51 protein-coding genes (1 of these 51 running past the window's edge) are annotated in these 57671 nt (G+C 64.7%); 26 read left to right on the top strand and 25 right to left on the bottom strand.

What is annotated here, in order from left to right:
* From CV102_RS03955 to CV102_RS03930, 6 genes are all read left to right on the top strand, one after another.
* Positions 1–693, top strand: partial view of a tryptophan--tRNA ligase gene (locus tag CV102_RS03955; RefSeq protein ID WP_148856599.1) — the 3' portion only. It extends 555 nt beyond the left edge of the window; only the last 693 of its 1248 coding nucleotides appear in the window; its start codon lies off the left edge, out of view; it ends in the stop codon at positions 691–693.
* 325 nt (positions 694–1018) lie between these two features.
* Positions 1019–1522 (top strand): YfcE family phosphodiesterase, encoded by a 504-nt coding sequence (locus CV102_RS03950; RefSeq protein ID WP_148856598.1) that lies wholly within the window; start codon positions 1019–1021, stop codon positions 1520–1522.
* Between the two features lie 50 nt (positions 1523–1572).
* Complete coding sequence (locus CV102_RS03945; protein WP_148856597.1) at positions 1573–2100, top strand: hypothetical protein; 528 nt, start codon at positions 1573–1575, stop codon at positions 2098–2100.
* Positions 2101–2284: 184 nt separating this feature from the next.
* Positions 2285–2851 (top strand): KH domain-containing protein, encoded by a 567-nt coding sequence (locus tag CV102_RS03940; RefSeq protein WP_148856596.1) that lies wholly within the window; start codon positions 2285–2287, stop codon positions 2849–2851.
* A gap of 551 nt (positions 2852–3402) precedes the next feature.
* Positions 3403–5061, top strand: coding sequence for a thermosome subunit alpha (gene thsA, locus CV102_RS03935; protein ID WP_148857095.1), 1659 nt, complete (start codon positions 3403–3405; stop codon positions 5059–5061).
* Positions 5062–5563: 502 nt separating this feature from the next.
* Positions 5564–6556, top strand: a complete 993-nt coding sequence (locus CV102_RS03930; protein ID WP_148856595.1) for an ornithine cyclodeaminase family protein — start codon at positions 5564–5566, stop codon at positions 6554–6556.
* 63 nt (positions 6557–6619) lie between these two features.
* On the opposite strand, the gene CV102_RS03925 is transcribed toward CV102_RS03930, so the two are convergent.
* The 8 genes from CV102_RS03925 to CV102_RS03890 form a co-directional block, all read right to left on the bottom strand.
* Complete coding sequence (locus tag CV102_RS03925) at positions 6620–8056, bottom strand: sugar porter family MFS transporter (RefSeq protein WP_148856594.1); 1437 nt, start codon at positions 8054–8056, stop codon at positions 6620–6622.
* Between the two features lie 213 nt (positions 8057–8269).
* Positions 8270–9031 (bottom strand): YqjF family protein, encoded by a 762-nt coding sequence (locus CV102_RS03920; RefSeq protein ID WP_148856593.1) that lies wholly within the window; start codon positions 9029–9031, stop codon positions 8270–8272.
* 102 nt (positions 9032–9133) lie between these two features.
* Positions 9134–11791, bottom strand: coding sequence for a leucine--tRNA ligase (gene leuS, locus CV102_RS03915; RefSeq protein ID WP_148856592.1), 2658 nt, complete (start codon positions 11789–11791; stop codon positions 9134–9136).
* Positions 11792–11969: 178 nt separating this feature from the next.
* Positions 11970–12401, bottom strand: coding sequence for an Hsp20/alpha crystallin family protein (locus CV102_RS03910; protein ID WP_148856591.1), 432 nt, complete (start codon positions 12399–12401; stop codon positions 11970–11972).
* 332 nt (positions 12402–12733) lie between these two features.
* Positions 12734–13189, bottom strand: a complete 456-nt coding sequence (locus tag CV102_RS03905; protein WP_148856590.1) for a peroxiredoxin — start codon at positions 13187–13189, stop codon at positions 12734–12736.
* A gap of 146 nt (positions 13190–13335) precedes the next feature.
* Positions 13336–14205, bottom strand: a complete 870-nt coding sequence (locus CV102_RS03900; RefSeq protein ID WP_148856589.1) for an ABC transporter permease — start codon at positions 14203–14205, stop codon at positions 13336–13338.
* A complete protein-coding gene (locus tag CV102_RS03895; protein WP_148856588.1) occupies positions 14202–15137 on the bottom strand; it encodes an ABC transporter ATP-binding protein in 936 nt (311 codons plus the stop codon). The genes CV102_RS03900 and CV102_RS03895 overlap by 4 nt, the downstream gene beginning before the upstream one ends.
* Positions 15138–15184: 47 nt before the next feature.
* A complete protein-coding gene (locus CV102_RS03890; RefSeq protein WP_148856587.1) occupies positions 15185–16066 on the bottom strand; it encodes a CPBP family intramembrane glutamic endopeptidase in 882 nt (293 codons plus the stop codon).
* Between the two features lie 408 nt (positions 16067–16474).
* Here CV102_RS03890 and CV102_RS03885 point away from each other — a divergent pair, with 408 nt between their 5' ends.
* On the top strand, positions 16475–17500 hold the full coding sequence (locus CV102_RS03885; RefSeq protein WP_148856586.1) for an ABC transporter ATP-binding protein: 1026 nt from the start codon (positions 16475–16477) through the stop codon (positions 17498–17500).
* A 74-nt stretch (positions 17501–17574) separates the two neighbouring features.
* Complete coding sequence (locus CV102_RS03880) at positions 17575–18300, top strand: ABC transporter (RefSeq protein ID WP_233710627.1); 726 nt, start codon at positions 17575–17577, stop codon at positions 18298–18300.
* Between the two features lie 90 nt (positions 18301–18390).
* Here CV102_RS03880 and pheA read toward each other — a convergent pair whose 3' ends face one another.
* The gene (gene pheA, locus CV102_RS03875) at positions 18391–19209 is read right to left on the bottom strand and encodes a prephenate dehydratase (RefSeq protein ID WP_148856584.1); all 819 of its coding nucleotides are present in this window, start codon (positions 19207–19209) and stop codon (positions 18391–18393) included.
* Positions 19210–19414: 205 nt separating this feature from the next.
* Entirely contained in the window at positions 19415–19723 is a 309-nt protein-coding gene (locus CV102_RS03870) for a non-histone chromosomal MC1 family protein (RefSeq protein WP_148857094.1), read from the bottom strand.
* 239 nt (positions 19724–19962) lie between these two features.
* Between CV102_RS03870 and CV102_RS03865 the strand changes: the two genes are divergently transcribed.
* Both CV102_RS03865 and CV102_RS03860 read left to right on the top strand, forming a co-directional pair.
* Positions 19963–20160: a hypothetical protein gene (locus tag CV102_RS03865; RefSeq protein WP_006674053.1), complete on the top strand. Its 198-nt coding sequence runs from the start codon at positions 19963–19965 to the stop codon at positions 20158–20160.
* Between the two features lie 233 nt (positions 20161–20393).
* The gene (locus CV102_RS03860) at positions 20394–23258 is read left to right on the top strand and encodes a M14 family zinc carboxypeptidase (protein WP_148856583.1); all 2865 of its coding nucleotides are present in this window, start codon (positions 20394–20396) and stop codon (positions 23256–23258) included.
* A gap of 21 nt (positions 23259–23279) precedes the next feature.
* Here CV102_RS03860 and CV102_RS03855 read toward each other — a convergent pair whose 3' ends face one another.
* The gene (locus CV102_RS03855) at positions 23280–25157 is read right to left on the bottom strand and encodes a phenylalanine--tRNA ligase beta subunit-related protein (RefSeq protein WP_148856582.1); all 1878 of its coding nucleotides are present in this window, start codon (positions 25155–25157) and stop codon (positions 23280–23282) included.
* Positions 25157–26668 (bottom strand): phenylalanine--tRNA ligase subunit alpha, encoded by a 1512-nt coding sequence (gene pheS, locus CV102_RS03850; protein WP_148856581.1) that lies wholly within the window; start codon positions 26666–26668, stop codon positions 25157–25159. Before pheS ends, CV102_RS03855 begins: the two co-directional genes overlap by 1 nt.
* A gap of 550 nt (positions 26669–27218) precedes the next feature.
* Here pheS and CV102_RS03845 point away from each other — a divergent pair.
* Positions 27219–27797: a hypothetical protein gene (locus CV102_RS03845; RefSeq protein WP_148856580.1), complete on the top strand. Its 579-nt coding sequence runs from the start codon at positions 27219–27221 to the stop codon at positions 27795–27797.
* A 46-nt stretch (positions 27798–27843) separates the two neighbouring features.
* Here CV102_RS03845 and CV102_RS03840 read toward each other — a convergent pair whose 3' ends face one another.
* Positions 27844–29484: a tryptophan--tRNA ligase gene (locus CV102_RS03840; protein ID WP_148856579.1), complete on the bottom strand. Its 1641-nt coding sequence runs from the start codon at positions 29482–29484 to the stop codon at positions 27844–27846.
* Between the two features lie 116 nt (positions 29485–29600).
* On the opposite strand from CV102_RS03840, the gene CV102_RS03835 reads away from it, so the two are divergent.
* On the top strand, positions 29601–29996 hold the full coding sequence (locus CV102_RS03835) for a methylated-DNA--[protein]-cysteine S-methyltransferase (RefSeq protein WP_148856578.1): 396 nt from the start codon (positions 29601–29603) through the stop codon (positions 29994–29996).
* 362 nt (positions 29997–30358) lie between these two features.
* On the opposite strand, the gene endA is transcribed toward CV102_RS03835, so the two are convergent.
* Entirely contained in the window at positions 30359–31399 is a 1041-nt protein-coding gene (gene endA, locus CV102_RS03830) for a tRNA-intron lyase (protein WP_148856577.1), read from the bottom strand.
* A 288-nt stretch (positions 31400–31687) separates the two neighbouring features.
* Complete coding sequence (locus tag CV102_RS03825) at positions 31688–32452, bottom strand: endonuclease NucS domain-containing protein (protein ID WP_148856576.1); 765 nt, start codon at positions 32450–32452, stop codon at positions 31688–31690.
* A 133-nt stretch (positions 32453–32585) separates the two neighbouring features.
* On the opposite strand from CV102_RS03825, the gene CV102_RS03820 reads away from it, so the two are divergent.
* The gene (locus CV102_RS03820; protein WP_148856575.1) at positions 32586–33293 is read left to right on the top strand and encodes a hypothetical protein; all 708 of its coding nucleotides are present in this window, start codon (positions 32586–32588) and stop codon (positions 33291–33293) included.
* 29 nt (positions 33294–33322) lie between these two features.
* Here the strand turns inward: CV102_RS03820 and phnE are convergent, their stop codons facing one another.
* From phnE to CV102_RS03805, 3 genes are read right to left on the bottom strand one after another with little or no spacing between them, the layout of a single operon-like run.
* Complete coding sequence (gene phnE, locus CV102_RS03815) at positions 33323–34210, bottom strand: phosphonate ABC transporter, permease protein PhnE (RefSeq protein ID WP_148856574.1); 888 nt, start codon at positions 34208–34210, stop codon at positions 33323–33325.
* On the bottom strand, positions 34210–34974 hold the full coding sequence (gene phnC, locus CV102_RS03810; protein WP_148856573.1) for a phosphonate ABC transporter ATP-binding protein: 765 nt from the start codon (positions 34972–34974) through the stop codon (positions 34210–34212). Before phnC ends, phnE begins: the two co-directional genes overlap by 1 nt.
* Before the next feature lie 40 nt (positions 34975–35014).
* Positions 35015–36034 (bottom strand): substrate-binding domain-containing protein, encoded by a 1020-nt coding sequence (locus CV102_RS03805; protein WP_148856572.1) that lies wholly within the window; start codon positions 36032–36034, stop codon positions 35015–35017.
* A gap of 167 nt (positions 36035–36201) precedes the next feature.
* Between CV102_RS03805 and CV102_RS03800 the strand changes: the two genes are divergently transcribed.
* Complete coding sequence (locus CV102_RS03800; RefSeq protein ID WP_148856571.1) at positions 36202–36723, top strand: AAA family ATPase; 522 nt, start codon at positions 36202–36204, stop codon at positions 36721–36723.
* A gap of 86 nt (positions 36724–36809) precedes the next feature.
* A complete protein-coding gene (locus tag CV102_RS03795) occupies positions 36810–37985 on the top strand; it encodes an HD domain-containing protein (RefSeq protein WP_148856570.1) in 1176 nt (391 codons plus the stop codon).
* Positions 37986–38003: 18 nt separating this feature from the next.
* Here the strand turns inward: CV102_RS03795 and CV102_RS03790 are convergent, their stop codons facing one another.
* Entirely contained in the window at positions 38004–38312 is a 309-nt protein-coding gene (locus tag CV102_RS03790; RefSeq protein WP_148856569.1) for a MazG nucleotide pyrophosphohydrolase domain-containing protein, read from the bottom strand.
* Positions 38313–39056: 744 nt separating this feature from the next.
* Here CV102_RS03790 and CV102_RS03785 point away from each other — a divergent pair.
* Both CV102_RS03785 and CV102_RS03780 read left to right on the top strand, forming a co-directional pair.
* Positions 39057–39845, top strand: coding sequence for an inositol monophosphatase family protein (locus CV102_RS03785; protein WP_148856568.1), 789 nt, complete (start codon positions 39057–39059; stop codon positions 39843–39845).
* 77 nt (positions 39846–39922) lie between these two features.
* On the top strand, positions 39923–40978 hold the full coding sequence (locus CV102_RS03780) for a lysylphosphatidylglycerol synthase transmembrane domain-containing protein (protein WP_148856567.1): 1056 nt from the start codon (positions 39923–39925) through the stop codon (positions 40976–40978).
* 37 nt (positions 40979–41015) lie between these two features.
* Here the strand turns inward: CV102_RS03780 and CV102_RS03775 are convergent, their stop codons facing one another.
* The gene (locus CV102_RS03775) at positions 41016–41516 is read right to left on the bottom strand and encodes a hypothetical protein (RefSeq protein WP_148856566.1); all 501 of its coding nucleotides are present in this window, start codon (positions 41514–41516) and stop codon (positions 41016–41018) included.
* A 146-nt stretch (positions 41517–41662) separates the two neighbouring features.
* Between CV102_RS03775 and CV102_RS03770 the strand changes: the two genes are divergently transcribed.
* The 3 genes from CV102_RS03770 to CV102_RS03760 all read left to right on the top strand — a co-directional run bounded on the left by CV102_RS03770 (position 41663) and on the right by CV102_RS03760 (position 43570).
* Positions 41663–42259, top strand: a complete 597-nt coding sequence (locus tag CV102_RS03770; protein ID WP_148856565.1) for a DJ-1/PfpI family protein — start codon at positions 41663–41665, stop codon at positions 42257–42259.
* Between the two features lie 50 nt (positions 42260–42309).
* Positions 42310–42966, top strand: a complete 657-nt coding sequence (locus CV102_RS03765; protein WP_148856564.1) for an HAD family hydrolase — start codon at positions 42310–42312, stop codon at positions 42964–42966.
* Positions 42967–43165: 199 nt separating this feature from the next.
* On the top strand, positions 43166–43570 hold the full coding sequence (locus CV102_RS03760) for a hypothetical protein (RefSeq protein WP_148856563.1): 405 nt from the start codon (positions 43166–43168) through the stop codon (positions 43568–43570).
* Positions 43571–43596: 26 nt separating this feature from the next.
* On the opposite strand, the gene CV102_RS03755 is transcribed toward CV102_RS03760, so the two are convergent.
* From CV102_RS03755 to CV102_RS03745, 3 genes are all read right to left on the bottom strand, one after another.
* Positions 43597–45957: a DEAD/DEAH box helicase gene (locus tag CV102_RS03755; protein ID WP_148856562.1), complete on the bottom strand. Its 2361-nt coding sequence runs from the start codon at positions 45955–45957 to the stop codon at positions 43597–43599.
* A gap of 70 nt (positions 45958–46027) precedes the next feature.
* Entirely contained in the window at positions 46028–46546 is a 519-nt protein-coding gene (locus CV102_RS03750; protein WP_148856561.1) for a PH domain-containing protein, read from the bottom strand.
* 62 nt (positions 46547–46608) lie between these two features.
* Positions 46609–48009, bottom strand: coding sequence for an MATE family efflux transporter (locus CV102_RS03745; protein WP_148856560.1), 1401 nt, complete (start codon positions 48007–48009; stop codon positions 46609–46611).
* Positions 48010–48126: 117 nt separating this feature from the next.
* Between CV102_RS03745 and lipA the strand changes: the two genes are divergently transcribed.
* The 6 genes from lipA (at position 48127) to CV102_RS03715 (ending at position 55993) form a co-directional block, all read left to right on the top strand.
* Positions 48127–49095 carry a lipoyl synthase gene (gene lipA / locus CV102_RS03740; RefSeq protein WP_148856559.1) on the top strand — a complete coding sequence of 323 codons (969 nt, stop codon included), beginning with the start codon at positions 48127–48129 and terminating at the stop codon, positions 49093–49095.
* A 353-nt stretch (positions 49096–49448) separates the two neighbouring features.
* Complete coding sequence (gene pdhA, locus CV102_RS03735) at positions 49449–50558, top strand: pyruvate dehydrogenase (acetyl-transferring) E1 component subunit alpha (RefSeq protein WP_148856558.1); 1110 nt, start codon at positions 49449–49451, stop codon at positions 50556–50558.
* Between the two features lie 3 nt (positions 50559–50561).
* Entirely contained in the window at positions 50562–51548 is a 987-nt protein-coding gene (locus CV102_RS03730) for an alpha-ketoacid dehydrogenase subunit beta (RefSeq protein WP_148856557.1), read from the top strand.
* Position 51549: 1 nt separating this feature from the next.
* Positions 51550–53184 carry a dihydrolipoamide acetyltransferase family protein gene (locus CV102_RS03725; protein WP_148856556.1) on the top strand — a complete coding sequence of 545 codons (1635 nt, stop codon included), beginning with the start codon at positions 51550–51552 and terminating at the stop codon, positions 53182–53184.
* 37 nt (positions 53185–53221) lie between these two features.
* A complete protein-coding gene (gene lpdA, locus CV102_RS03720) occupies positions 53222–54685 on the top strand; it encodes a dihydrolipoyl dehydrogenase (protein ID WP_148856555.1) in 1464 nt (487 codons plus the stop codon).
* 141 nt (positions 54686–54826) lie between these two features.
* Positions 54827–55993, top strand: a complete 1167-nt coding sequence (locus tag CV102_RS03715; RefSeq protein WP_187432854.1) for a multicopper oxidase domain-containing protein — start codon at positions 54827–54829, stop codon at positions 55991–55993.
* A gap of 18 nt (positions 55994–56011) precedes the next feature.
* Here CV102_RS03715 and CV102_RS03710 read toward each other — a convergent pair whose 3' ends face one another.
* Together CV102_RS03710 and CV102_RS03705 are read right to left on the bottom strand one after the other, a co-directional pair.
* Positions 56012–56305, bottom strand: coding sequence for a DUF7521 family protein (locus tag CV102_RS03710; RefSeq protein WP_148856554.1), 294 nt, complete (start codon positions 56303–56305; stop codon positions 56012–56014).
* Positions 56302–56679 (bottom strand): winged helix-turn-helix domain-containing protein, encoded by a 378-nt coding sequence (locus CV102_RS03705; RefSeq protein WP_148856553.1) that lies wholly within the window; start codon positions 56677–56679, stop codon positions 56302–56304. The genes CV102_RS03710 and CV102_RS03705 overlap by 4 nt, the downstream gene beginning before the upstream one ends.
* Positions 56680–57671: the final 992 nt, after the last annotated feature.

The raw sequence follows: 57671 nt of genomic DNA, 5'->3' as shown, positions 1-57671 counted from the left end.
GTCGCCGTCCGCCTCGCGAAGCACCTCACGCCCGCGACTGTCGAGGCCGTCTACGGCGAAGGGGACACCGTCGGACTACAGTTCTATCCCGCCGTCCAGGCGACGCACCTCCTCTTGCCCCAGCTGGTCGCGGGCCGGCAGCCGACGCTGGTTCCCATCGCCGTCGACCAGGACCCCCACGTCCGCGTCTGTCGCGACGTCGCGTCGAAGGAGGCCCTGCCCGTCGAGAAGCCGGGTGCCTTGCTCGGCCGGTTCCTGCCGAGCCTCGAGGGGCCCGGCAAGATGAGTTCCTCCGGCGAGGCGGCGTCGATCGAACTCACCGACGATCCCGAGACCGTCGCCGAGACGGTCCGGACGCACGCCTACACCGGCGGTCGGGCGACGCTCGAGGCCCACCGCGAGCGAGGGGGCGATCCGTCCGTCGACGTCCCGTTCCAGTACCTCCGGTTCTTCTTCGAGGAAGACGACGACGAACTCGAGCGCATCGCCCGCGAGTACCGGTCCGGCGACCTGCTCAGCGGCGAGCTAAAGGAGGCGGCAATCGAGCGTATTACCGCCTTCCTCGCTGCTCACCAGCGGCGTCGGGAATCGCTCGGATCGCTCGCGAACGAACTCGAGCCCTACCGGCTGACCGCCGACGAGCGACGGACGGCGCTCGAGTCCGCCGGCGTCCCGACGTCGCTCCGGACGTAACTGTCGCAGTTCGGCTTTCGCCCGGCCGTGTTCAGATACTACTGTGGGTACTCGGCGTCCGATGAGACCACCACGAAAGCCCCTGGACCGCTCGGGTCGGGGGGCTCGCTGCGCGCTCGCTTTGCTCGCGTGCTTGCGTCGCCCGCCATCCCCGAGCGGTCCAGCCCCTTTCAGTCCCGCCCGTGATGGCTGGCCAGGTAGTCGACTCAGGTGGGACTGAAGGGGCTCTCGTAGCGTTCGATTCTCTCAGCGAATCGATGTAATCTGAACGCTGTCTTTTCGCCCCTCCCGAACGCCTTAGTGGCTCGCCCGTGCGCGAGTACGTATGAACATCGGCATCATCTCCGACACCCACGACAACGTTCCAGCGGTCGAACGAGCGACCGACCTCTTCGAGGAGGAGGGCGTCGAGGTCGCCGTCCACTGCGGCGACTTCGTCGCGCCACCGGTGCTCCCCTACTTCGACGGGTTCGAACTGCACGGGGTCCTGGGAAATAACGATGGTGAGATCTCCGGCCTCGAGGCGGGGTTCGACGCCCTCGGCGGCGAGAGCACGCTCCACGGCCGGTTCGCCACGCTCGAGTTCGACGGGCTCTCCTTCGCGGTGCTCCACGGGGAGTCGAAAGCGGAAGTCGAGGCGCTCGCCGCGGCGGAGGAGTACGATTTCGTCTGCTACGGCCACCATCACCAGCGCGAGCATACGGAAGAAGGACGAACGACCCTGCTCAACCCCGGTGCCCACTTCCCGACCGTACCGGACGAGCATCGGACGGTTGCGATCGTCGACACGCTCTCGGAGTCGGTTCGATTCCGGTCCGTCCTGGAGTAGGGCCGCGCCGAGTCGTCGGGCTATTTATTGAGGGCAGTGGTACCATTCGTATGGCCCGTAATCGTCGTGACCGTCCTCCCGGCCGGCAGACGCGTCCCGCCAACACCCGGACGCGGCGCTCCTGGTACGGCTACGGGAAGATGGCGAACATGGAGAAGAACGCGTTCGGTTGTTTTCTCCACGACGTCACGTACATCTTCGGAGAGATCTCTATCTTGGGACTGCCAGCGCTCATGATCGTCACGATGACCGGTGCCACTGGCGGCTACGGCGCGACCGCCGCTGCGCTGGTCGCGTGGGCGACGATGGTCCTCGTCGGGACGCTCATTCGCGGCGGGTGGATCCGTCCCCTGGGAACGGAGACGCTCGGCTGGGTGACGTTCTCGCCGGCGCTGATCGCCCTGCGACTGGTGTACTACAACGCCGTTTTCATCGCGGCGGTTTACGGTGGCGTGCTGGTCGCCGCCGCGGTCGGGACGCCGCCGCTCTCGCTCGCGGTAGCGGCCGTCGTCGCGATCCTGGCGACGCTTTCGTTCCCGACACTCGGCGAGCGTCTCGCTCGGGCCCGACGGCCGTAACTCTCCCTCGACTGTGAGGTCCGCGAGTTCGAGGTCCGAGAGGCCGATTGCGAGCGTTCCTTCGCGCGGGTGACCTCGCACCGCGGCTCACTCGTCAGAGGTCGCGTACGCCGACGGGACGATAGTCGTTCCACTGCTGATCACGGACAAAGGTCTTAACCTCGCCGAGCGAGTACCAGGGAGTATGAAGCACGTGAAGATTCCGCAGGACCGCATCGGCGTCCTCATCGGCGAGGGCGGCGAAACGATGCGCGAGATCGAGGCGGAAGCCGAGGTCCGATTGGACATCGACTCGGAGAACGGATCCGTCGCCGTCGAGACTGTCGGCGACCCCGTTCGTGGCCTCAAGGGCCCGGAGATCGTCCGTGCGATCGGTCGCGGCTTCCCACCCGAGGAAGCACTGCAGTTGCTCCAGGACGATATGATCCTGTTCGACCTCGTCGATATCGACGCTGCGGCACGCAACACGAACGATATGAAGCGAAAGAAGGGCCGACTCATCGGGGAAGGCGGTCGCACCCGCGAACTCATGGAAGAGCTCTCGGGCGCCAACGTCGTCATCTATGGCTCGACGCTCGGAATCATCGGCACGCCACCCCAGGTCGACGCCGTCCGCAGCGCCGCCGAGATGCTCCTGGACGGAGCGCCACACGGCGCCGTCTACTCGTTCCTCGAGGAGCGACACAACGAGATGAAACATCAGGGAATGCAGTACCACCGGTATCCCGGATCGGGCGAAGAGCAGGTCTGAACCGCACGCCCGAGACACTTTCGTCGCGGCGACCGGCCGCAGACGCTCTTCTTGTAGAGACCCTCCGTCGTTTCACCGGGCGCGGTCCGTCGGTCTGAGTGTCCGTTCGGGTGTGATTCGATCCGTATCGTCGTTCCAGCGACGCCACTGATCTCGCTTCCTGGTTCGATATCGCTCGAGGTGCTTTTCAATTCGGGTCCTACGTAACCGACGGTGTTCAGAGTACACCGACTCGCTGAGAGAATCGGACACCACGAAAGCCCCTGGGCCGCTCGGGTCGCTGCGCTCGCATGCTTGCGTCGCCTGCCGTCCCCGGGCTTTGGTGGTGGTCTCACCGGACGCTGAGTACTCACGGTAATATTTGAACACGGCTACTTAATCGAGCCTCAACCGACTCCTCGCATCACGCGACTAGAGCGATTATAAGAGGCCGTCAACGGGCCAGCAGGGCCGCTTGACTGTAAACCATTCGCACACCTCAAACGGGCCAATTGCACAATACTTATATAGAATAACAATCAATCCTTCGGGTGACTATGGCTCAACAGCAGATGGGCAACCAGCCCCTTATCGTTCTCTCGGAGGACAGCCAGCGAACCTCCGGCAAAGACGCGCAGTCGATGAACGTCCAGGCCGGCAAGGCCGTCGCCGAGTCGGTACGAACGACACTCGGACCGAAGGGGATGGACAAGATGCTCGTCGATTCGTCGGGCAACGTCATCGTCACCAACGACGGTGTCACCCTCCTCTCGGAGATGGAAATCGACCACCCGGCGGCGGACATGATCGTCGAAGTCGCCGAGACCCAGGAGGACGAGGTCGGTGACGGCACCACCAGCGCCGTCGTCATCGCCGGCGAACTCCTCAGTCAGGCCGAGGACCTCCTCGACCAGGACATCCACGCGACGACGCTCGCACAGGGATACCGCCAGGCCGCCGAAGAGGCCACGGACGCCCTCGAGGACGTCGCGATCGACGTCGACGAGGACGACGAGGAGATCCTCCAGCAGATCGCCGCTACGGCGATGACTGGCAAGGGCGCCGAGAGCGCCCGCGACCTGCTCGCGGAGCTCGTCGTCGACGCCGTCCAGTCCGTCGCGGACGAGGACGACGTCGACACGGACAACATCAAAGTCGAGAAGGTCGTCGGCGGCTCGATCGAGAACTCCGAACTCGTCGAGGGCGTCATCGTCGACAAGGAGCGCGTCTCCGAGAACATGCCGTACTTCGCCGAGGACGCCTCGGTCGCGATCATCGACGGCGACCTCGAGATCAAGGAGACCGAGATCGACGCCGAGGTCAACGTCACCGATCCCGACCAGCTCGAGCAGTTCCTCGAGCAGGAAGAGGCTCAGCTCCAGGAGATGGCCCAGAAGATCGCCGACGCCGGCGCCGACGTCGTCTTCGTCGACGGCGGCATCGACGACATGGCCCAGCACTACCTCGCACAGGAAGGCATCATCGCCGTCCGTCGCGTCAAATCCAGCGACCAGTCTCAGCTGGCCCGCGCGACCGGCGCCACGCCCGTCACGGGCGTCGACGACCTGACCGAGGACGACCTCGGCTTCGCCGGCAGCGTCGCCCAGAAGGAGATTGCTGGCGACCAGCGCATCTTCGTCGAGGACGTCGACGACGCCAAGGCGGTCACGCTCATCCTCCGCGGCGGCACCGAGCACGTCATCGACGAGGTCGACCGCGCGATCGAGGACTCCCTGGGCGTCGTCCGCACGACCCTCGAGGACGGCAAGGTCGTCGCCGGCGGCGGCGCACCCGAAATCGAGCTCTCGCTGGCGCTGCGTAACTACGCCGACTCCGTCGGCGGCCGCGAGCAGCTGGCCGTCGAGGCCTTCGCGGACGCACTCGAGGTCATCCCGCGCACGCTGGCCGAGAACGCGGGCCTCGATCCCATCGACTCGCTGGTCGAGCTGCGCGCCGACCACGACGCCGGCGACACGGCGTCCGGACTGGACGCCTTCACCGGCGACACCATCGACATGGGCGAAGAAGGCGTCTACGAGCCGCTTCGCGTGAAGACCCAGGCGATCGAATCCGCGACCGAGGCGGCCGTCATGCTGCTGCGCATCGACGACGTCATCGCCGCCGGCGACCTCGCGGTCGCCGACGACGACGGTGACGAGGAGATGCCACCCGGCGGCGGTATGGGTGGCGGCATGGGCGGCATGGGCGGCGGCATGGGCGGCATGATGTAGGACGAAGTTTTGCTCTGCGGGCCGCCTCCGGCGGCCCTCGGCAAAAATTCGATTAAAAGCACTCCTCGCTCCCTTCGGTCGCTCGTCGGCCCGAGCGCTACGCGCTCACGGGCTCCGCCCGTTCGCGTTCCGCGGTTCTCGCCCTTCGGGCTCCGAACAGCGCTTCGCTCGGCGAACGGCTGCGCTCGGGTTCTTCGAACCGCTCGCTCGCCGACAGACGCCTCGTGGGGACGGTTCACAGGCTGTCGATCTTCCCTGGCTTACGTCCCTCCTGGGAGCGAGGCCAATTCGTACCGCTCGAGTCGGCCCATATTCTCTTTCCGCGGTTTTATCAACAGTACGTTCTTTGCCGCAGTCTCTCCTCAGCAGGTGCGAACTCGAGGACCGTGCTATCCGTTCGAATCACGTCTCGTTCCGACTCGAAACCCGGCGAACGTCGTCCGTACGGCGAGCGGTCGCGCCATCCGATTCAACTAAGTAGCCGCTCGCAAAATTCGCCCCTATGAACACGCTTCTGCTGGATAGCGACGACGTCGACGAGCACGCGCGGATGGCGGACGTCATCGGCGCGGTCGAAGACGCCTTCGGCGCCTACGAGCGCGGCGACGCCCAGATGCCGGCCAAGTCCTACATCGACCTCCCGCAGTACAACGGTGACTTCCGGTCGATGCCCGCTTACCTCGACGCGGGCGAGTGGGACGCGGCAGGCGTAAAGTGGGTCAACGTCCACCCTGACAACCCCGAAGACCACGACCTGCCGACAGTACTGGGAACGATGATCTACTCCGATCCCGAGACGGCGCGCCCGCTCGCCATTATGGACGGGACGGCGCTGACGATGAAGCGTACCGGCGCCGCGGCGGCCGTGGCCACCGACTACCTCGCCGTCGAGGACGCCACGACGTTCGGCGTTATCGGAGCAGGGGTCCAGTCATACACCCAACTCGACGCGATCAGCGCAGTCCGTCCGATCGAGGAGGTCGTCGTCGCGGACAAGGACGAGGATCGCGTCCAGCGGTTCATCGACGCCTACGGCGACGAGTTCGACGTTCGCGCGGGTTCGATTTCCGAGGCCGGACACTGTGACGTCCTCTCGACGGTGACCCCCGTCAGGGATCCGATCGTCGGCCTCGAGGACGTCGGCGAGCACACCCACATCAACGCGATCGGTGCCGACGCGGAGGGGAAACACGAACTGGCGGACGACCTCCTGCTCGAGTCGACGGTCGTCATCGACGATCACAAGCAGTGCACCCACTCGGGTGAGGTCAACGTCCCGTACAACGAGGGAACGCTTTCGGACGACGACATCCACGGCGAAATCGGCGAACTCGTCGTCGGAGCGAACTCCGGCCGCACCGAAGACACCGGCGTCACGGTCTTCGATTCGACCGGCCTCGCGATCCAGGACGTCGCGGCGGCCCACGTCGTCTACGAGAACGCCCGGGAGAACGAGTCCGGCTACGACTTCGGCCTGATCCACACCGATCAATAGGCACGGCGCTCGCCCGACGAGAACTGCGATCCGAAACCGAATTTTCGAAAACTCAGTGATCGATTAGTCGTCGCTCCCGACTGCGTCGCGACGGTCGGCGTCGGTTCCGAACGCGGTCTCGCGCAGGTCGGCCTCGATCTCCTCGAGCGACCGCCCCTTCGTCTCGGGAACGAGTTGATAACAGAAGACGAGCGCGAGCAGGGTTAGCCCGCCGTACAGCCAGAACGTCCCCGACTGACCGAAGACATCGACGAGTCTGAGGAAGGTTAGCGAGACGATCAGGTTCGCAGCCCAGTTGAGCACGGTGACGACGCCCATCGCCGTTCCTCGGACCTCCATCGGATAGATTTCGGCGATCATCAGCCAGAATACTGGCCCGAGACCGATAGCGAAGAACGCGACGTACAGCATCAGACTCCCGGTCGCGAGCACGCCCAGCCAACCGGACAGTCCGGGAAGGTAGAACACGGCCCCGAGAACGGCGAGCATGACGGTCATCCCCCCCAGTCCCGTGAGCAACAGCGGACGGCGACCGGCCCGATCGATCAGCAACACTGCGACGACGGTCATCACGACGTTGACGACGCCGATGCCGACGGTCGCCAGAATCGAAGCGGTGTCCTCGAAGCCGGTCGACTCGAGGATCGTCGGCGCGTAGTACATGACCGTGTTGATACCGGTGACCTGCTGGAACACCGCCAGACCGATACCGACGACGAGCATCGGTCGCACCCACGGCTGGAGCAGATCCCGAAGCGTGCCGGACTCGGTCTGGATGGTGTCTTTGATTTCGCGAAGTTCGGCGGCAACCTGTCCCTCGGCACGGGTTCGGGACAGCACTTCGCGGGCGTCCGCCTCCCGTCCCTGCTCGTAGAGCCATCGGGGACTCTCGGGCATGAACAGCATGCCGACGAACAGGACGGTGGCGGGGACCATTCCCAGTCCGAGCATCCAGCGCCACTCGCCGCCACTCGAGAATGCGAAGTTCACGAGATAGGCAATGAGGATTCCGCTCGTGATAGTCAACTGGTTCAGCGAAACGAGCGATCCACGTATCTTCGGCGGTGAGATCTCCGAGATGTACAGCGGACCGACGACCGAGGCAAATCCGACCCCGATTCCGTCGACGATTCGTCCGAGGATCAACACCTCGACGGTCGGCGCGACCGCCATGATCAGCGACCCGACGAAGAACACGACGGCCCCGACCAGAATGAGCCGTCGCCGGCCGAGCCGATCGGCGAGACGACCACCGAGCGCCGCACCGATGATCGCACCGATCATGGCGCCACTGACGATGACGCCTTCGACGTACGCGGGGTTCATCGAGTAGCCGAGAATCGTCGCCAGTTCGAACGTCTCTCGGATGTACAGCATCGCACCCGAGATGACACCAGTGTCAAATCCGAACAGGAGCCCGTTCAGCGCCGCCAGCGCTGCGACCACGTAGACGAACGAATTCCGTTCAGTTTCTTCGCGACTTGTGTTTTCTGTTGACATACGGAGTGCCGATAACGAATTATTCCGAATCTTAGTAAACAAACCTGCCGGTTCTACGGATATATAATAAATATTAATAATCCCTTCTCATAGTTTGTTATGTACCTGGGGCTTACAATATGGTCGGAGTGAATGTACCGGCTCTTGATACACCTGCTGTTCCAGTTCGAAGGGGGAAGATACCCGATCCGGCGGTCGGAATCGACCGAACCCTCAGCCGTCCGGCAGTCGGCGAACGATCGAACCCGTCATCGAAAGCTGGTCGCAGTAGTGGACGACCGGTTCGTCCGTCGGCGACGGCAGTCCGTTGGCGGCGAGCATCGTATTCTCGTGGATCGTCACGTCGGCCGGCTGGAGCGGCCACGGGTCGTGCGCGATTTCGCCGGCCAGCACGCCGCCGTTCGACGGCGCGTAGAACCGCCGCCGCTCGGTGAGCCAGTACGCGAGCGAGTCCGGTTCGGCGGTGAAGACGTCGCCGTCGGGGCGGTACCTCGCGATGAATCGGGCGGGGTTACTCGGCTCGGTTCCTCGACGCTCGCTCGAGAAGACGACCTGTCGTTCGGAGCTACTGACGTTCATTCGCGCGGAGTAGACGGGAAGGCGAGTCGTCCGACCGATCGTTTCGGCGATCATGGGGTTGCCGACGTCGATACTGAAGAAAAAGAGGGCGGGGTCTCCTCTGTAGCGGACGTAGGTCCGGACGTTGAGTTCGGCGAACGCCGTTCTCGTGATCGGCGGTGTGCCGCGGAATCCGGCGTTCGTGAGCACGAACGGCAGGACGCTGAGCCAGGCGTGGCCATCTCGCGTCTCGAGGGTCAACTGATCGGGGACGTGGGGCCGAACGTCGGCGGGGTCGACGGGCCAGTGGACGAACAGCCCGTCTCGCCAGGTCATCGCGGCGACGTGCGGTGCCTTCGGACTCGAAACTCCTGAGACCGGCCACTTGGAGGGATCCGTGCGAGATCGTACGTTCATCGTCGTCGTCGCGGAGCGAAGCCGCTGTATCCTCTGACACGACGGGTGCACGCATAAAACGGCTCCCTGACCGATACCGTGCCCGAGCGAGTTCGAGACGTCTCAGTCGTCGATCTCGATCGCCGGCCGACCGGGTTCGGCGTTCGTGAGGACGCTCTCGTCGACCGCGTCGGCGCGAACGACGTGGACGGGCGCCTCGAACTCGCGTTCGATCAGCCAGGCGGCCGACTCGAGCGCGTCGTACTCCTCGTCGGGATCGAGCGTCGTCGACAGCGCCTCGCGCTCGGCCTGCAGGTCCTGGCCGTAGTCGGCGGCGGCGTCGCCCTGTTCGCGGATGTGAGACTGCTGCATGAGTTCCCCGATCAGATTGTCGGCGTTGCTCTCGATCGCCAGTTCGAGGGCATCGTACTTCCAGTCGGGCGCGACGACGACGTCGATTCGTTCCGGATCCTCGATGCCGGCGACGTCGACGATCTGGCGGACGTCCTCGCGCGTGTTCTCGACCAGCTGACGGCGCTTCCGGACGCGGTCGCGGTCGACCTCCGCGGTCGGCCAGTCGGCGTCGACGACGAACTCGTCGTGGCCCAGTTCGGCGTACAGCTCCTCGGCCAGGTGGGGAGCGACGGGAGCCAGCAGGCGAACGACGACGGACAGCCCGCGCTCGTAGGTTTCGGCGTGGGGCTCGGTGTAATCGGCGTACTGCCGCAACGTCCGAGTCAGATCCTGGGCTTCCCGCAGCGCTCGGTTGAACGTCAGGTCGTCGTACTTCTCGCTCGCGATCGCGACCGTCGCGTCGATCTCGTTCGCGACGTAGCTCGCAATCGCGTCGTCGTCGCCGTCGGCCTCGCCTTCGGTGGCGGTATCGACCATCTCCTTCAGCCGGTTCAGGAAGGCGTAGGTCGACCGGACCCCCTCCTCGCTCCAGTCGAAGTCGCGCTCGGGCTGGGCGGCCTGCATCATGAAGAGGCGGGCGGTATCGGCGCCGTACTCCTCGACGATTCGCTGTGGCGAGACGACGTTGCCCTTCGACTTGGACATCTTCTCGCCCTCCAGCTGGACCATCCCCTGTGCGAGCAGGTTGGTGAAGGGCTCGCGGTGCTCGAGGCCCTCGTTGTCGGCCAGCACCTTCGTGAAGAACCGCGAGTAGAGCAGGTGCATCACGGCGTGTTCGATGCCGCCGACGTACTGGTCGACCGGCATCCAGTCGTTCGCGCGCTCGAGGTCGAAGGGGGCGTCCTCGAGATCCGGCGAGACGTACCGCAGGAAGTACCACGAGGAGTCGACGAACGTGTCCATCGTGTCGGTCTCGCGGGTCGCATCCACACCGCAGTCCGGACACGTCGTCTGCTTCCACTCCTCGGCGGCGTCCAGCGGGTTCCCGGTCGTGTTGATGAACTCGGGCAGTTCGACGGGCAGGTCCTCCTCTGGAACCATCACGGGACCGCAGTCGTCACAGTGGACGACCGGAATCGGCGTCCCCCAGTAGCGCTGGCGGGAGATCCCCCAGTCGCGAAGCTGGTACTGCGTCGCCTCCTCGGCGCTGTCGATCTCGGCCGTCAGTCGCTCGCGAGCCGTCTCGCTCTCGAGACCCGAGTACTCGCCGGAGTTGACGAGCACGCCGTCCTCCGTGTAGGCTTCCTCACTGACGTCCGGGGCGTCGGGAACCGTCTCGCCGTCCCAGTCGTCGGGTTCAGGGGCGATGACGGGAACGATCTCCTCGCCCATCTTCGTCGCGAAGGCGTGGTCGCGCTCGTCGTGGCCCGGAACGGCCATCAGCGCGCCCGTGCCGACGTCCGAGAGGACGAAGTCGGCGACGTAGACCGGGATTTCCTCGCCGGTGACCGGATTCGTCGCGGTCAAGTCGGTCTCGACGCCGTTCGGCTCGTCGCCCTCGGGATCGGCCTCGTGGTGGACGAACTGGTGTATTTCCTCGCTCTCCTCGGCTAGCTTCTCGCTGATCGGGTGGTCCGGCGCGAGCGCGAAGAAGGTCGCACCGTAGATGGTGTCGACGCGGGTGGTAAAGGCCTCGATAGAGCCGTAGCCGTCGATATCGAACTCGAGTTCGGTCCCGTGCTGGCGGCCGATCCAGTTGCGCTGCATCTGGCGCACCGAGTTCGGCCACCCCTCCAGATCGTCGATATCCTCGAGCAGTTCGTCGGCGTACTCGGTGATCCGCAGGAACCACTGATCGAGTTCGCGCTGCTCGACGGGGGTGTCACAGCGCCAGCAGAGTTCGGCCTCGCCTTCGACCTGCTCGTCGGCCAGGACGGTTTCACATTCGGGACACCAGTTCACTTCGGCGTCGCGGCGTTCGACCAGTCCCTCCTCGTGGAACCGCGTGAACAGCCACTGGTTCCACTGGTAGTACTCGGGGGTGCAGGTCGCGATCTCGCGGTTCCAGTCGTAGCCAAAGCCCATCGACTCCATCTGGTCGCGCATCGTCTCGATGCAGTCGAACGTCCAGTCGCGCGGGTTGGTGTCGCGTTCCTTGGCCGCGTTCTCCGCGGGAAGGCCGAACGCGTCCCACCCCATCGGGTGAAGGACCTCGTCGCCGCGCAGCCGTCGGTAGCGTGCGTACGCGTCCGTGATGGTGTAGTTCCGGACGTGCCCCATGTGGAGTTTGCCCGACGGGTACGGGTACATCCCGAGGACGTACGTCGGATCGTCGACGTCGTCGGGCGTTCGATAGACGTCCGCCTCGTCCCACGCCTCTTGCCAGCGTCGTTCGACCGCCGCGTGGTCGTATCCCGCGTCGCTCATTTGCTTATATACGCTTGGTGCCGACGCCGTCGTATAGCTTTCCATACACCGACTGGTAGGTACGCACTGTCGGCGGTTCGCGTGGCGAGGGCCGCCACGGGCAGGCGCCCGCAGCGATACGACCCGCCCCGGAAAAAGTCAGTCGCGCGAACTCACGCCGATCTCCGGTGACCGTTGCTCACTCGATATCGATCGCTTTCGAACTCTCGCCGCCCGAGACCTTCGGCAGTCGAACCGTCAGTACGCCGTTCTCGTAGCCCGCCGATACGGACTCCTCCTCGACCGGATCGGGCAGCCGAATCCGTCGGTTCACCGACTGTCGGGTTCGCTCGCGGCGGAGGTACCGACCCGACTCGTCGGTCGTCTCCGTCTCCGTTTTCCCGGCGCGGTGGGCCTCGAGGCGAAGAGTGCCCTCCGCGAGCGTCAGGTCGATGTCGTCGGTGTCGTAGCCGGGAAGGTCGGCCGTGACGACGTACTCCTCGCCCCGATCGGCGACGTCGACCGGTACGGAACCCGGAACCTGAAGGCCGCCGCCGGTCATCCCCTCTTCGACCTGCTGGCTGACGCGGTCGAGCATCTCCTCGATTTCGTCGAACGGGTTTCGTCGCATACTCACCCGTAGGACGTCGACCGGGATAAATTCTGCTCGAGACGAAACAACAGAACGCTCGGCTCCGTCCGAAGGGCCACGCGAATAGGTGGCTCGACTCCTCGCCCGAGTCTTCTCATGCTATTCCCGAGGAGGCGTGGCCCGTATCGCCGCGCTGAGCCGGTTCGCACGCGATACGCTGGCTTTCGATCACCGAACTTGCTATCGTTCAGCGACGGACGCACGTTGCGTTGCGACCCACATAACTCCTGTGCTTGTTATACCCAAGCACGGTCGAACGCCTCGTGATCGATCGATCCGAGGAACGCTTCGAAGAACGGTCGGGCTGGCACCTACTCCGGGAGGGTTACGCGGTCGTCCTCGAGCGCGTCGAGCAGGACCTGGCGCGCGTGGCCGTCGGGGTCGACGTTCTCGTACGCGGCCTTGACTTCGCCGTCGCCGAGGAAGAACGTCGTCCGGGCGGCGGCCCCGTCCCGGACGTCGACGTCGAAAGTAGCCGCGAGGTCACCGTCCGGATCCGCGAGCAGGTCGAACTCGAGGTCCTCCGCGTCGCAGAACGACTGGTGGGAGTCGACGTCGTCGGTCGAGACGCCGTAGACGGAGACGCCGGCGTCGTGGTAGGTCTCGAGTTCGCGCTGGAACTGGTTCGCTTCGACCGTACAGCCGGGAGTCTCGTCCCGCGGATAAAAGTACAGCACCGTCGGCTCCTCGAACTCGAGGGTGACCTCCTCGCCGTCCTGATTGCGTGCGGTTACGGTCGGCGCGTCGTCGCCTGCAGTGAGTGCCATATCAGAGATAGCGTAGCGATGCGAAAAAACGGTTTGCACGCGATCGTCACGACTCTCTGTGGAACCGGTGTCGAAGCGGGCGCGAGTACCGGCGCGCGATCGGGCCTGGCTGGAACACGGTGTCGACGCCGAACTCGAGGGAGAGCCTACGAGAGGTCGGTGTCGCGGAATCGAAGATAGCCGATCGCGAGCGGAAGGACGGTCCACAGCACGAACACTCCCGCCAGGAACAACGGTTCGTGAACGAGAGTCTCCGCCGTTCCGGCTGGTGCTTGTCCCGTCTGGGCCGCAGAGACCCCCTCTTCCGTCACGGTAATCGAAATGTGGCCTGCCTCGGGGAGCAACACGTTCCCACTCGTACGCAGCGCGGTGAGGGGATTGAGATGATCGAGCACCGCGACCCACGTCGGCGGATCCGCTCCCGGAACGTCCCGGTTGATGGCGTAGTAGGCTCCGTCGACGACGTACGACCAGAGCATCGTCGCAAAGATGTACCCTCCGACGACGACGCTGATGGCTCGACCTCTGGTGTCAACGACGGCCGAGATTCCGATCGCGATCGAAACGATGGCCGCTGCCGACAGGAGGACGAACAGGACGTACGTGACGATCGGAACGACCGGCGGAACGCCCAGCGTCGCGACGATGACCCCGATGGCCGTCAGGAACCCGCTCAGAAGTGCGACCGAGAGCACGGCGAACCGTCCGATGAACTTCCCGACCACGACGTCGAGCCGGGAGTGTGGGAGTCCGAGGAGGAATTTGACGTTTCCCGTCTCCCGCTCGCCGACGATCGCCTGGTAGCCGACGATCAACCCGACGATCGGAAGCACGACCTCGGTCGCCGGTCCTTCGAGAAAGCGCGTGGCGAGTTCGGGGTCCGGATTCTCGACCACCGTAACCACGAGGAACTGCGTGAGGACCATAAATCCAAGAAAGATCGCGGTCGCTGCCCACAGTGCTCTCGATCGAACGGCGTCGGCGACGTCTTTGCGCGCGATGTCGATCGCCGTCATCGTTTAGCCTCCGCGACCTGTTCGTCGAACAGCGACTCGAGCGACGGCTCCTCGGCGGCGAAGTCCTCGATGGTCGCGTACTCCTCGACCGTCCGAAGGATTTCAGCCTTCGCAGAACCGGTGGACAGCGACACCGTGACAGCGGGAGTAGAACTCCCCGATCCGTTCGCAGTAGCGGCGCATGCGGTGACGGCATCGATCGATTCGAGGGCGGTCACGAGCTCTGGCGGGAGGGTATCGACTTCGATATCGAGTTCGACCGCGGGCCCGGTATCCGATTTGAGCACCTCGATGTCGCCGCTCGTCCGGAGCCGTCCGTCGACGAGAATGCCGATACGGTCGCATACGGCCTCGACCTGCTCGAGAATGTGACTCGAGAAGAACACCGCAGCACCGCGGTCGCGTTCCTCGAGGACGATTTCCCTGAGCAACTGAATCCCTGCCGGGTCGAGTCCGCTCGACGGTTCGTCGAGAACGAGTAGCTCGGGTTCGCCGACCAGCGTTACTGCGATCTTCAGCCGCTGTTTCATCCCGGTCGAGTACTCGCCCACCGGCCGTCGCGCTGCATCGGGTTCGAGTCCGACGCGGTCGATCAGTGTGTCAGGGTCGTCGTCCACGTCCATCGCATCGATGGCGAACTGGAGGTGCTTTCGCCCGCTCAGCCGGTCGTACAGCTGGCACGACTCCGGTAACACGCCGACACGGCGTTTGGTCGCAACCGGTTCGTCGTGTACGTCTGTTCCAAAGACTCGAGCGGTTCCCTCGGTCGGGTAGATGTACGACAGCAGCATCCCGATCGTGGTCGACTTGCCGGCTCCGTTCGGCCCCAGAAACCCGTACACCTCTCCGGCGTTCACCGTGAGATTTAGCTCCGAAACCGCCGTATGAGATCCGTACCGCTTCGTCAGGTCGGTCGTTCGTATTGCAGCCATCTCGTGATTGCTAGCTTACCTATCCTATATAAATATGAAAACAACTTCTATCTGACACCTGCCGTCTTCAAGCTAATTTCGTCGTACGTAACGTACACAGCAGCTGATACGGTCAGTAGAGTAAGAAGAACGAACGGCGATCCGGTAACGGCGGTCCAGTCGGCGCCGAACAGATGGCTCGAGTCGGTATACTCGTAGGTTATTACTGCTTCACTCGCTCGTTCGTCGACCGATCTGATCGAGAGAACGTCGGCGTGAAACACCGTGTTCCACATCGCGTGAAGGGCGACGGCGTTCCAGACGTTTTCCGTATAGTATGTGACGAGAGCGTACAGTAGTCCTGCAGACGCCGCGATGAGTACGTAGAGTTCCGAGGCGCCCGTCCCTTCGACCTTCGCGTTGTGTAATACCCCGAACAGCACCGAAGTCAGGACGATGGCCTTCGGCCATCCCCACTGATATCCGACAAACGAGAGCATGTATCCTCGAAACACCAGTTCCTCCGTTATCGCTGCAAGCAATCCCAACAGAATCGCACTGAGCAGGATCGTCGAGAGGATCTGAAGCCCGTCGTACTGTACCGTTATCGTTCCGGGTAGCAGGACGATCGCTCCGAAGGTTACACCTCCTGGAAGGACGATTCCCAAACACGTCCATCGAAGGGTCGATCTATCGGGCCGCTCGATGAAGACTGCGCTGTACGGGATACTGAGGACTTTCGGGAGAGACAGATAGATCAACAGTGCTGCCGGGATACCGATAAGTGCCCCTTCTGCCTCTGGCAGCAGCCACGGTACTGACAGATACCGATTCGATGCGATGTGCGACCCGACCAGTACGAGGAACACAGTACCGAGGAGCGCTGCTAGGATGATTCCGGTCTTCCACTCTTCTATCGATCGTACCGCTTTTTCGTTCTCGCAGCCCATACCCATTGACGTATCTTCTAACTGTAATCTTCGGACTAGACGATCCTTTTTTATCAGGCTCGTTATCGTGTCCGAAAACGGATTATTTGTCGAGCTATACTACTGCTGTTCGTCTTTTCAGAACGAACCGATTTCGATACTGATGCTTCCGCTTACGTTGTCGCCGTCGTATCCGGCTTCGGCATATTGTAGCATGGGTTGTTAGCACCCAACCTCGGATTGCTCGTATCCGTATATAAACTTGCGAACCATCAAAATAGTAATATGATAGAATATCGCAGTAGGAGTCCGAAGGACTTCTGCGCCCGATCTTTATCCGCAACACGGACGTTCGGTCGTTGATAGCCGTCTCGAGCGCCGTGCCGGCGCGGAATTATATGTATCATAGCGAGGCACAGGGACCGGTGTATGATCGGAAGCGAAGAAGTAGAACGAGAGACGAATCCGCATTCGATCGTCTCCGTCGAGAACCTCGTCAAGTCGTATGGCGGGCGAGAAGAGACGGTTCGCGCTATCGACGGCGTAAGTCTAACTGTCGAAGCTGGGAGTATCGTCGGCTTGCTCGGACCGAACGGTGCTGGAAAGACGACGCTGATCAAATCGATACTCGGGCTCATCACTCCGACGAGCGGCTCGATTTCGGTCGGTGGCGTCGACGTCGTCGAAAACCCGAATCGCGCTCACGCGAAGATGGCTGCGGTGTTAGAAGGAGCCCGAAGCACCTACTGGCGGTTGACGATACGCGAAAATCTCGAGTTCTTCGGCCGGTTGAACGGCGAGGTCGGTACCGAAGAGCGCAAACGCCACCGCCAGTTCCTCGAGCGGTTGAACTTGACCGAAAAGATGGACGACGTGGTAAACGATCTTTCTCGAGGCGAGAAGCAGCGAGTCTCGCTGGCCACGGCAATGGCGCGTGATATCGACGTTCTATTTCTGGACGAGCCGACGCTCGGACTCGACGTCGAGGGGTCGTTCGAACTGCAGCAAACGCTCACCGAACTAGCGGCTCAGCGGGGCGTAACGATTCTCGTTTCGAGTCACGACCTGGGTATGATCGAGTCCGTCTGCGATCGAGGAATCGTCCTCGACGACGGCGAAATCGTGGCCGACGACGCCATCGAGAATCTACTCGACGTGCTCCAGACGAGGGTGTACGAACTGATCGTCGAGGGAGGCGTCGCGGCCTCGACTCGGAACGAAATCGAACGAGCGTACGACGTCGTCTCCTGGGTCGAACACCGAGGCTGTACGAAACTGACCGTCGCCGTCTCGAACGCGAATCGGATTCACGGTCTGACGGGTGCGCTCGTACGGAACGGTCTGCAAATCAGGTCGATACGGATGGACGATACGGATTTCGAGGCCGTTTTTGCATCTCTCGTGTACGATCGACCGCACGTCGACGAATCCCGTGCGGCGCGGGGTGAACGATGATACGAGGTAGGAGAGGGAGACTGTCCAGTTCCGTCTCGATACTACGGGCCCTGGTGACGCGTAATATTCTCATCATGAAGCGCTATCCGCTGAACACCGCCGGGGCAATAATCGGCCTGTACGCGCTGTTCCTTCTCGTCTATCTCGGCGGTCGCTCGCTTCTCGGTCCGGGATTCAGCGGGACGCTCGGCGCACTCATCGTCGGGTTCTTCCTCTTTATTATGGGAAATGCCTCTTACAAGACGCTCGCGGGCCTCTTCGCGACGGAGGCAAAGTGGGGGACGTTAGAGCGGCTGTACCTCTTACCGGTCAAATTCAGTCACGTCGCAGTACTGCTGTCGATCAGTTCACTCCTGGTGACGTTTTTCATCGGTTTCACGATGCTCGCGCTGATGCTCCTGACGACGGGAACGTCGATCTCGCTCGATCTAGTCAGCATCCTCCCGATCGTTACGTTCACGCTTCTCTCTACGATAGGCCTCGGACTGCTGTTCGGTGGTGCGACGATTCGATACAAAAATATCAGTTCGATCTTCGGCCTCGTCAAATTCGTCTTCGTCGCGTTCATCGTCGCGGGTCCGACTTTCGAGGAGGTGTTCGCGCTCAAATTCCTTCCGCTCGTCCAGGGGAGCTATCTGCTTCAACGCGTAATGAACGAAGAACTTCGCCTCTGGGATCTCGAACCCCTCGAACTGTCCGTACTCGTGTTGGTCGGACTCGGGTACTTTACGTTCGGATACGTTCTGTTCCGGTACTTTACGGAACGAGCACGAACGGCTGGGGTCATGGGACACTACTGACGCCTTCGGAATCGGCCGTTCGAGACGAAACGGGGCGAGCGCCTCGAGGCGAATCCGAGGCGATTCACGAGCCGTCGGAGAGGGAAGCGCTCACTCCACTACGTGTTCCGTATCGTACGAACCGAGCCGTCGAACCCACCCATTTTCGGCGAGTTCCTCGATCTCGCCGATCGCTTCGGTGGCCCGAGATTCGTACAGTCCCGCGTCGATATCGATGTGGAAGACGTAGTCACCGAGTCGCTGGCCGCTCGGCCGCGACTCGACGCGGGAGAGGTTGATGTCGCGGTCCGCGAACGGCTCGAGCAACTCGAGTAGGAGACCCGGATAGTTCGCGTTCGGATAGACGACGAGCGTGGTCTTCCCGCCGCCTTTCGAGCGCTCCTCGGCGGGCGCGAGCGCGAAGAATCGAGTCGCGTTCGAGTCCTGGTCCTGGATGTCCTCGGCGAGGACCTCGAGTCCGTTCTCGATGTCGGCGTTCGCCGGGTGACCGATCCCCGCGACGGCGGGGTCGTCGCGGGCGAACTCGACGCCCTGGGCCGTGCTCGCGACGGCCTCGAGGGTCGCGTCGGGATGTTCGCGCTCGAGATAGGTGCGACACTGGGCCAGCGCCTGGGAGTGGCTGGCGATCGTGTCGAACTCCGGTCCCTGGGCGAGCAGCGCGTGTCTGATCGGAGTGACGATCTCGCGCGTGATCGCGACGTCGTACTCGGCGACGGCGTCGAGGCTCTCGCTGACGCTCCCCTCGATGCTGTTCTCGATGGGGACGATCCCCTGGTCGTACTCACCGGTCGCGACGGCCTCGACGATCGCGGTCACCGACTGCCGGAAGTCGATCTCGTCGTCCGCGGCGATCGCGCCCGCTGCGCGATGCGAGTAGGTCCCTTCGGGACCGAGAGTTACTGTACTCATTATCTATCCCTTACTGGTTCCACAGCAAAAGGCCGTCGCTGGGTGCAGAACTGACAGGAGTGCACGCTCTGTGAGCGCCGCTTCCGACTCTCGGACGAGACAAATCGTGCGGAACGGCTCAGACGCCCGCTCTCGACGGGCCGACGGCGACACCGCTACTCGCAGCGGCTCGAGTCCGTTGAAAACCCATCTGCCGGTTGGCCGTTCACTCCTCTAAGTGTTCGATTCCTTTCTTCGAGACGTTCGCCTCCGTGATCTCGCTGGGCATCCAGTCGGGTTTGTCGTCCGGAGCCGTCTCCTCCCAGGCCCAGCCGTCGTAGATGTGAACCTTGTCCGTTCCCTTCTCTCGGAGTCGGAGTTCGACCCGATCAGCATCGTCCTCGCTCGAGCCGGGCTCGAGCCGACGGGCCGCCTTGAGGGCGGCCTGACGGGGGGTGTTCCCCGAGAAGACGCTCGTCTCGTCGCCACTCGATTCGCGCAGTGCGAAGTTTCGCTTGCCGTCTTCACGTACCATAGTTTTCGCCTCCATGTCAGTTCAGCACACGATCCGACATAAAGATATCCCCCAAAACCGACCGACTGCGCCGTCATCTTTAAGTAATACCGCCGCGGCTCTTTCTGTGGTGATTTCTCCACGCGACACGCTCGCTGTCGTGTACCTATCCGTGATTTACCGATGAAACGAGGTCGTTCGCTGTGACGTAGAAAACACTTAAGTATATCCTACGGCGAAGTTCGACCTAGAATCCCGCGATGGTACGGAAAAAGAAGTTGAGTCCAAGCGGTGCCAAAGACGAAGACGGCAACTATCACAACGTGCATTTGAATCTCCACGAGGACGAACTCGCAGTTGCGGGCATGGATATCGGCGACGAGGTGTTCGTTCGCGTCCGGGACGGCAAAATCATCATTCAGAAAGCCGACGAGGAAGAAGTAGAGCACGAATTCTAGCGGGAACCGCCCGACTCGTTCTCGGTTTCTTACCGATACGAACGCTTCGAGCCTCGCTGCCGCGTCTCGGCGTTTTCCCGATCCGTTCGATTGGTTTCAAACTGTATGAGCCCAAACTTTTCTATTCTTCTTGGAAATAACTATTCAGGTTCCAGATACATTCTCTCGTTCCACAGTTTATTTATCCGAAATATGCGTGGTTCGTTCTCGTGGGGCCGTCCCCACGATACCACATGACACGACAGCCAGATAGCTTCCGATCCAGCCGAGTCGAGGACCGGTCCGCGGACACACACCCGAACGAGACGTTCGAGAGCGGCGATATCGACCGTCGAACGTTTCTCAGCCTCTCCGCCGCGACGGGGGCCGCGCTCGCGCTCCCCGGCGCCGCGACCGCCGACGTAACGGGGGAGCCGATGACCGACGAGTACGCGTTCGTCGTCAACCATACCCCCGACGAGTACGAAGCCGCGACCGTCATCGAGTTCGCCGACGAGGAAGCGCTCGAGGCTTTCGCGGAGGAGTACGCGGAAGACCCCGATCCGGACCTGGGGCGAGCACCGAAGGCGGTCACTCGCGAGTCGCCAACGCCGGCAGCGCACGCCCACCTCACTGCCGACGAGGTGGACGACGTCCTCGAACTGGACGGCATCGAGCGGATGGACTTCTCCCCCGGCGCGAACCCGTGGTGGAAACTCGAGGACCCCTACGAGGACGGGGTCTTTCCGTCCGTCGAGGAGGCCCGAAACTACCTCGCCTACGAGGAGTCGGTTCGGGCACTCGAGCACCTCGAGGCGGAGCGCCCCGACCGTATTCGGGTACGGTCGATCGGACAGTCACCGGGCTGGACGAACCAGTTTACGGACGAAGGCGCCGACGGACGGGACGTCTACGTCACGGAGGTCACGAACGACGTCCGGGACGACGCCTCGTTCGCCGAGAAAGAAAAGGTCGTCTTCTCGCTCAACATCCACGGCGACGAGCGGGCCGGTACGGAGGCCGGCTGTCGACTCATCGAGGAGATCGCGGCCGGCGAGGCCGACGACTTCGAGGGGCTCCTCGACGACATCGTCGTCCTCTTCCTGTTCACCAACCCCGACGGCTGGGTCTCGCGCAAACCTCAGACCGAGATTCCGTGGGTCGAGGACCACGACACGAACTTCCAGCGCGGGAACGCGAGCCGCTTCGACGGACAACCGGTCGACACCAACCGCCAGTACCCGACGATGGGCTGGACGAACCCGGGCTTCCGGCCGGCCGAACCCGACGGCGCGCCCGACGAGTTCCACGACCTCGTTCCGGACTCGCTCGCGATCGTCGACCACTTCCGCGGCTACGACAACGTGGCGTTCCTCTGTGACTACCACGGCATGTACACCGCGGACCACGTGGTGTTCAACCTCGAGACGAACGCGCCGTTCGATCACGACGGCACTCACGACTTGGACGAGGTCAACATCCAGATCGGCGAGGGGATGCACGACTACTGGGGCAGTGTCGATGCGCTCGCGGACGACATCTCCAGGGCCGGCGGCGAGATGTACGACTTCCCGTTCGTACCGGAGGGCGACAGCTACGACGGCCTCTTCGACTGGGGGACGATCTACGACTCGCTCAACTACCAGATCACCGGCGGCTTCCTCGGCTGGGCAGGTCAGCCCGAGGAGTTCGGCGGACTCGGCGCCATCACGGTCGCACCCGAGGTCATCCTCTCGAATCACTACACCGACGCACAGAAGGAGTGGAAACCGTACTGGGCCCGCCACTACGAGGAGGCCTATCGTATCTCGATGCGCGAGTACGCCGAGATGGCCGCACAGGAAACGACCGCGACCGTCGCGACCGGCGATCAGGACACCGCCTACGTCACCTCGGACGAACTCACGCGGACCTCGGCCGACCTGCCCCACACCGACGAGCGCCCCGGACAGGGCGACGGCCACGGCCAGGAGCGCGCGACGGAGATGCGACGGCGCCACGACGCCGTCCGGCCCGGCCCCGACGGCGCCTCGAGCGTCGCCGCGGACGCGTCCGACGCCTCGCACTCCCTGTTCGTCCACCTCGACGGGATTCGCAACGCGACCGAGGGCGTCGTCCGCGTGCGCAACCCGTCCGGAGCCGTCGTCCGCGAGATCGATATCGACGCGAAGGCGGACCCGGACGACTCGTCGGCGCGGAAACACGACTTCGAGGAGTTCTTCGTCCGCCGACCGCAGGCGGGTCAGTGGGACGTCGAAGTCGAGAGCGACGCCGAGGTCGAGGTCGCCACGACGGTGCTGGACGTCGACGGCGACGGCGACGTTCCCGACCCCGAGGCGGTCCTGGGCTACGAGCAGCGCGAGTACACCGTCAACCCGATGCAGTTCTTCGCCGATCTCGAGCCCTTTCTCGAGGACGGCGAGATGGACGGACTGCGCGTCCACGACCTACGCATCGGCCGGCTGCTCCGCGGAGATTCGGGCGAACGCCGCTACGACAAACTCGTCGTCTCGCACGCCGACGGGATCGACGATCCGGACTACCTCGAGGCGATCGAGGCGTTCGTCGAGGCAGGCGGCGACCTCGTCCTCACGGACGCGGGCGTGAACCTGCTCGGCGAACTCGAGGTCGGCGAGGCCGCGTCGATCACGGCCGAAGACGTTCGCACCGTTCAGATGCAGTTCGTCAATCTCGAGGATCGGGAGTTCGATCATCCGCTGCTGGCGGGAATCAGGAACCGACAGCAGGAGATCTGGAAGGGATCACAGCTCGGCTACACGACCGGCGTCGATCAGCCGGCGACGACCGTCGACCCGGACGCCTTCGCGGACGCGGGCGGCTCGATCGCGGGCACGTTCACGGAGTGGGACGACGAGGGCGGAAACCCATCACCGATCGGTTCCGGCGTTGGCGCCGGCACGCTCGCCGCGGACGAGGCTGAGATCACCGTGCTCGGATCGGTCCTCCCGCCGGCCAGACAGACCGAGCTTCATCCGTTCGGAATGGCGGACTACGCCGTCTCCTTCATGGGCCACACGCTGGTCTGTAACGCGCTCGGCTTCGAACAGCGCCGATACGCCAACGGAGAACTCGTTCGGACGTACGGCGAGATTCGGTAGCGCGAGACGTTCGTTTCTCGATCAGCGCAGTGCCTCGAGATCGAACTCGAACGCTGCCACGGGCACCTCGAGGTCGTGTTCGACGAGCACCTTCGGGTGGATCTCGCCGACGACGCCGACGGTCTCACCGTCGATGACGACGTTCGCCGCGCGACCCGAGATGAACGTCGGGTGGTCGGTCGCGGGCGTCTCGAGGTCGACGTCGAAGTCCCGGGCGAGCGCCTGGAGTCGGGCCTTGGCGTCCTCGTAGCCGGCGTCGTGGCTCGCGAGGACGGCGCCGACGTGACGTCCCTCCGCAACGCCCGTGTTCTCCGTCTCGTCGACTTCGGCGGCGAAGCCGACCTCCGAGAGGTGCTGGGGGTAGGCGCGGTGGGTGTTGTTCTCGAGGACCATCAGCAGGGAGGGGAGACACCACGTTCGGAGAATGGTGTAGTCCTCGCTGTAGGGCTCCTTGATCGTCGCGGGTTCGCCGGCGCCGTAGACCCCTGCGTCGGGTTCGACGTCGACCCGCTCGTAGTTCACCTCCTCGTTGGTCATGTGGAAGTTCAGCAGGTCCTCGAAGCCCAGGCCGACGAGCTGCGTGCGGACGGCGCGCTCGAGTCGAGAGCGCTCGTGGCGGCCGCCAACGGTCCCCACGTCGGGGTAGGTTGGCTCGAGGTCGTTGAAGCCGTAGGCCCGCCCGAGGTCGTCGATGACGTCCAGCGGGTGGAGCACGTCGACGCGGTAGGGCGGGATAGTAACCTCGTAGACGAGGTCGCCAACTGGCGCGGCTTCGTCGTTCTCTCGCGGCCCGCTCGAACCGTCCGCGGAACTCCGCTCCTCGAGTCCATCTCGTTGCTCCAGCGGAGTAATGCTCTCCTCGCGTTCGCTTTCGCCCTCGTCCTCGACCTTCTCGGCATCGAGACCGGATCGCTCTGCCAGGTCGATCACTTCGTCGGGGTCGAGATCGATCCCCAGAATGGTCTCGATACGGTCGTGGGAGACGGTCTTGGTCTTGGTCGAGAGATCGGGCCGGACGAGGTCGCGTCCGCCGGACTGCGTCCGGCTCCCGTTCGAGTCCGCAGACGCGGACTCGCTATCCGGATATTCGACCGTCACGTCCTCGAGCGTCGCGCCGCGCGCCGTGAGCGCGTAGCAGACGATGTTCAGCATCTTGTCGATCGTCCACTGATCGGTGCCCGTCATCTCGACGAACAGGTCTCTCGAGTCCGTCGAGACCTCGGTGCGGCGGCCGTTGATCACCGGCGGGAACGAGAACAGTCCGATATCGTCGTAGATCGCGGGGTAGCGCTCGTAGCCGCTGACGAGATCCGCATAGGTCTGACCGGTCTGGTGGTCCTCGAGTACGTCGGCCGGCGTCATTTCGGCATCCGAATCGAGGGGGACGAATCGGTCCTCCTCGGGTTCGACGCCGACGTACTGAATGGTCGAATCTCCCTCGGTGGCTGACCCCCCCTTCAACATCGTCAGATCGTGGATCCCGATCGCGCCCTTCGCGCGCTTGCGCCCCATCGTCGCGTGGAGTTTCTCCTGTAACTGGATGAGCGAATCGAGCGCGTCCTCGTCGAGGTTCACGTCGCGGATCACGGCGCCCGTGACGTAGGGCCGTTCGTCGGGGACCGACTCGTCGACCTCGATGGTCCACTCCGCCGAGTTCGTCGAGGGGACGTGTACTCCGCGGGCGTCACCGTACTGGTACCGCATCGATCGCGCGACGCCCTCGACCGAGAGCCGATCGAGGCGGTCGGGCGCGAACTCGAGTTCGAACTCGTCGTCCTCGGTCCAGCCCTCGAACTCGAGGCCGAGGCCGAACAGGTCGTCGACGAGTTCGTCGTCGTCTTTCTCCTCGTGGCCGGTCAACTCGCGCAGTTCGTCGGGGTCGATGTCGACGGTTGGCATCAGTAGGTCACCTCCGCGTTCCGCAAGAACTCGAGGTCGGCGAGCGTGCCGTGGAGGTCGCGGATGTCCTCCGCACCGGTCGTGAGCATGGCGAGTCGTTCGAGGGCGAGCCCCCAGGCCATGACGTCACAGTCCACGCCGAGGGGCTCGAGCATCTCCTCGCGGAAGATGCCCGAGTTGCCGATCTCGATCAGTTCGCCCGTCGTCGGGTGAGTCCCAAAGAGCTCGAAGCTGGGCTCCGTGTAGGGGTTGTAGTGCGGCTTGAACTGGATGTCTTCGATGCCGAACTGGGCGTAGAACTCCTCGAAGGTGCCCATCAGGTCGCGCACGGAGAGATCCTCGGCCATCACCCAGCCCTCGATCTGGTAGAACTCGAGCAGGTGGGTCGCGTCCAGCGTGTCGTTGCGGTAGGCCTTCTCGACGCTGAAGTAACGGGCGGGCGGTTCGATCTCGCCGATCTCGGTACCGGAGAGATAGCGCGTCGACAGCGAGGTCGTATGTCCGCGCAGCGCGAGCGCTCGCGCGAAGTCCTCGTCCCAGGGGGAGTGATAGCCCTCGCCGTCGTCGCCGACGCCCTCACGGTGGGCGCGCTCGACGCGCTCGACGAGGTCCTCGGGGAGTTCGTCGATGTGGGTCGGCTGCTCCAGGGCGAACCGGTCCCAGTGGGTCCGCGCGGGGTGGTCCTGGGGCATGAACAGGCAGTCGTTGATCCAGAAGTCCGCGTCGGCGTGGGGGCCGTCCATCTCCTCGAAGCCCATCCCGACGAGGACGTCCTTGACTCGCTCGGACATTTCTCGCAGGACGTGGATGCGGCCACCCTCGACGGTCTCGGCGTCGGCCTCGACGTTGTACTCGGCGAACTCGACGTCCTCCCACTCGCCGCTCGTGAGGAGTTCCGGCGTGACCTCGCCGACCGTCTCGGCGGTCTCGACGCCGGCCATCAGCTCCGTGACGCCCTGGTCCGTCAGGGTAACTTCGCGGACGGTCGACTCGGTGATCTCGACGAGTCCGCGTCGCTCGAGCTGGTCGAGGACGTCCTCGCTCCCCTCGAGCACCCCGTCGGCGGCCAGCGACTCGAGCGCGTTCGCTTCCGCGTCCGCGGCGGGGTCGGCGTCGGGATCGGCCGTAATCTCGCCGCTGTCGATCGTGCCGTACCCCTTCCGGGCGTAGTTCGAGAGCGCGATGTCGACCTGGGCGCCCTCGAGTCCGGACGCGCCGATGACCTGCCCCATCGAGACGGGATCGGCGTCGGCGCCGGCCTCGAGCGCGGTCTCGTAGAGACGGACCTCGGGGAGTCCGTCCGTGGCGTACTCGCGGCCCTCCTCCGTGAGAGCGACTGTTTCGTCGACGCGCTCGGCGACGGCGACCAGTCCGTCCTCCTCGAGTTCGAAGGCCGCCCCGGTGACGGTCTCCGGCGGGAGGTCGGTCGCCGCAGCGAGGGCGTCGACGGACGTTGCCTCGTCTGCGCTCGCGGCCTCGAGGACCGCGACCTGTTGTGCTGGAAGTTGCATTCGCTTACCTGAATTGCCGTGGGTCGGTCAGTTAGCGGTTCCGACTCGATTCGACGCGCCTCTCGGGCTCGATTCGACAGGCCCTCGACTCGAGTTACGCGGCTCGAGCGACGCTCGAGGGCGCGACGGGTCGCGGACAGTTTCACCGGGGCCGGTCGATATGACGGCCCGCGGATCCACCGGCCCGGATTCACCGGGCGAAAAAGAAGCCGAACCCCGGACGCGGCTCTGGCTGGCGGACGGCACACCGGTGGTGGGGCTCGGATGCCATATGCGAACGATTGGAACGGGGGTGCAAAAACGTTACGCGACGCTCGCTGGTCGTGATTCGTTCTGCAGATCGTGGTGTTTCACGTGACGGTACTCCCCCGAAAGCCCCGAACCCCTTTCATTCCCACCCCGCGGTGGCTCGGTGGGGGGCCGTTGCAGAGCAAAATAGGGGTCGCTGGAGGAATCGACTAGGCCTTCCGCGGGGACTCGCCACCGGTGTCGGTCAAAGAGCGATTTCACCTTCGAGAAAACATATGGCGACGCTGCCAGCAGTTCGCGTATGAACCGACGCGCGCTGCTGGCCGGCACTGGTCTCGCGCTCGCGACGACTGCCGGCTGTCTCGAAACGGCCGCTGAAACGGGCGATGCGAGCACCGACGACCCCGGAGCGAAACGCTATCACGTTTCCCTGGACGTGACCGACGAACAGCCGGCGGCCGAGTTCGATACCGAGCTGGCCGTCGAGGTAGTTACCGAATCAGTCAGGGACGCAGCACCGGCGGAGATCCGCGTCTCGCTGACGAACGCCGAGTCCGGCTCGATCACGGTCGGTTCCGGTCCGGGGTGGCCCTTTGGCGTGCTGACGCTCACGCGGGACGCCGGCAACGAGTTTCCGGAGCGGGTTCCGTTCACCTCGGATCGGTACGACGAGTCGGAGTACATCCCGGACGACGTCTCCGTCAGCGATTCGGTCGACGACGGCGAAACCGTCACCGCGGTCTACGAACTCCACGCCGACGCGAAGAATCTCGAACCGGCGACCTACGACCTCGAGGTGACGGCTTCGCTCGAGGGCGGAGATCGTACCGGCGGTCACGCTCTCACGGCTGCAGTCGAGGTCCTCGAGGCGGATTCGTGAACGCAGGCTTCGCCGAAGGTACCGCGGGCAGCACTGACGCCTGGATTCAGGCCGTTCGCTTTCGCGGCGACTCGAGTTCGATATCCGCCTCCTCGAGTAGCTCCTCGACCTCCTCGCGTTTTTCCTGGTGTTCCTCGAGGAACTCCTTCATGAGCTGGGCGGCCTGCTCCTTGCAGTCGCCACAGAGGCGCTCGCCGCCGACGCACTCGTCGTAGACGCGCTTGGCGAACTCGTCGTCGTCCCCCGAGAGCAGGTAGGCGTACAGTTCGTAGACGGGACACTCGTCGGCGCGGCCGCCGAGTTCGCGCTGCTCTTCGGCCGTCTCGCGGCCGCCGGTCGTCGCCGACTTCACCTTGCTGTAGCCGTCCTCGGGATCGTCGAGCAGCGAGATGTGACTCGCCGGCACCGACGAGGACATCTTGCCGCCCGTCAGCCCGGTCATGAACCGGTGGTAGATCGAGGAGGGGGGACGGAAGCCGTAGCCGCCGTTATCGACCTCGACCTGCCGGGCGAGTTCCTCGGCCTCGGCGCGGTCGATCTCGAAGGCGTCGACGTGGCTCTCGTAGACGCGTTTCTCGCCGTCGATAGCGTCGATGAGCGCGTCGAACGCCGCTTCGGTCGCCCGCCGGTCGGAGAAACGCGTCCGGGGGCGGACTGGCTCCATCCCGCCCTCCTCGAGCTTCGTCAGGACCGAACTGAGGGTGTCGGCCGCGACATCGAGGTCCTCCAGCGGCGTCTCCTCGATGGCCTCGGCGACGTGGACACAGCGCAGCGAGTCGTCGTCGAACTCGGCCGGATCGAGGCGTTCGTAGTAGTCGGCGACGACCGCGCGCTCCTCGGGATCGAGTTCGAAGCTCGCGTACGCCTCCGAGACCTTGAAGAAGCGCGTTCGCTCGGCGAGGTCCCGCGCCAGCCGAACGTGGGGGTCCTGGTCCGGGCCGACCGGAATGACGGTGGGTTTGGGCTCCTCGAGTTGCGGGTAGAGGATGTCGGCCATCTGCGTGACGACCGACTGCATGTGCGAGACGTCGGTCTCGCCGTCGAAGCCGTAGATCGCCTGGAACTCCGAGAAGTTGGCTTCGGCGCCGAGGTCGAACGCGAGGTCCTGGACCTCGCGGTTGGTCGACTGGCGGTAGAGCTCTCCCTCCTCGGGGTCGAACCCGAGCGCGAGCAGCGAGAGGAGGTAGTTGCGCGCGTGCTCGTCGATCTCGTCCCAACTCATCCCGCGGGCGGAGTTGGCCTCGAGGTCGGCGATCAGCGCGTAGGCGTCGGCTCCCTGTTGCTGGTGCCAGATGATCTCGTCGAACACCAGCTTGTGGCCGATGTGGGGGTCGCCGGTGGGCATGAACCCCGAGAGGACGGCCGCGTCCTCCCCGTTGCGTAGCGCCTCCGCGACCGGTCGGTAGTCGCGGTGGCCGAAGATGACGCCCCGGCGCATCAGGTAGTGGGGGTTCGGTACCTCCTCGAGCACCTCGTCGAAGCGCTCGATGCCGAACTCGTCGAACAGCTTCCGGTAGTCGGAGACGGCCGAGGAGCCCCACGGATCCAGTGCGACGTCGTCTGCGCCTGCTGCTCCGCCGTCGGGGCGCAACGCCGACGAGACGGATCGTTCACCACCGCCCGCTACCGGCTGCCCGGTTCGCGGTTCCGTTGACTCGGGCTCCTCGCGTGAATCGTCTCCGGTCATTACCCCGGTTTTGGCGCGCCAGCGCGCAAAAGCCTTCGGCTTCGCTGCGGTGGCCGTCCCTTGCGTCGTCAGCGAAGTAGTAGAGTGAAGCGTACCCGGCACGAACGATACCGCAAATGCAGTTCCGGATATTCGGATGCGACCGCGAGATCGACGCCTCGCTGATCGACGCGGACGCGGAGACGATCCGCGACCAGGTGCGCGAGTACGAGGACGGCGACCGGCGGACGTTCGACCTCGAGGTCGAGTATCCCGACGACTTTACGGGAGCCGTCATGCGGGCGATGGCGCGAATTCCGGCCGGCGAGACGCGAACGTACGGCGACCTCGCGTCGGAACTCGAGACCGCGCCGATCGCCGTCGGCCAGGCCTGCGGCCGCAACCCGCTCCCCGTGATCGTCCCCTGCCACCGCGTCGTGGGACGCGATTCGCTCACCGGCTACGGCGGCGGACTGGAGCTGAAGCGTCGCCTGCTCGAGCACGAGGGGGCCTCGATCCCGGGGTCCGAATAGCAGCAGTTTGGTTCTGAATCCGAACTGGTCCGTTCGTTACGTAGAGAGGCACAACGAACTTTTTCCGCCTCGGGTTCGCTCGCTTCGCTCACTCACCTCTCTCTGCTCACGGGCACGAAGTGCCCTCTGCTCACGGACGCATAGCGTCCGTTCGCACGGTATGCGAGACTTCGGTCTCGCACTATTCGCACGGCTCGCGGGACCTTTGGTCCCGCGCTGGGCGCAAAAACTTCGATGAAAAAGGCCGCCGTCGCGGGGTTTCGCCCCGCTCCGACGGTGAACCGCTCGCTTCGCTCGCGGATACAGAACGTGATATCTAGTCGCCCTATCCAGGACAGTCGTGCGATCCTCCTGAACCGTCTTCAGGGCGTCAGCCGTTCGAGCGACCACCACTCGATCCCGTCCTCGTCGACGAGCGCGAACACCATCGTCTTCCGGACGCCGTGGGCCAGCCGCACGTCGAGTGCGAGGTCCCGTGGCTCGAAGACGTAGTCGGCCGGGTGGACCCGAACCAGTAGTTCGGAGTGACCGAGGTCGTCGACGGAGTCGACGTCCGCGTAGGTCCGAAAGTCCGCGCCGAACTTGTAGCCCGTCTTGGGGACGACGCCGCGCTCGCGCAACTCGGTGTAGACGCGGAACCGGCGGTCGAACCGCTCGCCCTCGACCTCGCGGCCGCGTTCGCGGACCGTCGCCGGCTCGAGGTCGATCGCGCCGCGTTCGGCGAGGTAGGCCGCCTCGAGCAGCGAACACTGCAGCGTCGGCTCGTCGTACTCCCGCCCCTCGAGCGGCTGGCCGTAGAACGTCTCCTCGTACAGTCCGAGCGGCGGCTCCCAGACGACGACGCGATCCGCGAGCAGATCCGCCTCGCAGCCCTCGGGCAGCGACGACGCCGAGGAACCGGTCGGATCCCGCCGCGCGACTTCGAAGTAGGTGATCTCGCTCTCCTCGTCGACGACCGCGAGGACGCCCGCCTCGAGGTCGCGTGCCGGGACGTCAGTTCGCTCGCCGATGACCTGCAGTGCGTAGGCAACCTCGCCGTCGCCGGGCCCCTTCCCGCGTGGGAAGACGGCGAAGTCGGTTTCCGGCGGCTCGTCGAGCCACGGCTCCGACGCTGGCGAGAGATAGAATCCCCGCGAGCGGAGGTCGGCGTAGACCAGAAAGCGGACGCCGAAGTCCGGTCCGGGTTCGCGAGCCAGGAACGATCGAAACTCGAGACGGTCGCCGTTCTCGTCGACGACGGCCTCGAGATCGCCCCGGTAGAGCAGGTGGGCCGCCTCGATGGGTGCGAGGGCGATCTCGTTCCCTTCGAGCGGGTAGCCGTACCCCCGTGAGTCGTGATAGCGCTGGCGAGCGTCGCCGCCGACGCGAACGACGCCGTCCTCGAACCGCCCCTCGAGTGACATACCCGGGGCTTGGCCGTCGGCCATTAAGTGGCTGTGGATCGCTTCTTTGTCGTCGGTGCGAGCACGGTAGCCTCCGAGTCGAATACCTCGAAAGCCCCCGACCCGTCCGGTCGCAGGACTCGCTGCGGTCCTCGGTCGTTCGCTTCGCTCACTCCCTGCGGTCCTTTCGTCGTCCGGCTTCCCGGACGGGCCGGCCCCTTTCAGCCCCACCCACCGCAGCGGCGGCTGGACGGTGGGCGCTCGTTCGGTGGAGGGACGAACGTTCGTCGCTCTCGAGTTGGGCGACGGTCAGTCGTCGCTACCGACCTCGAGCGGCCCCTCCAGTACCTGTTCGCAGGTCGCGTCGAGACAGCGCGTCCCCGTCGACGCTTCGAACGTCGGGAGCCCGCACCCGCACTCGCCGTCGACGACGCCGGTGGGCATCGCGAAGCCGGTCTCGCAGTCGGGGTAGTGCTCGCAGCCGGCGATCAGCCCGCCCCGGCGGAGGATACGGAGGTCGCCGTCGCAGTCCGGTTCGGGACAGTTCCACTCGCGATCGAACGCTTCTCGCACCGCGTCGTCGAGCGATTCGCAGTTCCGGTCGAGACAGACGTCGAACGCGAGGCCGCGCTCGACGCGCATCCGCGGCAGTCCACAGTCGCACTGGTCGTCGCGGATCGTCGCGTCGGTCGGGACGCCGTAGCGGTTGCCACAGCCGACGCAGTTGACGCCCGACGAGCGCACGAGCGCGCTATCACAGTCGGGACAGGTTCCGACGGGTGTTCCGGCCGCAGAGGCGGGGTAGTGGGCGAATCCGTCCTGCTCGTGAGCGGCGATGCGCAGCGTCTGGGTGTCCTTCTTCGCGACGAGCGTGAACCCGTCCGAGCGGTCGCTCGAGACGCTGTCGGCGCGGGTGAGCCAGGCGACGGGCTGGTAGCCGTCGACGTCGTGGACGAGGACGGTGTTGTCCGGTTTGACGATGGTCGTCACGCGGCCGCGGTACTCCGACCGGTCGGTTCCCTCCGCGATGACGGTGCAGTCGCCCGCGAGCACGCGGATGGCGTCGTCGATCATACGCTCGTTGGCTGCGGTCTGGTATTTAAACTCGAGGGTGGCGCCGATCCGGTCTCTGCCGGACGAACGCCGGTCGGAACCCGGCAAACCGACAGCGTCACACCTTTGGCTCCGCTCTCGAACCGGTGACAGTATGGTGAGTCTAGACGACGATTCGGACGGCTCTCCGGGGGAGCGCCGGCGACTCGAGGACGAGGTCGCGGGGTTGGCGCAGGCGCTCCGGGAGGGTGCGGAACCCGACGCCGAGCTTCGACGACAGACCGAGTCCGTCGTGGGGCGACTCCAGGACCTCCTCGCCGAGGCAAACGGCGGGCACGCGGCGATCGATACCCGCTCGGGCGGGACGATCACGCCGCTCGAGCCCGATCCGGATCGCATCGATCTGGCCGACGTCGCACACGCGCTCGCGAACCTCAGTCGGTTCACCGGGCAGGGGAAGTACTTCTACAGCGTCGCCCGTCACTCGGTCCACGTCAGCCGCGAGGTCGAGGCCCGCGGCGGGAGCCGCGCGGCCCAGCGCTGGGGGCTGCTCCACGACGCCAGCGAGGCCTACCTCTCGGACGTTCCCGCACCGGTCAAGCGAAGTCTCCCGGGGTACACTTCCGCCGAGACGCGACTGCAGACGGCCGTCCGGAACGCCGTGGGGCTCGAGTTGACGGCGGCGGACGAACGACTCGTCGACGCCGCCGACGCCGAGATCGGCCGGTACGAACTGGCCGTGCACTTTCCGAACGGCGAGCGAGAGAAGCCCGACCTCGAGTTGGTTCCCGACGATATCGATCGGGAGGACGATGCGAAGGTGCTGTTTCTCGAACGGGCGACCAAACTGAATCTCGACTGAGAATCGAACGCGAGGGTGAGAAGAGCCGCTTACTTGAGCACCGACTCGGCCATCCGCTGGGGAAGGCCGACGATGAGCTGAATCAGCCCGTCGGCTTCCTCGTCGTCGCGGAGGTACGACCGGAGTCGCTGGCTGACCATCTCGACGGCGATGATAAGCACGAGGACGACCACGATCCCGGCCATCATGTTCCCGTAGGCGCGGAGGTCCTGCTGGACTTGGATGACGACGCCGATCCCGCCGCCCCCGAGCAGGCCGAGCGTGACGGCCTGTCGCACGTTCACCTCGAAGATGTAGAGCGTCCACGCGATGAACGACGTTTTGACCTGGCTGAGCATCCCGAAGACGACCGTCTGTCCCTTCGAGGCACCGGTCGTCTCCATGGCCTCGATCTGTCCGTCCTCGACCTCCTCGAGTTCGTCGGTGAACAGACGACCGAGATTGCCGATCGTACTGACTGCGATCGCGATCGTCGACGTCACGGCCGACAGGCCGGCGAGCGGGATGAACATTAGGAACCAGACGAGCGCCGGAATCGCACGGGAGACGCCCATGACCGACCGGAAGATGAAGTTGAATGGATAGGGCGTGACTCGGCCGCTCCCGAGGATGCCGAGCAGCAGCGCGAGCGGAATTCCGAGGACCGTTCCGGCGAAGCCCATCGCGAGGGTGATCACCGACTCGAGCGGCAGGTTCCGTTCGATGATGTACTCCCAGTTCGGCGTGTAGCGAACGAGGCGGTCGGCGAACGTCGGCCACTGGTGGTAGAGGTCCATGACGGAGAAGTTGATCAGGACCAGCGACCCGTAGAACGCGCCGGCGAACGCGAGCGACAGAATTCCGTAGAGAACCCAACGGACGCGCCGCGTGAGCCGGATTTCCTCGAGCCGTTGTTCGACCGATTTTTCGGTGCTCATTATGCCACCGTCGTGTCGGATTCGTTGCCCGAGAGATACTCTTCCATGTCGATCCCGCCGTACAGTTCGTCGATGACGTCGAACGTCAGGTCATCCTGATAACCATCGAAGACGATTTCTCCGTCGGCGAGTCCGATGAACCGTTCGCCGAACTGGCGGGCGAGATTGACCTGGTGGAGACTGATCATCGTCGTTAAGTCCTCCTGTTCGGCCGCGCCGCGGAGATACTGCATCACCGTCTGTGCGCTCCCCGGATCGAGACTCGCGACCGGTTCGTCGGCCAGCAGGATCTGCGGTTCCTGAACGAGTGCTCGCGCGATTCCGACGCGCTGCTGTTGTCCGCCACTCATCTGGCTGGCGCGCTGTTCGGCCTCATCCAGCAGTCCGACCATGTCCAGCGCCTCGAGCGCCTGAAGCTTGTCTTCCCGGTCGTTGAACCGAAGAAGGCTGGGAAGGAAATCCGTTCGGCCCAGCGAACCACTGAGCGCGTTCGAGTACGCGGACATCCCACCGATGATGTTGTGCTGCTGGAAGACCATCGCGACGTCGTTCCGGTGCGACGTCACGGGGTCTCCGTCGACGATCACCTGTCCCTCCGTCGGCGCCGTGAGGCCGTTGATACACCTGAGCAAGGTCGACTTCCCCGAGCCCGAGATTCCGAGAACGATAGTAAACTCACCCTCCGATATTTCGAACGAGACGTCGTCGAGGGCGACCGTGTCTCCGAATCGTTTTGTAAGGTTCTCTACTCGTATTGCGGACATTGTGAGGGTTGTATCGTGGTTGTCTTTACTGCCCGCTTATCTATTCGTCGTCCTCTTCGTCGGGTGCGAAGTCCTGGAACTCAAGGCCAAGTTCGTCGAGGATCTCCTGAACGGGCTCGTAATCGCTTTGGTCGGCCTCCTCGATTCCCGTAAACCAGAGTTCGTACCCTTCCTCGACGTCGTCGGGCTGGAGGTCCTCCTCGTCGGCGTCCAACAGCGCGGCCTCGATATCTTCCCGTTCGGGATCGTCCCAGGCGCTGCGAGCCATGATCGGCGCACGCGGCATTGGATCGGAGACGGCGAGCAACTGGAGTTCGGCCTCGCCGTCCTCGAGTGCGCTCCCCGCCCCGTCGTACTCGGCGGAATGCTCGACGAACTCCTCGTAGTCGTCGAACTGCTCCTGTGGTATCTGCGGTGCGGAGGCGAACGCGCCGGTTGCGGATGCGACGATTTCGTCGTCCTCGACTAGCCGCTCTCGAGACGTGTCGTGATCAGGTGCCGTCCGCAGTTCCAGGTCGTTCGCCTCGCCGTCGGGAAAGTTCCCGATGTCGAGACCGGCTTCGGACAGCATCAGTGTCGGCATGAGCGTCCCGCTGGTCGACATCCGCGCACCGGTCGTCATCACCTCGTCCTCGAGATCAGACAGTTCCTCGATACCGGTGTCGGGCGTGGTCGCGATCGTCGAAAAGTACAGCGAACCGCCGAACGCCGTTCGCATCCCGATGACGTCGGCGAATCCTTCTCCGGCAGGAACCGCCGTCGGCGAGGTGTCGGCGATGTCCGCCTGGTCGGTCTCGAGCGCCTCGAGCGTCTCGACGTAGGTTCCCGCACGGATCAGATCGATCGTCGCCCCCGTTTCCTCTTCCAGGTACTCGGCCATTGGAGTGTACTCTTCGACGATATCGGTCTGTTCCTCGGCTGGGTTGAGAACGAACCGAACGGCGTCATCGTCGCCGGTGCTGCCGATACAGCCGGCGACCATCCCTGCGAGCGCGGCCCCCCCGGAGGCCTTCAAAAACGTTCGTCGAGTGCTATCGCCACAGCGTGGTGTCTGCGCCATACATAGTACCAAAAGCGAACCGACATAAAGTCAATGATAATTTGGGTGTTGATTATTTGATGTTGGTATTTAGTAGTTGTAGTGGAATAAAATACAACGGCGGGAAGTTTCTTTACGCGGAGCGGAAATCCGTTCGGATTTAGTACCAGTACTCTCAATACGTATTCGTGGCCCGTTCAACGCTGATCGTCTACTGTGGATTGCCGGGTGTGGGCAAATCCGTCGCGTCCGCCTACACGGCCGAGCACCTCGAGGCGGAACGCTACCGAAGCGATCGGGTTCGAAAGCGCCTCTTCCCCGAACCGACCTACTCCTCGGAGGAGTCAAACGCCACGTACGAGGAACTGCTCCGCCTCGCGCGCGAGGACCTCGAGTCCGGCACGAACGTCGTCCTCGACGCGACGTTCCAGTCGAAACCGTACCGCGACCGGGCCGTCGAGATCGCAGCGGAAGTCGACGCCCGACTCACGTTCGTTCACGTCGACTGCGACCCCGAGGTCGTCAAGGTGCGCATCGAGAATCGGACGGACACCGTCAGCGACGCCCGATTCGACCAGTACCTGCAGCTCCGCGAGACGTTCGATCCCCTCGAGCGCGACCACGTCGTCGTCGACAACTCGGGGTCGCTCGAGGAAACGTACGAACAGATCGACCGTGCGCTTCTCGAGCCGGCAGTCCAGAGCCGGTAGCGTCGTCGTGCAGCGATAGTCGCCGCGCGTCCGCACCGGTGGCGAATATCACCGCGTCTAAGACCCCGGTCCGACGAGTGTCGAACGTGACGACGATCAAGGATAGCGTCCACGACTACATCGAACTCTGCCCGATGGCGGAGGCGCTGCTCGACACCGAGCCGATGCAACGACTCCGGTACGTCCGCCAGCTGAGCACCGTCCAACTCGTCTATCCCTCCGCGAACCACACCCGGTTCGAACACAGTCTCGGCGTCTACCATCTCGCCTCGCGGGCCGTCGACCACCTGGACCTCGAGGACGACCTCGCTGCCCGCCTCCGCGCCGCGGCGCTGGTCCACGACGCCGGTCACGGCCCGTTCGGCCACCAGACCGAGCGCGCCATCGAGCGCCACCTCGGTCGCCACCACGACGAGATCGAGTGGCTGCTCGAGGAGACCGACCTCGGAACCGTCCTCGAGGAGCAGGGTGTCGACCCCGACGCGGTCGCGGCGACCGTCGACGGGCGCGGCCCGCTCGGCGAACTCGTCTCGGGCGGCCTCGACGTCGACCGGATGGACTACCTCGTGCGGGACGCCCACCACACCGGCGTTCCGTACGGGACGATCGACCACGCGCGGCTGATCCGGGCCTTTCAGGTCGTCGACGGCGATCTCGTGATCGCCGACGGCAACGTCGCGACCGCCGAGAGCGCGCTGATCGCCCGGACGCTCATGAACGCGACGGTCTATCGCCATCACGTCTCCCGGATCGCCGGCGCGATGCTCGACCGGGCGAGCGAGCGACTCCTCGACGACGGCGTCGTCGCGCCCGAGCGGTTCGCCCGGCTGACCGACGAGGAACTCCTCGCGGCGCTTTCCGACCACGAGCCGACGGCCGACCTGGCCGACCGCCTGCGCAACCGTCGTCTCTACAAACGCGCGCTCTGGGCGAGGCGTGGCGCCGTTCCCGACGAGTTCGTCGCGATCGACTACGACCGGACGCGCGACCTCGAGCGCGAGATCGCGAGCGCGGCCGGCGTCGATCCCGCGTCCGTCATCCTCGACAGCCCCGGCGACCCGTCCTCGCCCGAGTCGCGGGCGCGGGTGGTCGTCGACGGCGAACCGCAACGGCTCGCCGATCGCTCGCCGCTGGTCGCCGGCCTCGACGCCTGCGCGCGCGAGATCTGGCGTCTCGGCGTCTACGCCCCGCCAGCCCACCTCGAGTCGGTTCGCGAGGCGGCCGCGACCGTGCTCGAGATCGAGGCCGACCCCGCCCCCTGATCGCGCGCTTCTTACTTCCTACTCGCCGGAGCCCGGCGATCCGCCGTCGTCCAGTCTGCGTTCGTACTTTTCGAGGGCCTCCTCGAGCGCCGCGTCGGCGTCGATCTCGAGGCTGTCGGCGACGGCCAGCAGCGCGAACAGCGCGTCGCCGAGTTCGTCCGATTCGATCGAGAGGTCGGCGGGCGAGGCGCCGTAATCGGTCGACTCGTTCGCGTCCTTCGCGAGTTCGCCGACCTCCGAGACGAGGTCGAGCAGCCTGAACTCGGGCGGGGTCTCGAGGCCGTGCGTTTCGACGAACTCCGCGACCTGTCGCTGTCGGTCGTTCATACGCTATTGGACGGGAACCGGACCAAGAATGGTAGGGAATCCGTCGCGATACGTCTCGGTGGAGCACGTCTCCTCTTAAACCGTCCGACCTGCGCTGTGGTGGCGCGCGCTGGACGGCGGCGAGCGGAGCGAGGCGCGAGCAGCGCGAGGGCCTCGGAAAGCGAGCGGTGACCGCAGGGAACCGTGAGCCGAGCGAGCCGTCGGCCGAAGTTGTGCGAGGTCTTTGCGAACCGTGCGAGCGAACGGCTCGGAAGACGCGCCGCGTCTTCCGGTGGAGGAGCGAGCGAACCCGTGAGCGAGCGACTCGGCTGGGGAGGGCGTGGAGATCCCCTGTTGCCGTGGTAAGCGAAATCTGCCCCTCAATCAGTATCACCGGTGACTCGAATCGACCCGTTCGCTATTGCAGCGAACGGTTGCTCTGTACCACTCGTACAGGAAGGGAAGATTTCGACAGAACTGCGCTGCTTCCTCCGAACACAAGGGACAGCCACACCCTCCCCAGCCGGCTCGCTCCCGTCGGTCGCTCACTCGCCCCTCGCGTGCTTTCGGCCCCGGTTCGCCGTCCGACGGCGAACCCGCGGCCCGCACACGCCACCGCAGGTGGACGGTAGACACTCATCGCTCACAACTCATCGCTCGCAACTCATCACTCGCAACTCGAGGCCGGGTTCGAAGAACCGAATCCGTCACATCACCCCCGTCATAGAAACGTTCAAGATGACGGCTCGGTGACGTACGCGAGTCATGGAGTTATCCCTCTCGGAACTCGAGACAACGGCCATCGAGGCCTGCACCGCCGGCGGACGATACCTGCGCGACGCCTACCGCACGGGCGAGACGGAGGTCGACCGCCTCGAGCACGACGTCAAATCGAGCGCCGACACCGGCTCGGAGGAGCGGATGCTCGAGGTCGTCCGGTCTCGGGTTCCGGACCACCGGATCGACGCCGAGGAGTCGGGCGTCCACGAGGGCGACGGCGCCTACGAGTGGCTCGTCGATCCGCTCGACGGGACGAACAACTTCGAGTCGGGGTTGCCGTCGTTCGCCTCGGCGGTAACCGTCCTCGAGGGCGACGACCCCGTTCTCGGCGTCGTCTACGTGCCGCTGCTCGACGACCTGTACGTCGGGCGGCGAGACGAGGGCGTCAGGTACAACGGACGGCCCGTGCGGGCCGGCAGCGACGCGCCTCCGTCGACGGCGACCGTCGCGTCGGTTATCGGTCACGACGTGAAACGAGAGCCCGACCGCGCGGCGGTCTCGGCGGCGATCAACCGGGCTATCGAGAAGCGGTGTAAGCGCCGCCTCGAGAGCTGGAGCCCGACGGTCCACTGGGGGCTGCTCGCTCGCGGCCGACTGGACGGCGTGGTCTGCTACCGCCCGGATCGGGAGGAGCAGCTCCTCGGCGAGCTGTTCGCCCGCGAGAGCGGCCTCGAGACCGAGCGCGGCGAGGGGTGGTTCGTCGCCGCCGGCAACGAGGCGGTGTTCGACGCGCTCCTCGATATCGCCCACACCGAAATTCTGGACCGAAATTAATCTCCTGCTCGCCGTGCGTACCCTCGCTGTGGGCGAACCGGACAGCAATCCGGCCCGCTCGACGCCACCCGATCGCAATGACCGACCCCGATTCCGATCCGGCCCTCGACTCCGGCTTCGACCTCGAGTTCGCCCGCGTCGCGTCGGCATTTGCGGTCGCCGTCGTGTTGCTCGCCGTACTGGTCGGTGCGTTCGGCTGGGAGGACGTCCTGCTCGCGGCCGCTCGTGCGGATCTCGCGATCTACGCGATCGGGTTCGCGGCGATGATCGGCTGCCTCTCGCTACGCGGCGTCGTGTGGGACCGCATACTCGAGTCCTCCGGCTACGACGGGGCGTTCCCGCCGGTACTGGGACTCTACCTCGCGACGCGGTTTGCCAAGTACGTCACCCCGTACGGGCAGGTCGTCGCGCCGCCGGGCGTCGCCTACGTCCTCACGCAGCGCTCGAGCGTCGAGTACGAGGAGGGGCTCGCCGCGATCGTGGGCGGCATCTTCGTCAACTACCTCCCGTACTACACGTTCGGCGGCTTCGGTCTCGCGTACCTGCTCCTCTACTGGCGAGTCGCGGGCTCGCTCTGGACGTACGCGGTGGCGTTTCTCGCGACGATCGCCGCTGTCGTCGTCGTCGCGGCCCTGCTGTGGTTCCGCCGCGACGCCGTGGAGACGGTGCTCCTTGCGGCGCTCTCGCCGGTCCGCAGCGCACTCGAGCGCATCCGCCCCTCGCTCGCCGACCCGCTTCGACCCGAACCCGTGCGAAATCGGCTCGATGGCTTCTACCGGACGCTCGAGACGATCTCCGCGGACCGAACCACGCTGCTCGCCGTGCTCGTGATCGGCCACCTGGCGTGGTTCCTGTTCGCCCTCCCGCTGTACCTGACGGCGCTGGCGATGGGCGAGGCGGTTCCACTCGCGCTGGCGATCCTCGTGGTCGCGCTCTCGAAGGTCGGCTTCGTCGCACCGACGCCCGGCGGCCTCGGCGGCGTCGAACTCACCATCGCGGGGGTGCTCGCGCTCCTCGCGCCCGTCGACGCCGCGACCGCGTTCGCGATCGGCCTCCTCTACCGGGTCGTCGCCTACTGGCTGGCGGTCGTCGTCGGCGGTATCGCGGCGATCGCGCTGTCGCTGTGGTGGTAGCGGTCGACGCGTGTGTGGCTCCGTCTCTTCCCGGGACTCAGAACGCTGTCTCGTCGAAGTGATACCGCGTGGCGACGTCGGGCACGTCGGCCGGTTCGATCGCCGTCCAATCGACGTCGTCGAACGTGTCCCACCGCAGATGGACGTAGGAGACCTCGTATGCGGCATCTTCCGCCATGGACGCGACGGACGAATTCGATTCGATCCGCAAAATCTCGTCGGTAGTCGCCAGGGCGGCCTCCGCGATACCGTAGGAGTTCGTATTCACCGCGTCACGGACGTCTTCCGGATCGTCGCTCGCCGTGAACGGCAGCGTGTGACGCACCCCGACGGCGACGCCGCCCGGGTGATACTCGATTGCTTCGACTTCGGACGCAGTCAGGACTGCTATCTCCTCGGAAAACGCGGCATCCGATTCCAGAAACTCCCGGACGTCTCGCTCGATCGTTGCCGTTCTCTCTTCGCCGCTACTCAGGCACCCGGCCGCCGTTGCGAACACCGTCCCGCTGGTTCCCGAGAGAAATCGCCGCCGATCCATACCGTGATCAGTACCCTATCTGACAAATAATCTGCGGTTCGGGTAGCTGGAGACGATCGCGGCCGGAAGTGCAGGTTTCGCGAGGGCCGTCCGATCCGACCCGTGCTGGCACAATACGTTTCTGCGACCACGCGAACGTATCGTACATGGTCGACGTTACCGCGGAAATACTGCTGTTCGACGGCTTCGACGAACTCGACGCGATCGGACCCTACGAGGTCCTCGAGAACGGCGCCCAGGCCGGCGCGTCGATCGAGACGCGGCTGGTCACGCTCGAGGAGACCGACCTCGTCACGGCGAGTCACGACCTCCGGGTCGAACCGCAGGGGACGCTCGGAGAGCCGGATCTGCTACTCGTCCCCGGGGGCGGCTGGACGGCCGCGAACGAGGGCGTTCGCGCCGTCGTCGAGGACGGCGTGCTACCGGACGTCCTCGACGAACAGTACGCGGAGGGGGCGACGGTCGCCTCGGTCTGTACCGGTGCGATGATCCTGGCCGAGGCGGGACTGCTCGAGGGCCGGCCCGCGACGACCCACCAGGTCGCGATCGACGACCTCGAGGAGTCCGCCGCGAACGTCGTCGAGGAGCGCGTGGTCGACGACGGCGACGTCCTCACGGCCGGCGGCGTCACCGCGGGGATCGACCTGGCGCTGTGGCTGCTCGAGCGCGAGTTCGGCGCCGAGATCGCCGAGGCGGTCGAGGAGGAGATGGAACACGAGCGCCGCGGGGAGGTTTTCGGCTGAGCCGCTGACGGCCAAACGGCTATACGTCCGTCCCGGCTACTCCGATGTACATGAGTGCAGTCCTGTTCGACATGGACGGCGTTCTCGTCAACTCCGAAGATTACTGGGTCGAGTTTCAGCGGGAAGAGATCCTCCCCGCGGCCGTCCCCGACGAGGACGTTGATGTCGCCGAAGTGACCGGGATGAACTATCGGGAGATCTACGATTACCTCGACGAGGAGTACGGGGCGGCGATTTCCCGCGAGGAGCACGTCGATAAGTTCGGCGATGCGGCCGAGGAACTCTACACCGAGCGCGTCGAGCTGCTCGACGGGACCCACGACCTGCTCGCGGAACTGGACGATCGCGGCGTCTCGACGTCGGTCGTCTCCTCCTCGCCCCACGACTGGATCGGGATGGTCCTCGAGCGGTTCGACCTCGAGGGCGAGTTCGACGAGGTGGTAAGCGCCGACGACCTCGACGCCGACAGCAAACCCGAACCGGACGTCTTCGAGTATGCCGCGGAGCGCGTCGACGTCCCCGCCGAGGACTGCATCATCGTCGAGGACTCCGAGAACGGTGTCAAGGCGGCGGATCGCGCGGGATCTACCGTCGTCGCCTATCGGATCGACGCACACGGCGACATCGATCTCTCGCCAGCCGACGAGGTCGTCGACTCACCTGTGGAACTGCGCGAGACGGTGCTCGAGTTCGCCGACGACGCGTAGTCGGAGACGGCGATCCGAGATCACGAACCGTTCCCGAGTCGGTGATCTCGAACGTACGAACAGGTATCACCGTGACATTGGTGCTAGATTGTCGCATAATTCGGAATATGTTGTATTTATGGACGTCTCCTGGGTATGAATTGAAAATTTTGTTGATAGGTTAATGATTTATACCGGGGCAATCCCAGTCTCAGGGATAATGGATTTGGACGTACGGGTCGAGAACGGACGACGTGTCATCGGGCGGTGGGACCGCGTCTTCGAGGTCCTTTCGGCGGAACCGCGTCGGCAACTCATCGTCTCACTGCTGGACGCACCGCCGGACCAGACGGTTTCACTGCCGGAACGTGCGATAAACCCCAACGTTCCCGTCGACCCCGAGCGGCTTCGGCAGGAACTGCACCACTGCCACCTTCCGATGCTGGCCGACCGGGAGTTCGTCGAGTGGGAGCGAGAGCCGCTGGTCGCGTCTCGCGGGCCGCAGTTCGACGAAGTCGCCACCGTTTTCGAGGCGCTACAGTCGACCGCGACCGAGATTCCCGACTCGCTGGTGATCGGCTGTCAACGGCTCGAACGGGAACGAGAGGAGGAGTTCGAAACGTAACGATCCCGGAACGCGACCGGTCCGTCTCAGACGACGTCGACCGTTCGCCGCTCCTCGAGTGGCACCAGCGGCTCCTCGGGGAAGACGACCCTGACGGCAAACTCGAGTTCGTCCGCGTCGGCACCGAAGACGCCGACTGGAACCGTCTCGGTGTCGCGCAGGTAGCTGTTCGTGCTCGTCATCTCGACCCCGTTCACGGTCACGCGAATCCCAGCCCGCGCGGGTTCGCCGACGTTTCGGACGGTGACCTCGCAGACGTCGTTCTCGCCGACGCCGATCGTCTCCGGGAACGTGCCCCACTCGAGTTCGGCCGCTGGGAGCGACTGTGCGCCCTCGTAGACGCGCTCGGCGACGCCCTCGGAGAGCCCCGCGTCGACGAGTCCGGCGACACCAGCGTCGACGACGGTGCCGGGTGTCGACAGCCCCTCTTTCGAGAGCTTGCTCGCTCGGCCGGGGCCGACCCCGTCGATGGCGGTCAGTCCGACCGCGTCCTCGGCGACGCCGTTCTCGATTCGGGCCTCGACGCGTCGGGCGAGGTTCGCCGCCTGTGGCCCCGCCAGTCGGTCGAGGAAGGCCCCGAGGGCGGAGACGAGGCGCGTCGCATTCTGGCGGATGACCCAGGCGTCGCTCCTGAGTTCGCCGGGAACGGAGCCGCTCGCGGCACCGCGCAAGATCGCCAGCACCTTTCGCTCGCCCGCCTCGAGGTCGCCGGTGTCCTGGCCGACCAGCACCGCGCTGATGGCGTCGCGCTCGGCCTGGCGGGCCGACACCGAGTCGAACTCCGCGGCGGTCGCGACGGCCTCGAGGACGTCGTCTGCTTCGAGCGTTTCGCCGTCGTTTACCCGGTCGCACAGCTCCGCAAACCGGGCGGCCGTCTCGAGTCGCAGGTAGTACTTCGAGGCGAGCACGCCCCGTGGCGTCGCCTCGATCGAGAGATCGCCGGACTCGCCCATCGTGACGAATCCCTGGTCGACCAGCTCCTCGAGACAGTCCCGGACGCGCTGGCGAAGGTTGGGGAAGTCGTACTCTTCGGGCTGTGACTGTCCGCGCACGTAGTAAAACGTCGTCTCGAGCCAGTCCATCACGTCCTCCAGGTCCGTGATGGTCCCCATCGCGATCTCGGCGTTGAGGTGTGTCTCGAGGCTCTCCGCGAGGCGGGATTCGATCTCCTTGCCGTCCCGGAGCAGCCGACGGTACTTGTCGGCCTCGGCGGTGTCACAGACCACCCAGCCGTAGCCGACGTCGTCGTAGCCGGGCCGACCCGCGCGCCCGAGCATCTGGAGCACGTCGAGCGGACTCATGTCGACCTCGCCCTCGAGTGGATCGTGGAGTTTCGTGTCCCGGATCACGACGCAGCGCGCGGGCAAATTGACGCCCCACGCGAGCGTCGAGGTCGAGAACAGCAGTTCGACGTGTCCCTCCTTGAACCACTCCTCGACGAGGTCGCGGTCGTTCTTCGAGAGCCCCGCGTGGTGGAAGGCCACGCCGTCGAGGACCGAGTTGCGAAGGGTGTCGTTCTCGAGTTCCTTCGACTCGGTGTGGAAGTCGTAGTCGCCGCGGGCGCCCATCGGCACGTCGCGCTCGGCGATTTCGTCTCTGGCCTTTTTGGCCGCCTGGACGGTGTCCTGTCGAGAAGAGACGAAGACGAGCGACTGGCCGTCCTCGCGGAGATGCGGTTCCGCGAGGTCGAGCGCGCGGTACAGACGGCGGTACTTGTCCGCGAAGGAGTTCTCACCGTGCGTGTAGGTCTTGACCCCGGCGTTCAGGTCGACGGGACGGTACTCGTCGCCGAACTCGAAGGTGGTCTCGTCGGGCGCGTCGAGCCACGCAGCGACATCGTCGACGTTCGGCATCGTCGCCGAGAGGGCGACGATCCGGGGATCGCAGAGCCGGCGCAGTCGGGAGATCGTCACCTCGAGTACCGATCCCCGGCGGTCGGCGTCGAGGAGGTGAACCTCGTCGATGACACAGAGGTCGATGTCGGTGACGAAGTCGTACCGTCGGGAGTCGTGTTTCCGGGTCGCCGAATCGAGCTTTTCGGGAGTCATCACGAGGATGTCCGCGTGACGCGCCCGCCGCGGGTTGAGGTCACGCTCGCCGGTGACGACGTACACGGAGTAGTCGAGTTCCTCGAACCGGTCCCAGTCGTCTTCTTTCTCGTTGGTCAGCGCTCGCATCGGCGCGATAAAGAGCGCGGTGCCGCCGTCGGCCAGCGCCTTGCAGATCGCGAGTTCGGCGAGTGCGGTCTTGCCTGACGCCGTCGGCGCGCTCGCGACCACGTTCTCCTCGCGCTCGAGCAACGCGGGCAGGGCCTCGCGTTGCATTCGATTGAACTCCTCGAAGGCGAAGGCGTCGGCGAACTCGGGTAAAACCTCGGCGACCTCCATCAGACTGAAACGGGAAGTCGGAAGTGAAAGGCGTTTCCTTCGCGATCTGTCCGCGACGTGACGTGGAGGATCACGGACTCCGGGCTCGAGTCCCGTCGACGGCATCGTTAAGCTGGTCTGAGAGCGCGCTGCCCGCTCTCTCGGGGCGAGGCGTCCGCTCGAAGGTGAGCTCCGGGTCGCCGGAGCCGGCGGTGTAGACTGTCAGGTCGCCGTAGCCGAGCAGTCGGCCGATCGCGTCCTGTTCTAAGGTCGTGTTCTGGACTCGATCGAGTCGGAACTGGGTGACGTCCCGCGAGACGACGCCGTGTTTCTTGTATAGCTCTGCAGAAGTGATCACGTATCGGGTGTTCCACCAGAAGATGTACCGGAGGAACACGGCGACGGCGCCCGCGACCGCGATGACGATCCCGGCGTACGTGAGGACAGTGGCGCCATCGGTTGCGCTCCAGCCGGCGAGTGCGAACCCGGCGAGGAGGACCAGGAGGGCGACTGGCACCCTGATCCCCATCGTGATCGGGTGAGGCCGGCTCTCCCAGACGATCCGTTCGTCGTCAGAGAGATGGAGCCAGTCCGGTGACGAAGAAGGCATGGCTTTTGTTATTCTGTTCTCCGCCGTAAAGCTATCGCGGCGGGCCCGTTTCGGGAACCGACTCAGTCAGCCGGCTCCGATGCCGCGGTTTCGACCGCTCGTACGTTCATTCCGGTCTCGGTTTCGTACCAGTAGTAGACGCCGAGTCCGAGCGCGGCGACGATATTCGATATCGTCACGCCCCAGAAGACGCCGATGACGCCCATGTTCAGGAGGAACGCCGCGCCGAGTGCGACCGGCAATCTGACGATCCAGTACTGCAACAGGGTCGCGATCAGACTGGTCCGCGTCCGCCGGGCACCGTTGAACCCGGCCTGCAGGAGATACGTCGCCCCGATCGCCCAGTAGCCGTACGCGAGGATTCGGAGGTAGTCGGCGGCGAGCGCAACCTCGGCCTGCGTCGCGTCGGGGACGAACAGCGCCGACAGCGTTTCGGGAATCGCCAACTGGATCGCTCCGACGACGGTGAGACTGACGCTCGCGATACCGACGCCGACCCAGGTCGTCCGTCGCGCCCGTTCCGGGAGTTCCGCCCCGAGGTTCTGACCGACCATGCTCTGTGCGGCCTGCTGGAGTCCTATCGCCGGAATGAACGCGATCGCCGCGACCCGGGCGCCGATCGTGTACGCCGCCAGCCCCGTCGCGCCACCGACGAGGGCGACGAGCCAGACCATTCCGACGCGCGCGGACTGGCTCGAGACGTACTGGCCGGCGGTCGGCCAGCCGATGTCGACGATCTCGCGACAGTCCTCGAGGTTGAACTCACAGACGTCTCGCGAGAGAACGAACTCGTCGCGGCCCCGTACCGCCATTCCGAGGCCGAACAGGAAGCCAAAGCCGTAGCCGATCCCCGTCGCCAGCGCCGCACCGACGACGCCGAGTTCGGGGAACAGCCACCAGCCGAAGATCAGGAACGGGTCGAGGACGATGTTGACGGCGACGGCCACGGTGTTGATGTAGAGTGCTGCGCGCGTGTCACCCCAGCCGATGAACCCCTTCTCGAGACCTTCGCTCGCGCTCAGGACGGGGAACACGAGTGCGGCGACCGCGAGGTACGCGGCGGCGTACTGGGTGACGAGTTCGCCGGCGCCGAAGACGCCGACGATGTCGGCCGCGAAGTACGCGACCGCGAGTCCGGCGACCGCGCCGGCGAGGAAGCCGACGACGATTCCGTTCGCCGCAGCGCGGCGGGCGCTCGTCTCCTCGTCTGCCCCGACGCGCTGTGAGACGAGTACCTGGGTCCCGACGCCGGCACCGATCGAGACCGCCGCCAGCAGTCCCATGAGCGGGAACGTCAACCCGACCGCGGCGACGGCCTCGAGGCTGTGGCGTCCGAGCCAGAGCGTGTCGACGACCTGCTGGAGCACCTGCACGAGGTTCTGGACGAGCAGCGGTGCGGCCAGAAGCGCGAGCGCCTTCGGTATGGACCCCGTCGTGATCTCCTCGCGGTCGAGGTCGAACATCTCGTACCCATGATTATTGATCAGTAAAATAAATATTACTATTGGCTGGAACGTACGTCCGACGAACGGGGTGGTTGATCACAACTATTTTTCCCTCCGGACTACCACGTTCGTAGTATGAGCAGCGCTCGAAAGCCCGACTGGCTCAAGATGCGACCCCCGTCGGGTCGGGAGTTCACTGACATCCGGGAGACCCTCCGCGAGCGGAACCTCCACACCGTCTGTGAGGAGGCCAACTGTCCGAATCTCGGAGAGTGCTGGTCGGGTGGCGCCGGAACGGGCGACAGTGAAGGCGGGACGGCCACGTTCATGCTGATGGGCGATCGCTGCTCTCGAGCCTGTAACTTCTGTGACGTCCAGACCGGCGGGATGGAACCACTCGATCCCGACGAACCCGCAAACGTCGCCGAGGCCGTCGCCGAGATCGGACTGGACTACGTCGTCCTCACGAGCGTCGACCGGGACGACCTGCCCGACCAGGGCGCAGGCCACTTCGCGGAGACCATCCGCGAGATCAAAGACCGCCATCCCGGTATCCTCGTCGAGGTTCTGATCCCGGACTTCCAGGGGGAGGAGCGTCTCGTGCGCAAGATCATCGACGCGGATCCGGACGTCATCGCGCACAACGTCGAGACCGTCGAACGGCTCCAGTTCCCCGTCCGAGACCGCCGCGCAGGCTACGAACAGAGTCTGTCGGTGCTGGAACAGGTCGAGCGCGAGTCCGATATCTACACGAAGACCTCGATCATGCTCGGCCACGGCGAGTACGACCACGAGGTCTACCAGACGCTCGCGGACTGTCGCGAGCGCGGTGTCGACGTCGTCACCCTGGGACAGTACCTCCAGCCCTCGCGGAGCCACCTCGACGTCCGGCGCTACGACCACCCGGACAAGTACGAGACGTGGCGGCAGGTTGCCGAGGAGGAACTCGACTTCCTCTACTGTGCCAGCGGTCCGATGGTGCGCTCGTCGTACAAGGCGGGCGAACTCTTCGTCGACGCCATCCTGCGGGAAGGCAAGAGCGTGGCGGAGGCGCGCCGCGCCGCGCGGTCGGAGTCACAGTCGCCAACCAGGTTGGCCGAGTAACCGGCACGAGTCGCCGAGAGCCCGGAGCGTCGACGGCCCGTGTCCCGCCACTCGTCGCTCACCGTTCGTTCCCGACTGCCGCTCGTCGTCGTTCTCGACCCAAATACGCTCACAGCCGCCGGTTTCGCATTCGGCTGGAGACCGACCGCTCGTCCAGTATTCCGATGATTTATTTACAAATATTGCGCGAACTGGCTCAACGCCCCTCCGCTTTCGGACGATCGAACGGTTCGAAGCCAGTTCGTCGAACACTCTCGGAATGTCGGGCAAGAATCTCTTTGATAGTAAACTATTTACGAAAATCCTTTAACGCGAGCGATAATTCGTTAGGGTATGTACAGGTGGGTTTACCCGTGAGCACGATACAACGAGACCCCGACGAGCGAGTACAGATTCTCGACGACGCTGGACGCGTCCTCGAGGGCGCCGAGGTCCCGGAGCTCTCCGAGGACGAACTCGTCGAGATGTACGAGCAGATGCGACTCGTTCGCCACTTCGACGAACGTGCGGTGAGCCTGCAGCGACAGGGTCGGATGGGCACGTATCCGCCGCTATCCGGCCAGGAGGGTGCCCAGATCGGCAGCGCACACGCGCTGGACACCGACGACTGGATGTTCCCGAGCTACCGCGAGCACGGCTCCGCGCTCGTTCGCGGGATGTCGCTCAAGCGCACCCTGCTGTACTGGATGGGCCACGAACGAGGCAACCAGATTCCAGAGGACGCCAACATCTTCACCGTGGCCGTCCCGATCGCCACCCAGATCCCACACGCGACGGGCGCGGCGTGGGCCTCCCGCCTGCAGGGCGAGGAGAAGGCGTTCCTCTGTTACTTCGGCGACGGCGCGACGAGCGAGGGTGACTTCCACGAGGGACTGAACTTCGCCGGCGTCTTCGACACCCCGAACGTCTTCTTCTGTAACAACAACCAGTGGGCGATCTCGGTTCCGCGGGAGCGCCAGACCGCGAGCGACACGTTAGCCCAGAAGGCCGAGGCCTACGGCTTCGAGGGCGTCCAGGTCGACGGAATGGACCCGCTCGCGGTCTACAAGGTCACCCGTGACGCCGTCGAGAAGGCCAAGAACCCGGGCGAAGGCGAACTTCGACCGACGCTCATCGAGGCGGTTCAGTACCGCTTCGGTGCGCACACGACGGCGGACGACCCCTCGGTGTACCGCGACGACGACGAGGTCGAACGCTGGAAGCAGAAGGATCCGATTCCACGGATGGAGACGTTCCTGCGTAACAACGGCATCCTCGACGACGAGCGCGTCGACACGATCGAAAACCGGATCACCGAGGACGTGGCCGACGCCATCGACGCTGCGGAGGCGGTCGAGCGTCCCGATCCGGAAGAGATCTTTGCACACGTCTACGAAGGGATGCCCAGACGGTTACAGGAACAACTCGAGTGGTTCGAATCGATTCGCGAGCGACACGGTGACGACGCGCTACTGGAGGGCTAACATATGGCTGCAGAATCAGAGAATCTCACCCTGGTACAGGCGGTTCGGGACGGGTTGCACAGCGAGATGGAACGCAACGACGACGTCGTCGTCATGGGCGAGGACGTCGGCAAGAACGGCGGCGTCTTCCGCGCCACAGAGGGGCTGTACGACGAGTTCGGCGAGAACCGAGTCATCGACACGCCGCTGGCCGAGTCGGGAATCGTCGGAACGGCGATCGGGATGGCTGCCTACGGGATGCGACCCGTGCCGGAGATCCAGTTCCTCGGCTTCATCTACCCCGGCTTCGACCAGATCGTTTCCCACGCCGCGCGCTTGCGGACGCGCTCGCGCGGTCGATACACGTGTCCGATGGTCCTTCGCGCACCCTACGGCGGCGGGATCCGCGCCCCCGAACACCACTCCGAGTCCTCGGAGGCGATGTTCGTCCACCAGCCCGGACTCAAGGTCGTCATTCCCTCGACGCCATACGACACGAAGGGGCTGCTGACCAGCGCGATCCGCTCGCCGGATCCGGTGATCTTCCTCGAGCCGAAACTCATCTACCGTGCGTTCCGCGAGGAAGTCCCCGACGAACCCTACGAGGTCCCGATCGGCGAGGCTGCCGTCCGCCGGGAGGGGTCGGATATCTCCGTCTTCACCTGGGGGGCGATGAGCCGACCGACGCTCGAGGCCGCGGAGAACCTCGAGGGCGAGGTCGACGTCGAGGTCGTCGACCTCCGGACGCTGTCGCCGCTCGACGAGGAGACCATCATCGAGTCGTTCAAGAAGACCGGCCGCGCGGCGGTCGTCCACGAGGCGCCCAAGACGGGCGGTCTGGGCGCCGAAATCGCCGCGACGATCCAGGAGGAGGCGCTGCTCTACCAGGAGGCACCGGTCGAGCGCATCACGGGATTCGACACGCCGTTCCCGCTGTACGCGCTCGAGGACTACTACCTGCCCGAACCGGCCCGCATCGAGGACGGTATCCGGGACGCGATGGGGTTCTAACATGGTACGCGAGTTCAAACTTCCCGACGTCGGCGAAGGGGTAGCCGAGGGCGAACTGGTCTCGTGGCTGGTCGAGGAAGGCGACGAGGTCAGCGAGGACCAGCCGGTTGCAGAGGTCGAGACCGACAAGGCCCTCGTCGAGGTGCCCGCGCCGGTCAACGGCACGGTTCGCGAGCGTCGCTACGAGGAGGGCGATATCGTCCCCGTCGGCGACGTGTTCGTGGTCTTCGACGTCGAGGGCGAAGCCGAGGCCGAGACCGAGGAGGAACCAACCCCCTCGGAGGAAGAGCAGGCGAGCGAACCGCCGGGCGTCGACTCACCCGACGAAGCCGGAGAGGGCGCGGACAGCGAACCCGCCGGCGACGCCGGTGCGACCGGCGGCGAAACCGCCGAAGCCGCGCCGCCGGAGGATCGCGTCTTCGCACCGCCGCGCGTTCGACGGATGGCCCGTGAAGAAGGGATCGACCTCTCGAGACTCGAGGGCAGCGGCCCCGGCGGTCGCATCACCACGGCGGACGTGCAGGCTGCGGCGAGCGGTTCGGAGCCGTCGCAGGCGACCGACTCCGCGGCGACGACCGCCGAACCCGAATCCGACGCGGAAACGGACTCGAGTTCCACCGAGGCCGCGGGCGAAACGGCAGTCGAGACGAGCCAGTCGACGTCCGCGCCGGCCCAGGTCGAGTCGGCCGACCGCGACCGAACGCTGGCGGCACCCGCGACTCGGCGAATCGCGGAAGAGGAGGGCGTCGACATCGACGCCGTCCCCGCAACCGAGGAGCGCGACGGCGAGGCGTTCGTCACGCCCGAAGCCGTCAAAGAGTACGCCGAGGCCCAGCGGCAGGCCCAGGAGGCCGATCGCGAGGCGATCGAGGCCGGCGAACCGGTCGGCGAGGCCGAGAAAGGGACCGAGTTCGCGCCCGGCGAACGCGAACGCCGGGAGCCGTTCAAGGGCGTCCGGAAGACCATCGCCGACGCGATGGTCGAGTCGAAGTACAGCGCGCCACACGTCACTCACCACGACGAGGTCGACGTGACCGAACTCGTCGAGGCGCGGGAACGACTCAAACCGCGCGCCGAGGAACAGGGGATCCGACTCACGTACATGCCGTTCATCATGAAGGCGGTGACGGCGGCACTGAAGGAGTTCCCGGAGATGAACGCGGTGATCGACGAGGAGAACGAGGAAGTCGTCTACCGCGACTACTACAACGTGGGCGTCGCCACGGCGACCGACGTCGGACTGATGGTTCCGGTCGTCGACGACGCCGACGGGAAGGGACTCCTCCAGCTTTCCTCGGAGATGAACGAACTCGTCCAGAAGGCCCGGGAACGGTCGATCAGTCCCGGCGAACTCCAGGGCTCGACGTTCACGATCACCAACATCGGCGGGATCGGCGGGGAGTACGCGACGCCGATCATCAACTACCCCGAGGCGGGGATCCTCGCGATCGGCGAGATCAAGCGCAAGCCCCGCGTCGTCACCGACGAGGACGGCACCGAGTCGATCGAACCGCGCTCGGTGATGACGCTGTCCCTGTCGTTCGACCACCGGCTGATCGACGGCGCGATCGGTGCACAGTTCACCAACACGGTTATGGAATACCTCGAGAACCCCGAACTACTACTGCTCGAATGATGAAGCTTAGTACACTACCGAACGAGGAAGCGAACTAATGGTCGTCGGAGATGTCACCACCGGAACGGACGTGCTGATCATCGGCGCCGGACCCGCGGGCTACGTGGCCGCGATCCGGGCCGGTCAGCTCGATCTGGACGTAACGCTCGTCGAAAAGGACGCCTACGGCGGGACCTGCCTGAACGACGGCTGCATCCCGTCGAAGGCACTGATCACCGCGACAGACGTTGCACACGAGGCGGGCAACGCCGAGGAGATGGGGATTCACGCCGACCCCGCGGTCGACCTCGCCAAGATGATGGACTGGAAGGACGACGTGGTCGGCCAGCTCACGGGCGGCGTCGAGAAGCTCTGCAAGGCCAACGGCGTCAACCTGCTCGAGGGGACTGCAACCTTCGCCGACGAGAACACCGTCCGGGTCTCGCACAGCGGCGAAGGCCAGGGATCGGAGACCCTCGAGTTCGAACACGCCATCGTCGCGACCGGCTCACGGCCGATCCAGATCCCTGGATTCGACTACAGCGACGAACCGGTGCTCGACTCGACGCAAGCACTGGCGCTCGACTCCGTGCCCGACTCGATGGTTATCGTCGGTGCCGGCTACATCGGGATGGAACTGGCCGGCGTCTACGCCAAACTCGGCACCGACGTGACGGTCATCGAGATGCTCGACAGCATCCTGCCGGGCTACGACGACGATCTCAAACGACCGGTCAAGCAGCGCGCGAACGACCTCGGAATCGATTTCCACTTCGGCTACGCGGCCTCGGAGTGGTCCGAGACGGGCGACGGCATCCAGGTCGTCGCAGAGCCGGCCGAGCAGGCTGCAGCCGATGGGGGTCAAGCCGAGGCCGTCGAGGACGAGGCGCTCGAACTCGACGCCGAGAAGGTGCTCGTCGCCGTCGGCCGCGAACCGGTCTCGGACACGCTCGACCTCGAGGAGGCCGGCGTCGAGACCGACGACCGCGGCTTCATCCAGACCGATTCGCGCACGCGGTCGAACGTCGAGCACATCCTCGCCGTCGGGGACGTGGCCGGTGAACCGATGCTCGCCCACAAGGGAAGCACGGAGGGCCAGGTCGCGGCCGAAGTGATCGCCGGCGAACCGTCGGCGGTCGACTACCAGGCGATGCCAGCCGCGGTCTTTACCGAACCCGAAATCGGCACCGTGGGGATGTCCGAAGCCGAGGCCGAGGAGGCCGGCTTCGAGACCGCCGTCGGCAAGTTCCCGTTCCGAGCGAGCGGCCGGGCGCTAACCACCGGCGAATCGGACGGGTTCGTCAAGATCGTCGCCGACGACGAGCAGGGCTACGTGCTCGGCGCACAGATCGTCGGTCCGGAAGCGTCCGAACTCGTCGCCGAACTCGGCCTCGCGATCGAACTCGGCGCGACGCTCGAGGACGTCGCATCGACGGTCCACACGCATCCGACGCTCTCGGAGGCCGTGATGGAAGCCGCCGAGAACGCGCTCGGCCACGCGATTCACACGCTGAACCGTTGACTCGGTACCTGCTGCCGAATCGCCGCCTTCCTTTTTGAGTAAACTGGCCCGAAACGACCAGGAATTAATCATGTGTTTCCCGACAGCTGGGAACCGACTTAACAACCCTTCATTAGTCGGTTCCAACGGACGCATGTGACCATGACCTCCAACACGCCCTCCGGTATTCGACGCCGAACCGTCCTCTCGATCGCTGGCACGGGCGCGCTCGGCGCACTGGCTGGCTGTATGTCCGCGCTTTCGGGCGACGATGGCGCTGTCGAGAGCGACGACAGCGACGACAGCAACGATGGAGAAGAGGCCGATGACGGACCGCTAACCGATTATCCCTACACCGCACCACCCCAGATCGTCGACGTCGCGGAGCAGGGGTACGAGTCGACGCTGCGAACCGTCGCATCTCGTCACGAACTCGTCACCGAGGCGGCGTCCGGTGGTCCCGTCGAACTCCCCGAGGTGTGGGCCTGGCAGGCGGACGACCTCGAGCCATCGGTTCCCGGCCCGATCTACCGCATGACGGAAGGCGACACGTTCGAACTCACCTACGACAACAGCGAGCACGACCGGCCTCACACCGTCCACGTCCACGCGGTCGGTAAGACGTGGGCTGACGACGGTGCGCCCGTCACGAACCGGGAACACGTCGGGGCCGGCGAGAGCCACACCTACACGCTTCACGGCGACGTGCCGGGAACGCACGTCTACCACTGCCACTACCAGACCCACAATCACCTCGACATGGGAATGTACGGCATTCTCCGGGTAGATCCGGAGGACTACGAGGCACCCGACCGGGAGTACTTCCTGACGCTGCGGGACTGGGACACTCGGCTTCACGACCGCGAGGCTGGCGCCGATTCCGACTACAGCCCGTCCCAACGGTCCTCGAACGCCTACACGATCAACGGCCGGAGCGCACCGACGACGTTCCACCCCGAACAGGGTTCGCCGCTGATCGTCTCCGAGGGCGAGACGGTCCATCTGAACATCGCGAACAACGGCTACGAATCGCACCCCTTCCACACGCACGGTCACCGGTTCACCGTCGTCGAGAAGGACGGGTCGCCGATTCCCGAGTCGGCCCAGCACGAGGAAGACGTAATCAACATTGCCCCCGCCGAACGGTACACCCTGGAGTTCGAGGCCGATGCCGATCCCGGCATCTATCCGGCACACTGTCACAAGGTACACCACGTTACGACCGAAGACGCCTACCCGGGTGGCATGGCAACTGCGATCGTCTACGAGGAAGCGATGGAGACCGAGGAGTTCGACGAAATCATGGACGACGCAGGATACGACGGCTAACCGGTTTCGGTCGTCGTCTTACTGGACGTACAGCGAGTAGGCGATCACGAGAAAGCCCGCGAGTACCAGCAGACTCTCGAGGAGAACGCCCGTCGCGAGCGAGACTCCGAGGATTTCGTGGAGGACGCCAGCCAGGACGAACCCGAGCGTAACGATCCCGAAGCCCGCGGTCAGGTAGCCAAGTGCCGGCTGCCGCGTTCGTCGATAGGCCTTGAACGCGAAGTACGTAATTACGCTTCCGACGACGAGAACGAGCGTCTTGACGATTGCCAGTGCGAGCGCGATTTCCATTCCAGTCAGTGGTAGGGTCATGTCTCCTTTCGCACCTCGGACCACAGTTCGGCGAGTCGTTCGTCCGCTGTCCGCGCCGGGCGCTCGATCTGAACCGTCAGGTTCCGGTCGTCATCGAGCGCGAGCGTGATCTCGTCGAACGCGATCGAGTACTTGCTCGCGTGATGGCCGTCCCGGCGGATCTCGGTCGACTCCTCGAGTAACGTCGAGTCAGTCAGTATCTCGAGCTTCCGATACAGCGTCGATTGGGGGATCTCACACCGAGCGTTGAGCTCCGACGCCGTCATTGGCTCGTCGAGGTTCCGAATAATCTCCCGACAGTCAGGGTCATCGAGCGCAGAACAGATCACTTCCGGTGACGGTGATGATTCCGAAGTGATCGGGTCCCGGACCATTCGTCTTGTTATTCTAACGCAGGTGGTTTATCGGCATCGATACACACGCGTGATCCGGCTACGTGTGGTGCTCTCGTCGACCCGACTCGATCGGCTCTCGAGTACGCGACTCGAAGCCTTCTTGCGCGTGCGCGCTCGTAGTGCGAACGCGCGGGTATCATTCGGTCCGACCGTACCTGCGAGGGAGGAATGAGCGGCCGACCTCCGCCCGCGCGATATTCTCGAATCGACGAGCGAGTGCTCGAGCAACGGGTGTGATTTATATATGTCACGGCAGTGATTGTCCAGTGGAAAACCGTGCCATGGTATCGGGGTTCGACCTCTCTCGAGTTCGACGGCCTTATATGTGTACCCGGCATTCGATACTAATGCGAACGACGTGGTACACGCCGCGTCCCCTCCGGCCGTTTCCCGGCACGGAGGTAGGTACTATATCCGTACCCTGGTCGTCGGTTCGATCCGACGACTTTATCCGTACGAGGGCACTCGAACTTGGATGTGCTCGTGGCCGGCTTCGCCGGTCACGACGATCCGACGCCCTTATACGTGACTGGGCACTCAGATTGGATTGCAAACGACCTCGCCGGATGCGGTTTTCGGTGCAGGTGCGATCCGTTGCCCTTAAGTGTATACGGGGGTTCGGATGTAATGCAACACGTGATCGACGGAGCGTTCAACTCGTTCCGTCATCTCGGACTGACGACGCTCCGAAGGGGTTAAGTACTCCTCGGCGCTTACGAATACGTCCGAAGGAAATGAGGATCCTACCCCTGCGGTCCGCCGTACAGATGGGATCTGATGTTAGCCTTGGTAGTTCGGTGACGCCCGATCGGTCCGCGATCGTGGTCGATCCGAACGTGGACCATAGCAAGTGAGTGTGTATCTACTACATACTCCGCCAAACCCCCCGGCTTCGCCGGGGATAGAGCACTCCGGTTGATCCTGCCGGAGGCCATTGCTATTGGAGTCCGATTTAGCCATGCTAGTTGCAC

The sequence above is a fragment of the Natronococcus pandeyae genome (genome assembly GCF_008122205.1).
GTDB classification, from domain to species: domain Archaea; phylum Halobacteriota; class Halobacteria; order Halobacteriales; family Natrialbaceae; genus Natronococcus; species Natronococcus pandeyae.
Note: the sequence above shows the minus strand (reverse complement) of the source record. Positions and strands in the feature narration are given on the sequence as shown.

Bases quoted from the DNA above. Each gene is read 5' to 3' on its own strand.
- CV102_RS03950 (WP_148856598.1), top strand. From the start codon at position 1,019: ATGAACATCGGCATCATCTCCGACACCCACGACAACGTTCCAGCGGTC.
- CV102_RS03945 (WP_148856597.1), top strand. From the start codon at position 1,573: ATGGCCCGTAATCGTCGTGACCGTCCTCCCGGCCGGCAGACGCGTCCC.
- CV102_RS03940 (WP_148856596.1), top strand. From the start codon at position 2,285: ATGAAGCACGTGAAGATTCCGCAGGACCGCATCGGCGTCCTCATCGGC.
- thsA (WP_148857095.1), top strand. From the start codon at position 3,403: ATGGGCAACCAGCCCCTTATCGTTCTCTCGGAGGACAGCCAGCGAACC.
- CV102_RS03930 (WP_148856595.1), top strand. From the start codon at position 5,564: ATGAACACGCTTCTGCTGGATAGCGACGACGTCGACGAGCACGCGCGG.
- CV102_RS03925 (WP_148856594.1), bottom strand. From the start codon at position 8,056: ATGTCAACAGAAAACACAAGTCGCGAAGAAACTGAACGGAATTCGTTC.
- CV102_RS03920 (WP_148856593.1), bottom strand. From the start codon at position 9,031: ATGAACGTACGATCTCGCACGGATCCCTCCAAGTGGCCGGTCTCAGGA.
- leuS (WP_148856592.1), bottom strand. From the start codon at position 11,791: ATGAGCGACGCGGGATACGACCACGCGGCGGTCGAACGACGCTGGCAA.
- CV102_RS03910 (WP_148856591.1), bottom strand. From the start codon at position 12,401: ATGCGACGAAACCCGTTCGACGAAATCGAGGAGATGCTCGACCGCGTC.
- CV102_RS03905 (WP_148856590.1), bottom strand. From the start codon at position 13,189: ATGGCACTCACTGCAGGCGACGACGCGCCGACCGTAACCGCACGCAAT.
- CV102_RS03900 (WP_148856589.1), bottom strand. From the start codon at position 14,205: ATGACGGCGATCGACATCGCGCGCAAAGACGTCGCCGACGCCGTTCGA.
- CV102_RS03895 (WP_148856588.1), bottom strand. From the start codon at position 15,137: ATGGCTGCAATACGAACGACCGACCTGACGAAGCGGTACGGATCTCAT.
- CV102_RS03890 (WP_148856587.1), bottom strand. From the start codon at position 16,066: ATGGGCTGCGAGAACGAAAAAGCGGTACGATCGATAGAAGAGTGGAAG.
- CV102_RS03885 (WP_148856586.1), top strand. From the start codon at position 16,475: ATGATCGGAAGCGAAGAAGTAGAACGAGAGACGAATCCGCATTCGATC.
- CV102_RS03880 (WP_233710627.1), top strand. From the start codon at position 17,575: ATGAAGCGCTATCCGCTGAACACCGCCGGGGCAATAATCGGCCTGTAC.
- pheA (WP_148856584.1), bottom strand. From the start codon at position 19,209: ATGAGTACAGTAACTCTCGGTCCCGAAGGGACCTACTCGCATCGCGCA.
- CV102_RS03870 (WP_148857094.1), bottom strand. From the start codon at position 19,723: ATGGTACGTGAAGACGGCAAGCGAAACTTCGCACTGCGCGAATCGAGT.
- CV102_RS03865 (WP_006674053.1), top strand. From the start codon at position 19,963: ATGGTACGGAAAAAGAAGTTGAGTCCAAGCGGTGCCAAAGACGAAGAC.
- CV102_RS03860 (WP_148856583.1), top strand. From the start codon at position 20,394: ATGACACGACAGCCAGATAGCTTCCGATCCAGCCGAGTCGAGGACCGG.
- CV102_RS03855 (WP_148856582.1), bottom strand. From the start codon at position 25,157: ATGCCAACCGTCGACATCGACCCCGACGAACTGCGCGAGTTGACCGGC.
- pheS (WP_148856581.1), bottom strand. From the start codon at position 26,668: ATGCAACTTCCAGCACAACAGGTCGCGGTCCTCGAGGCCGCGAGCGCA.
- CV102_RS03845 (WP_148856580.1), top strand. From the start codon at position 27,219: ATGAACCGACGCGCGCTGCTGGCCGGCACTGGTCTCGCGCTCGCGACG.
- CV102_RS03840 (WP_148856579.1), bottom strand. From the start codon at position 29,484: ATGACCGGAGACGATTCACGCGAGGAGCCCGAGTCAACGGAACCGCGA.
- CV102_RS03835 (WP_148856578.1), top strand. From the start codon at position 29,601: ATGCAGTTCCGGATATTCGGATGCGACCGCGAGATCGACGCCTCGCTG.
- endA (WP_148856577.1), bottom strand. From the start codon at position 31,399: ATGTCACTCGAGGGGCGGTTCGAGGACGGCGTCGTTCGCGTCGGCGGC.
- CV102_RS03825 (WP_148856576.1), bottom strand. From the start codon at position 32,452: ATGATCGACGACGCCATCCGCGTGCTCGCGGGCGACTGCACCGTCATC.
- CV102_RS03820 (WP_148856575.1), top strand. From the start codon at position 32,586: ATGGTGAGTCTAGACGACGATTCGGACGGCTCTCCGGGGGAGCGCCGG.
- phnE (WP_148856574.1), bottom strand. From the start codon at position 34,210: ATGAGCACCGAAAAATCGGTCGAACAACGGCTCGAGGAAATCCGGCTC.
- phnC (WP_148856573.1), bottom strand. From the start codon at position 34,974: ATGTCCGCAATACGAGTAGAGAACCTTACAAAACGATTCGGAGACACG.
- CV102_RS03805 (WP_148856572.1), bottom strand. From the start codon at position 36,034: ATGGCGCAGACACCACGCTGTGGCGATAGCACTCGACGAACGTTTTTG.
- CV102_RS03790 (WP_148856569.1), bottom strand. From the start codon at position 38,312: ATGAACGACCGACAGCGACAGGTCGCGGAGTTCGTCGAAACGCACGGC.
- CV102_RS03785 (WP_148856568.1), top strand. From the start codon at position 39,057: ATGGAGTTATCCCTCTCGGAACTCGAGACAACGGCCATCGAGGCCTGC.
- CV102_RS03780 (WP_148856567.1), top strand. From the start codon at position 39,923: ATGACCGACCCCGATTCCGATCCGGCCCTCGACTCCGGCTTCGACCTC.
- CV102_RS03775 (WP_148856566.1), bottom strand. From the start codon at position 41,516: ATGGATCGGCGGCGATTTCTCTCGGGAACCAGCGGGACGGTGTTCGCA.
- CV102_RS03770 (WP_148856565.1), top strand. From the start codon at position 41,663: ATGGTCGACGTTACCGCGGAAATACTGCTGTTCGACGGCTTCGACGAA.
- CV102_RS03765 (WP_148856564.1), top strand. From the start codon at position 42,310: ATGAGTGCAGTCCTGTTCGACATGGACGGCGTTCTCGTCAACTCCGAA.
- CV102_RS03760 (WP_148856563.1), top strand. From the start codon at position 43,166: ATGGATTTGGACGTACGGGTCGAGAACGGACGACGTGTCATCGGGCGG.
- CV102_RS03755 (WP_148856562.1), bottom strand. From the start codon at position 45,957: ATGGAGGTCGCCGAGGTTTTACCCGAGTTCGCCGACGCCTTCGCCTTC.
- CV102_RS03750 (WP_148856561.1), bottom strand. From the start codon at position 46,546: ATGCCTTCTTCGTCACCGGACTGGCTCCATCTCTCTGACGACGAACGG.
- CV102_RS03745 (WP_148856560.1), bottom strand. From the start codon at position 48,009: ATGTTCGACCTCGACCGCGAGGAGATCACGACGGGGTCCATACCGAAG.
- lipA (WP_148856559.1), top strand. From the start codon at position 48,127: ATGAGCAGCGCTCGAAAGCCCGACTGGCTCAAGATGCGACCCCCGTCG.
- CV102_RS03730 (WP_148856557.1), top strand. From the start codon at position 50,562: ATGGCTGCAGAATCAGAGAATCTCACCCTGGTACAGGCGGTTCGGGAC.
- CV102_RS03725 (WP_148856556.1), top strand. From the start codon at position 51,550: ATGGTACGCGAGTTCAAACTTCCCGACGTCGGCGAAGGGGTAGCCGAG.
- lpdA (WP_148856555.1), top strand. From the start codon at position 53,222: ATGGTCGTCGGAGATGTCACCACCGGAACGGACGTGCTGATCATCGGC.
- CV102_RS03715 (WP_187432854.1), top strand. From the start codon at position 54,827: ATGACCTCCAACACGCCCTCCGGTATTCGACGCCGAACCGTCCTCTCG.
- CV102_RS03710 (WP_148856554.1), bottom strand. From the start codon at position 56,305: ATGACCCTACCACTGACTGGAATGGAAATCGCGCTCGCACTGGCAATC.
- CV102_RS03705 (WP_148856553.1), bottom strand. From the start codon at position 56,679: ATGGTCCGGGACCCGATCACTTCGGAATCATCACCGTCACCGGAAGTG.